This window comes from Kitasatospora sp. NPDC001095, assembly GCF_053598615.1.
This window is the reverse complement of sequence record NZ_JBSFKQ010000036.1, coordinates 1-57,671: the sequence shown is the minus strand read 5'-3', so window position 1 is coordinate 57,671 and position 57,671 is coordinate 1. Positions and strand designations below refer to the sequence as shown.

The window sequence follows — 57,671 nt, the reverse complement described above, 5'->3', positions numbered from 1 at the left end:
TCCTCGACGGCGGGATGACGTACTACATCAACTACACGGCCAGCTACACCGAGGGCAAGGGCAAGCCGCCGTCCAGGGAGGAGCTGCGCGGCGCCCTCCAGTCCGACGGGCAGGACGCCGTGCGGGCCATGAAGAAGTAGGCCCGGGCCTCGCTGTGCCGTCTCGTCGGCCGCTTCCCGGCGTCGGCCGTTCTCCGACGTCGGCCGCTTTCCGACGTCGGCCGTTCTCCGACTCCGGCAGACGGGCAGGCCGGTAGGCGGGCGCCCCCGGCGCCGGCAGGCGGGCCGGTCAGTAGGCGGGACGGGAGCCCGCCCGGGCGGCCCGGGCGACGGCGACCACCGCGCGCTCCAGGGCGAAGGCCGGGTCGTCCGAGCCGCCCTTGACGGCGGCGTCGGCCTGGGCGATAGCGGTCAACGCGGTGGCCACGCCGTCACCCGTCCAGCCGCGCATCTGCTGGCGGACCCGGTCGACCTTCCACGGCGGCATGCCCAGCTCGCGCGCCAGGTCCCCCGGGCGCATGTTCCGCCCGGCGCTCGCCAGCCGGCCGATGCTGCGCACGCCGGAGGCCAGCGCGTAGGTGATGCCGGTCGGCGGCTGGCCGACGGCCAGCGCCCAGCGCAGCCGCTCCAGCGCCTCCGCGGCCCGGCCGGTGACGGCCAGGTCCGCCACCTCGAAGCCGGTCGCCTCGGCGCGGCCGCTGTAGTAGCGGGCCACCACCGTCTCGTCGATCGTGCCCTCGACGTCCGAGGTCAGCTGGTGGCAGGCGGCCGCCAACTCGCGCAGGTCGCTGCCGAGCGCGTCGAGCAGCGCCTGGCAGGCCTCCGGCGTCGCCGAGCGGCCCAGAGTGCGGAACTCGCCCTTGACGAAGGCCAGCCGCTCACTCGCCTTGGTCAGCTTGGCGCAGGCCACCTCGCGCCCGCCGGCCTTGCGTCCCGCGTCCAGCAGGCCCTTGCCCTTGGCGCCGCCGGCGTGCACCAACACCATGATCACTTCTTCGGCCGGGGCCTCGATGTACGCCTTGACCTCCTTCACGGAGTCGGCGGAGAGGTCCTGCGCGGCCCGGACCACGATCACCTTGCGCTCGGCGAACAGCGACGGCGTGGTCAGCTCCGCCAGACTGCCCGGCTGCAGGCCGCCGGGCGGCAGGTCCCGCACGTCGGTGTCCGGGTCCGCCGCCTTCGCCGCCGCCACCACCTGGGCGACCGCGCGGTCCAGCAGCAGCTCCTCCTGGCCGACCGCGAGGGTCAGCGGGGCGAGCAGGTCGTCGGGTGCACTCTTCCTGGCCATCGCGTACCAGCATCCCACGGTCCGCGGACACTCCCGACGGGCCACCGGCGCTCCCGCCCGGCGGAGCGGGCGGCCCGACCTGGACAATGACGGGGTGACCGAGAACCGCACCACCGACCTCCCGGACGTCGACGACCCGTACGCCCGGCAACTGCTCGTCCTGCCCGACCGCGACGCCGCCGAGGAGGCCGCCGAGGAGCTCGGCGCCACCCAGCCCGACCTCGGCGAGCTCGAAGTCGTCCGCGACGCGCTCGCGGGCGAGGACGACGCCGAGGACGCCCAGTGGCTGATCGTGGCCGAAGCCCCGGAGAACGGCTGGACGCCCGCACTGCTCCACGCTCTCGACACCCTCGCGGCCGGCTACGAGGGCTGGCGCGAGGAGGCCTGAGAGCCGCAGGGCCGGTGACCGGCGCCTTCCTGATCAGAAGTGCGGAAAACCGGGGGCACCCAGGCGACCACTCCCCCGCACGGTCTGAACCACGGATCCGGGGCCCCACGCTTGTTGCCATGGAGTGCCGCGGCGCTCTGCCCCCTCGCTCCTCCCGCGCTCCAAGGGACGAGGCTCTTCGCGGCGTGCTCCGGGCCAGGCCCGGAGCACGCCGCAACCGGTTCCCCCATGGCTTCGCGCATGGCTTAGCGCGGTCCCGCGACACCCGGCTGCGGGCTGCACTTTGCCTGGGCGGCTTGCGAGTCTTCTCCGGCGCGCTCCGGGTCCGCCCGGAGCGCGCCGGAACGTTTCTGCTGGCCCCGCTCCCGCTCCTCTCCCCTCCTCCCACAACCCCCTACCCCATCCCTGCCCCACGTGGTTGGTGGGAGGAGGAGAGCGCGGGGGTCACTGGGGCGGGGCTCGGGGGGCGGCAGGGGTCTGCCCAGGGTGGGCGGGGGTGAGGGCTTGGGCTTCGGGGGTGTGGGCTTCACGGGAGTTCCCGCCGTTCCCGCCGGGCCCGCCGTTCCCGCTGTTCCCGCTGTTCCCGCCGTGGCTGCGCGGGTGGCGGGCCGCGTGGGTGGGCTGGGGGTGGACGGCGGCGCCGAGGGTGGCCGGGGAGTCGCCCGTCACCGCGATGTCCCCCTCCCGGTCGGTCCGCAGCACGGTGGCGCCGAGTGCCCGCAGGTGGTCGACCGTCCTCGGGGACGGGTGGCCGTACGGGTTGCCCTCACCGCAGGAGACCAGGGCCAGCCGGGGCCGCAGGGCGCCCGCCAAGTCCCAGTCCTGGTGGGCCGATCCGTGATGCGCCACCTTCATGACGTCGACCCTCCCCACCCGGCCCAACAGCGCCGACTGGGCCTGCGGTTCGAGATCTCCGAGCAGTGCCATCCGTAGTCCTCCTGTCAGTGACACCATCAATGCGACGCTTGCGTTGTTCGGGCCCGGCGCTTCGACGGCCGCGTCGGGGACGGGCCACACCACCTCCCAGGCCAACTCGTGGCCGGCCGAGCGCCGTTCACCCCGACCGGCTCTGAGCAATCGGAGACCGGCGCCTGCGACCCAACCCGCCACCCGGGCGGCCTCGCCCGGTGGGTCGTCCAGCGTGGTGCCCTCGACCGCGCCGACCCTGCGGCCCCGCAACACCCCCGGGACGCCCTCGACGTGGTCGGCGTGGAAGTGCGTCAGCAGCAGTAAGGGCACCGTCGTGATGCCGAGGTCGCGCAGGCACCTGTCCGCGGCGTTCGGATCCGGCCCGGCATCGATCACCACCGCGCTGTCCGGCGCCCCGGTCGACAGGGCCAACATGTCTCCCTGCCCGACGTCGCACACCACCAGTCGCCACCCCGGCGGTGGCCAGCCGGTGGCGATCCGGGTGAGTTGTGGCGGGCGCAGCAGCACAGCCAGCAGGACCGCCGTCAGTGCCCCCGTCACCAGGGTCCGCGCCCAGCGCCGCCGCTTGGGCGCGGGCCTTCCTGGCTCCGACCGCCGGGGCAGCAGGAGCGGCGCCACCCAGCAGGCCGCCAGGACGGCCAGCGCGACCGTCGCCGTTCCGAACCACCCTCCCGGCCAGGCCAGTTGGCCACCCGGCACTTCGGCGCCGCGGCGCGCCACCAGGGCGAGCCAGCCGGCCGGCACCCCGGCCGGTTCCGCGAGCAGACGGGCCAGGGCCGGAAAGAGCGGTTGCAGGGCGAGCACCCCGAAGCCGAGCAGTGTCGCCGGGGCCACCGCCAACTCGGCCAGCAGGTTGCAGGGGATGCCGACCAGGCTGATGTGCCCGGACAGCACCACCGTCACCGGAGCGCACAGCGCCTGAGCGGCCGCCGCTGCCGCGAGCGCGCCCGCCAGGTGAGGCGGCCAGCGCCGGGCCCGCAGGGCCTCGGCCCAGTGCGGTCCGAGGACGAGCAGCCCGGCGGTGGCGAGCACCGAGAGCAGGAAGCCGAACGAGCGCGCCAGGAACGGGTCCAGCAGGACCAGCACCAGGACCGCTCCGGCGAGCGCGGGCACCGCCTTGCGAGGACGGCCGGTGGCCAGGGCCAGCATGCCGATCAGCCCCGTCCCGGCTGCCCGCAGCACGCTGGGCTCAGGACGGCAGACGGTGACGAAGGCCAGCGTCAGCGCGGTGCCCAGCAGCGCGCCGGTGCGCAGCGACAGCCCCAGCACCGCGGCCAGCCCGCGCCGCTCCGGGGTTCCGGCCCGCCCGGGCGCGCCCAGCAGCGCACCCAGGACGATCGCCAGGTTGGCCCCGCTGACCGCGACCAGGTGGACCAGGTCGGTGGCCCGGAAGGCGTCGTCGAGGTCGTCGGGCAGCCGCGAGGTGTCCCCGACGACCAGCCCCGGGAGGAGTCCGCGCGCGTCCGCGGGAAGCCCGTCGGTGGCCGCGCGCAGGCCTTCGCGCAGCCGGCCTGCGATCCGCTGCGGCAGGCTCGGCGGGGCCAGCTGCCGGGGCGGCCCGTGGACGACCAGCAGCGCGGCGGACTCGCTGTCGTGGCCCTCCCCCGCCGGCCGTACCTCGGCCTCCGTGGCCAGCCGCTGGGACGGGAGCAGCCGCTGCCAGGGCCCGCTCTCCGCCCCTCGGGCCATGACGGTCACCGGTGTACGCGTGCGGGTGCTCCGCCCGTCCGGGAGGAGGGTGACGCGGTCGGCCACCGCGTCCACGGTGAGGAGCCGCTGCCCACCGACGGCGCCGCCCCGGGAGGTGTGGATCTTCGGATCCCCGGCGACGGTCAGCTCCACGTCCACCACCGGGGCGGACGCGCCCGGCGCTCGTGGTCCGGCGGCCGTGGACGCGCGGGCGAGCGCCGGTAGTGGCCCGCGGTGAAGGTCGGCGGTGTGCAGCGGGGTGGCGATCGCGGCCGCCGCGCCCGTGAGCAGGACGGCGGCCGACGTCGCCGCGGCCCCGCGCCGGCGCAGGGCCCCCGGCCGGGTGAGCAGCAGGACGGCCGCGAGCGCGGCAGTGCCGGCCGCGGTGAGGACGAGGGGCTCGTACCCCGGTTCCAGCCGTAGGAGCGCCGCCGTGACCGCCCAGGCCGAGACGGCGGGCAGCAGCAGCCGGAAGTCGGCTCCCGGAGAGCGGGGCGCGGCGGCCGGACCGACCGGCATGGTGGCGACGGACACGGCGGTACCTCCCATCGATGGCTGGGGAAGCGGGCAGGGGGCGTGCGGGGGGCGACAGCGGTGGAAGCGTCAGAGGGTCAGCAGCGGGCGGAGTTCCGCGTACGTGCGGGCGCCGATGCCGCTGACCTGCCGGAGTTGGTCGAGGGAGCGGAAGGAGCCGTGCGAGGTGCGGTAGGCGAGGATGCGCTGGGCGAGAGTGGGGCCGACGCCGGGCAGGGAGTCGAGCTGTTCGAGCGTGGCGCGGTTGAGGCTGACGGGTGGTCGGGGCGCGGCGGGTCCAGGGGCTCCGCTTCCGCTCACGGCGGCCGGGGCGGGAGCGGGCTGCTGTTCTCCGACCAGGATCTGCTCGCCGTCCGTCAGGAAACGGGCCAGGTTGAGGCTTCGGGTGTCCGTGTCCGGCAGTGGACCGCCTGCCGCCCGTAGCGCGTCGGCCACCCGGGAGCCGCCGGGCAGGGTGTGGAGGCCGGGGAGGTGGACCCGCCCGCCGACGTCCACGACGACGGCCGCCGCCCCGGCACCGGGGACGGCCGAGGCTCCGGGCGCGGGCCCGGCCCTGGAATCGGCGGCGGAGGCGTCGGCGGGGATTGACGAATCGGACCCTGCCGGTGCCGCGACCGCCGCCAGCGCGGGCACCGCGATCGCCTGCGGGCGGGCCAGCCAGAAGTGCTGCACGGCGTAGCCGACCGCGAACAGCAGCAGGATGGCCAGCCCGGCCACCGCACGCCGGTCGAGCGCCAGCGCCGAGGCGAACGAGGGGAACGACCGGGGCCGCGGATGTGCCCCGGCCTCCGCCGGCTGCACGGCTTCGCCCGGGTCCAGCAGGCCGCCCCCACCCGGCGAAACCGGCATTCCGGCCGGTGCCGCTGACGCCAACGGCACCGCCGACGGTGACATCGACGGAGGCGGCCCGGTGGCAGCCGCAGCCCGCGCCCCCGTCGGCGGCGAGGCCGCCCCGGGCGGACCGCCGGCCGAGCTGCCCTCCGGTTCGTCCCCCACCGGCAGCAGCGCGGCCATCCGCAGCCGCACCGTCTCGTTGATCGCGTGGCGCTTCGCCGCGCCCAGGCTCATGGTCGTCATGCCGAGGACGGTAGGAGTCCTCGGGCGAGCGCGCGGAAATTGGCGAAACCCTGTGGATAACCCGGGGGTTGTGGACAAATAGTGTCACTCACAAGAGTGGACAGGACTCTCCGAAGTTGACCGAGCGGCCAACGGGCCCCACCGACGCCCCCACCGACGGCCCACCCGCCACCAGGCCGACCGACCAAGCCGGCCGACAGGCCCCCACCACCAGCACCGCCCGCCTCAGCGCGGCGCGACCACCACCGCCAGCAGCCCCGGCCCGACGTGCGCGCCGATCACCGCCCCCACCTCGCCCACGTACAGCTCCCGCAGCCCCGGCACCCGGGCCCGCAGCCGCTCCGCGAGCGGTTCGGCCCGGTCCTCCGCCGCCAGGTGGTGCACGGTGATGTCGACCTCCCGCTCCCCCGACCGCTCGACCGCGATCTCCTCCAGCCGCGCGATCGCCCGCGACGCCGTCCGCACCTTCTCCAGCGGTTCGATCCGCCCACCGTCCAGGTGCAGCAGCGGCTTGACCGCCAGGGCCGAGCCGAGCAGCGCCCGCGCCGCTCCGATCCGACCGCCCCGGCGCAGGTGCTCCAGGGTGTCGACGTAGAAGAACCCGCTGGTCCCGGCCGCCCGCCGTACGGCCGCCTCGGCCGCCTCCGCCAGGCCTTGTCCGGCCGCGACGGCCTCGGCCGCCGACAGCACCCCGTACCCGAGCGCCATCCCGACCAGTCGGCTGTCCACCACCCGCACCGGTACGGGCGCCTCGGCGGCGGCCAGCCGGGCGGCCTCGACGGTGCCGGACAGTTCGCCGGAGATGTGCACCGAGACGATCCCCTTCGCCCCGGCCTCGGCGGCGGCCCGGTAGGTGGCGGCGAAGGCCTCCGGGTTCGGCCGGGAGGTGGTCACCCGTTGCTTGCCGCGCAGCGCCTCGGCGACGTCCTTCGGGGAGATCTCGACGCCCTCGCTCAGGACGGAGTCACCGACCGCGACGCTCAGCGGGACCACCGTGATCCCGTGCCGGTCGAGGGCCTCCTGCGGCAGATAGGCCGTGGAATCGGTGACAAGCGCGAGGTCGGAGGGCATGAGCCGGAGGTTACTCCCCGTCGGTCCGGGAGGACAGCGCCTGGTCCGGGACGGCGGTGCCGGGCCCGGGCACCGGTCGAAGGTCGGTCGAACCGTCGGCCGAAGGCCTCGTGACGCGCCGCCGGCTCAGCCCGCCGAGGGCCCCGTCGAAGGCCCGGCCGAGGGCTTGCGCAGCCGCTGCGCCAGCTTGGCCAGCGGATCGGCGAGCCCGAGCAGCTCCTCCGCGCTCGGGCGCCCCTTCCCGTCGGTCAGACCGGCCCGAGCCGCACCCCCCGCGGGCCCTGCCGTACCCGCGGGCCCCGAAGAGCGCGCGGCCCCCGACGTACGCCCGGCACCCGACGTACGCCCGGCACCCGAGCCACCCGAGGCGCCCCCGGAGGAACCGCCCCCCGCGACCCAGTGCCGCAGCGCCCCCGCCTCGCTCTCGCACTCCTGGCTCAGCCGGCTCAGCTCGTCCTCCGCGAACCGGTGCATCCGGTCCTGCGCGGCCCAGCGCATGGTCTCCGCCGAGTGCGTGATCCGCTCGGCCCGCTCGCGCAGCTGGGGCAGCTTGACGGCGATCCGCGCGGTGTCGGGCTCGCGCTCCAGCATCCGCAGCTCGCCGTCGAGCTCGGCGGCGTGCTCGTCGAGCCGCTTCAGCAGGGCCAGCGACTCGCCGAGCTGGCCGTCCTGTGCGAGGCCGCTCTCCAGCACCTGCCGGGTGCCGTCGAGCGAGGTCCGCAGGCCGAGCCGGACGGAGGCGATCTGCGCGGCCGGGCCGACCGTGGTGTACTTCTTCGCCTTGAGGGTGGCGGTCTGCACGGCCCGACGGGCGTTGGCCTCGTGCTTCTCGATCTTCGCGCCGACGGCCTTGGCGGCCTTGACGGTGCCGACCACGGCCAGCGCCATCACCGCGACCCCGATGAGCAGGACCAGGCCGATCATCACGCCGAACACGTCCATCGCGCGCCACCTTCCGCCGTCGTTCCGGCCCTCACCGGGCCCAACGCGGGCCGCATCGCCGAGGGTTCCACGGTAGCCTCCGGAAGCCGCCCGAGGGCAGCCCGAGCGGCCCCCGCGGACGGAGATCAGGGTCAGATCCGGGATCTCCCCGAGGGCCCCGACCACGGCGAACGCCCCCGCGAGCACCCCTCGCGCCCCCCGTGGAACGCCCCCGTGGAACGCCCCCGTGGAACGCCGGACGGGCGGGCGCCCCGAAGGACACCCGCCCGATCAAGCCCGGCGAGAGCTCCACAGAACCCCCGCGAGAGCCCCGAGAGAGCCCGCGGCAACGACCGCACTCAGCCGGTGACGATGTTCACCAGCTTCGGCGCACGCGCGATCACCTTCCGCACCTCGGCCCCGCCGATCGCCGCGACGACCACCGGCTCCGCCAGTGCCAGCGCCTCCAGCTCGGCGTCCGAGATGCCCGGCGAGACCTCCAGCCGCGCCTTGACCTTGCCCTTGATCTGGACCACGCAGGTCACCGTCTCGTCGACCACGTACGCCGGGTCGGCGACCGGGTAGTCGGCGTGCGCCAGCGAGTCGCCGTGGCCCAGGCGGCGCCACAGCTCCTCCGCGATGTGCGGGGCCAGCGGCGCGACCATCAGCACCAGCTGCTCGGCCACCGTCCGCGGCGTGGAACCGCGCTTGACCAGGTAGTTGTTCAGCTCGATGGCCTTGGCGACGGCCGTGTTGAAGCGCAGCCCGGACATGTCGCCGCGGATGCCGTCGATCGCCTTGTGCAGGGCGCGCAGCGTCGCCTCGTCCGCCTCCTCCTCGGTGACGACCAGCTCGCCGGTGGTCTCCGAGACGATGTTGCGCCACAGGCGCTGCAGGAAGCGGTACGAGCCGACGACGGCGCGGGTGTCCCAGGGGCGGGAGACGTCCAGCGGACCCATCGACATCTCGTACAGGCGCAGGGTGTCGGCGCCGTACTCGTCGGCGATGTCGTCCGGTGCGACGGCGTTCTTCAGGGACTTGCCCATCTTCCCGGCCTCGCGCTTGACCGGCTCGCCCTGCCAGAAGTACCGGCCGTCGCGCTCCTCGACCTCGGCGGCGGGCACCGGGAAGCCGCGCTCGTCACGGTAGACGTCGGCGGTGATCATGCCCTGGTTGAACAGCTTGTGGAACGGCTCGACGGACGAGACGTGGCCCAGGTCGTGCAGCACCTTGTGCCAGAAGCGCGCGTACAGCAGGTGCAGCACGGCGTGCTCGGCGCCGCCGACGTACAGGTCGGCGCCACCGGCCGGCTTGGTCTCCGTCGGGCCCAGCCAGTACCGCTCGTTGGCCGGGTCGACGACCGCCGCGGAGTTCGACGGGTCGACGTAGCGCAGCTCGTACCAGCAGGAACCGGCCCAGTTGGGCATGGTGTTGGTCTCGCGGCGGTACTTCCTGACGCCGTCGCCCAGGTCCAGTTCGACGTTGACCCAGGCCTCGTTGCGCGACAGCGGGGTCTCCGGCGAGGAGGAGGCGTCGTACGCGTCGTAGGTGCGCGGCGAGTAGTCGTCGACCTCGGGGACCTCGACCGGCAGCATCGACTCGGGCAGCGCGTGCATGACGCCGTCCTCGTCGTAGACGATCGGGAAGGGCTCGCCCCAGTACCGCTGGCGGCTGAACAGCCAGTCGCGCAGGCGGTAGTTGACGGTGCCCTCACCGATGCCGCGCTCGGCCAGCCAGGCGGTGACGTGGGCCTTGGCCTCGACGACGCTCAGCCCGTCCAGGGACAGCGACAGATCGCCTTCGGAGCGGGCCGAGTTGACGATGACGGAGTCGTAGGTGTCGAACGCGTCGTCCCACTCGGCCGGGTCGGAGCCGCGCCCGTCCGTCGGCTCGACGACGCAGCGCATCGGCAGCGCGAAGGCGCGGGCGAACGCGAAGTCGCGGTGGTCGTGGGCGGGGACGGCCATGATGGCGCCGGTGCCGTAGCCCATCAGCACGTAGTCGGCGATGAAGACCGGCACGGACTCGCCGCTGACCGGGTTGACGGCGTAGGCGCCGGTGAAGACCCCGGTCTTGACCTTGGCCTCGACCTGTCGCTCGACGTCCGACTTGGCGGCGGCCGTGGCGCGGTAGGCGGCGACGGCCTCGGCGGGGGTCGCGGCGCCGCCGGTCCACTCGGTGGGCGCGCCCTCGGGCCAGGCGGCGGGGACGATGGAGTCGACCAGGTCGTGTTCGGGGGCCAGCACCATGTAGGTGGCGCCGAACAGGGTGTCGGGCCGGGTGGTGAAGACGGTGATCTTCCCGCCGTCGACGGAGAAGTCGACCCGGGCGCCCTCGGAGCGTCCGATCCAGTTGCGCTGCTGCAGCTTGATGGCCTCGGGCCAGTCCAGCAGGTCCAGGTCCTCGATCAGCCGGTCCGAGTACGCGGTGATGCGCATCATCCACTGGCGCAGGTTGGACTTGAACACCGGGAAGTTGCCGCGCTCGGAGCGGCCGTCCGCGGTGACCTCCTCGTTGGCCAGCACGGTGCCCAGGCCGGGGCACCAGTTGACCGGCACCTCCTTGGCGTAGGCCAGCCGGTACTCGCCCAGCACCTCGTCGCGCTCGGCGCCGGACAGCTCGGCCCAGGCGCGACCGCCCGGGACCTCACGCGCGCCGGACTCGAAGTCGGCGATCAGCTCGGTGATCGGGCGGGCCTTGCGGGCGTCCTCGTCGTACCAGGAGTTGAAGATCTGCAGGAAGATCCACTGGGTCCAGCGGTAGTACTCCGGGTCGATCGTGGAGATCGAGCGGCGCGGGTCGTGGCCCAGGCCCAGCCGGCGCAGCTGCTGGCGCATGTTGGCGATGTTGGCCTCGGTGGAGACCCGCGGGTGGGTGCCGGTCTGCACCGCGTACTGCTCGGCGGGCAGGCCGAAGGCGTCGTAGCCCAGCGTGTGCAGCACGTTGTGGCCGGTCATCCGCTGGTAGCGGGCGAAGACGTCGGTGGCGATGTAGCCCAGCGGGTGGCCGACGTGCAGGCCCGCGCCCGAGGGGTACGGGAACATGTCCATGATGAAGCTGTGCGGCTTCGCGGCGACGTCGCCGGCCGCCGGGTCGGCCAGCGCACCGGTGGGGTTGGGGGCGTGGAACGTGCCCTCCTTCTCCCAGATGTCCTGCCAGCGGGACTCGATCTCCGCCGCCAGCGCGGCGCTGTACCGGAACGGCTCGGTCGCGGTCTCGGCCGCGCCGGACGCAGGGGTCGTCTCGCTCATGGTCCTTCAAGCTCCATCGATGTCAGTTGGCGAACCGCACAGGCGGCCGGCCCGGAAACCCGGCCCGGGACGGGGTCGGGGGCGGAAAACAAAAAATCCCCTCGCAGGAGGGGACGCCACGCCGACTCCGGCACCGCCCGAGGGCGCAGCCGGTCCTGGTCAGCGCGGCCGGCTAAGGAGCAGGCGCACGGTTCGCATGGGCTCAGGGTACCGCAAGCCGCTCGACGGGCTGCGGGGTACACCGCCGGGGCGGCCGCACGCAGGCCCGCAGGAGCCCGCACGGAGGGCGCGCGGGGCCGTGCGGCCCCGGCGGCACGGCCCCGCCCTACCGCGCCGCCGCCCGCCCCGCCGCGTCGAAGTCCCGCAGCGCCTTCGCCAGCCGCTCGGACTGCATCCCCGCCGCGGCCGAGCGCGCCAGCGAAGCCGTGCGGGCCGCCTCCCGCTGGTCGCCGAGCCTGCGGTGGGCCTCGGCGAGGCTCACCATCAGCAGCGCCTTGGAGCGGGCCCGCCCCGGCCCGAGCCCGGCCACGGCCTCGGCGAGCAGCACCTTGGCCAGCCGGTGCTGGCCGAGCGCCAGCCTCCCCTCCCCCACCATCCCGGCGAGGGCGGCCCGGGCCTCCTCGGCGCCGGGCAGGCCGTCCAGTTCGGCGAAGGCCCGGGCGGCGGCGGCCTCGGCCTGCTCGGCCTCGCCCCGGCGGCCGTACGCGCGGGCGAGCCGGCCGTACTGGCGGGCCCGGGCGGTGGGACCGAGCGCGGCACCGTGGGTGTCCAGGGCGGTCGCGAGCGCGGAGACGGCGTCCAGCCCGCGCCCGCCGGTGCCCTGGGTGGCGAGCACGACCAGCGCGCCGAGCACCGGGACCCCGAGCCGGGGGTCACCGCTGACGTGGGCGGCACGCAGCGCGGCGACGAAGGCGCGCTGGGCGGCCGCGTCGTGGCCGAGGTCGTACGCGGCCCAGCCGGCCAGCCGGGCGAGTCTGCTGGCCGTGCCGTAGAGCTCGCGGCCCAGCCGTTCGTCGTACGCGCCGAGTTCCAACAGCTTGGCCAGCATGGCGAGTTCGGCGCGGACGGGGCCGAGGACGAGGCCGCCGCCGCAGGCCCGTTCGAGCTTCTGCTTGCTGCGGTAGGACAGTCCGAGCTCGCCGGCCAGCCCGGGTTCGACGCGCAGTGCGCCCTCCCCGCCGCCGACGGGTGGTGGCGGGGAGTCGAGGCGGGCGGCGGCCTGGTCGAGGTCGGCGCTGCGGAACAGGTCGGTGAGGCGGACCGGTCCGGCGTCGGTGGCGGCCTCGCGCAGCGCGGTCTGGGCGGTGTCGGCGGTCCACGGGTCGGTGAGCAGCCGGGGCGAGAGGATCTTGGCGCCGCGGTGGCCGCCCATCCGTCCCCAGAGCTGCTCGTAGGTGACGGCGATGCCGAGGGTGCGGCTGAGCACCTCGCAGACCGCCTGGTCGTGCGGGCTGCGCGGCACCATGCCGCGGTCGCGCCACTTGTACGGGGCGGTGGAGCTGATGGCGAGGCCCGGCGGCAGGGCGAGGCTCACCTCACGGGCGAGCCGTTCCGGACTCCAGCCGAGCTGGTGGAGTATCCGGGCCAGTTCCTCGTTGCGCCTTCGCTCCAGATCGGCCATGGCACGACGGTAGCGGGATTCGGGGCTCTGCGACCGGTGGCGGGGGCAGAACGGCGAAGAGCCGCCTCCCGATTCCGGGAGGCGGCTCTCGACTACTGTGGAGCTATGGGGAATTGAACCCCAGACCTCTTGCATGCCATGCAAGCGCTCTACCAACTGAGCTATAGCCCCTTGACCTGCGATGTCACCGTGGTTCCCGGTTGTTTCCGGCCGTTTCCCCCGGCGACATCGACTACTTTACACGGTCCAGGGCGTGCTCCTGAAATCCATTCCCCGAGGCCCGCACCACACGCCCCGGGCGCCCCACTTCCCGCGCCCCGATGCCCTGCCCCACGCCCCGGACACAACCTCCCGCGCCCCGATGCCCTGCCTCCGCGCCCCGGGCGCACGCCTCCCGCCCCGGGCGCGCGGCAACCATCGCACGCCCCGCTTCCGCCCCTCCCAGGAATCGAGGGCCGCCACCGGAAGGCCGGACCGCCGGGCCGAAACACCGAGCGCCCGAAACGCCGGAAGGCCGCCACCCCTTGGGTGACGGCCTTCCGAACTCCTGTGGAGCTATGGGGAATTGAACCCCAGACCTCTTGCATGCCATGCAAGCGCTCTACCAACTGAGCTATAGCCCCGCGACACGGGCGACCCTGGCTGACCACGACCGCCGATGCGGAGTGGAGCTATGGGGAATTGAACCCCAGACCTCTTGCATGCCATGCAAGCGCTCTACCAACTGAGCTATAGCCCCGCACTCACCGGATCTCCCGCTTCCCTTCCGGGCCGCGTTCCTTCCCTGCGAACGAGGAAGACTCTAGCTGGTCAGGGCCGGAACTGCGAAATCCGCCCTTCCGGACCCCCACCGAGCCTCCCTCCGGACCCCTCCGAGCCCCCGCCGCGCCCCGGCCGAGGGCCCCTGAGGGCCCCCGGCACCCGCTGCCGCCCGAGCCGGTGCGGCAACGGTCAGGTGTCGTCGCCGATGACCGGCTGCGGGAGCGTGCCCGCGTTGTGCTCCAGCAGGCGCCAGCCGCGCGCCCCGTGGCCGAGCACCGACCAGCAGCAGTTGGACAGCCCGCCGAACCGCTCCCACTGGGCCGGCTCCAGGTCGAGCAGCCGCCCGAGCATGGTGCGGATCGTCCCGCCGTGGCTGACCACCACCAGCGTGCCGTTCTCCGGGAGCTTGCCGACGGCCTCCAGGACCACCGGCACCGAGCGGTCGGCGACCTCGGTGGCCAGCTCGCCGTCACCGCCGCGCCGCACCGGCTCGCCGGCCGCCCAGGCCTCGTACTCCTCCGGGTAGCGCTCACGGATCTCGGCGTTGGTCAGGCCCTGCCACGAGCCCGCGAACGTCTCCCGCAGGCCCTCGTGGTGCTGCACGTCGAGCCCGGTGACCTCGGCCAGCTCCGCGGCGGTGCGCCGGGCCCGCTGGAGGTCCGAGGAGATCAGCAGGTCGGGACGGAGCCCGGAGAGCAGCCGGGCCGCCCGCTGGGCCTGCAGGACGCCCTGGCCGGTCAGCTCGATGTCCGTGGTGCCCTGGAATCGCGATTCGAGGTTCCAGGAGGTCTGTCCGTGCCGCCAGAAGACGATGCGCGGGCCCCGCGTGCCCCGGCTCAGTGCAGGTCCTCGGGCTTGCCGAAGTCGTCGGCGGGGGCGACGGCGTTGCCGGCCTCGTCGGTGTACGCGTCCGGGCGGTTGCGGGAGGCCAGGGCGTCCTCGGGAAGCGGCAGCTCGGGGCAGTCCTTCCAGAGGCGGTCCAGCGAGTAGAAGGAGCGCTCCTCGGAGTGCTGGACGTGCACGACGATGTCCAGGTAGTCGAGCAGGATCCAGCGGCCCTCGCGCTCGCCCTCGCGGCGCACCGGCTTGATGTCCAGCTGCTCGCGCAGCTGGTCCTCGATCTCCTCGGCGATCGAGCGGACCTGGCGGTCGTTGTTCGCGGAGGCGATCAGGAAGGCGTCGGTGATCGACAGCACCTCGCTGACGTCGAAGGCGATGATGTTGTGCGCAAGCTTGTCGGCAGCCGCCTGCGCGGCGACGGTGATGAGCTGCTGGCTGTGGTCGGTGACGGTCACGGTGTTCTTCCGGCTCGGCGGCTTGGGGCGCCCCGGCGCGCGGCCGGGGTCGCCTTCCAGGATCTCACGCCGCCCGGGCGGGCCCGGAACCGATTTACGCGCCCCCGGGCCCCGACCGTCACCGGGCCGGGGCCGGTGACGGTCGGTGGCGGTCGGGGCCGGTCGGAGCCTGAGCCGGCCCCGGATCGGGGCCGGGCCACCGCCCTACTGGTTCTTCGGCGGCTGGTAGTCCTTGCCGAGCACGACCAGCAGGTCCGCGTTCTGGGTGTCGCCGGTCACCTTCTTCACCGCCGTGTCCGGCAGCCCGAGGCTGGTCGCCAGCGACTTCGCCGCGCCCTGCCGGGTGTCGTCGGTGTAGCGGATCTCACTGGCGGCCTGCGGGGCGGCCTTGGCGCCGCCCGGGATGAAGGTCAGGCCGGAGTTGACGATCTGGACCTGCGCGGCGGCCGCCGCGGCGTCGTTGCCGCTGCCGTCCTGGAGCGCGACCCGGGCCGGGGCGTCGCCGACGGCCGCGGACTTCACGGTGCCGCCCAGCACGTCCTTGACCTGCCTGCCCGCCGTCGCCTCGTCCAGGCTGCCGTCCGGCTTGACGGTCAGCGCGGTGGTCCCGAAGTGGCCGTCCTTCGCCTGCTGGGCGAGCTGGACGAGCACCCCGGCGAGGGCGTCCTCGGGCAGCGAGGGGTCGAGCACCGCGTTCATCCGGTGCACGTCGTCCTTCGCGTCCTTGAACTCGGTCGGCATGGTGCGCACCACGGCGTCCATGACCTGCCCGAACCTGGCCAGCTGGGCGTCCCGGTTCTCGCCGGGGTTCTGCAGGGTGGCGTACGCGACCGCCGCCTTCCCGCTGAGCATGGTGTTCTTCCCGGCCGCGGACAGCAGCTTGCCGTCCGGCTTGCCGCCCTCGTGGGTCTCGGCGTTGGTGTCCACCCGGACGCCGCCGAGTTGGGAGACCAGCAGCTCCAGGTACGGGGTGTCCAGTCGCCAGGTGCCGGCGACCGGGGCGCCGAGCACGGTGGACAGGCCCTCGCGGGTCGCCGAGGCGCCGATGCCGTCCATGGACTGGCCGATCGTGGTGACCGGCGGGTCCCCCGGGCCGGGCAGCCGCAGGTTGTCGGGCAGCAGAAGCACCGTGCCCTTCTTCCCGGAGGCGTCGTTGACCAGCAGCGCGCTGGACACCTTGCCCTGGAGGTCGCGCAGGTGGACGACGTTGACCTGGCGCCCGCCGGCGGCGGTGGCCGCGCTCGGCTTGTCGCCGGCGAGGAAGAGGTAGCCGCCGACGCCGCCGGCCGCGAGCGCCACCACCACACCGAGGCCGATCAGCCGGTTGCGCAGCTTGCGGCGGCGCTCGGCGCGCACCTCGCTGCGGGACTCGGCGAACTTCAGCCAGTCGATGACGTCCTCGGTCTCCTCCGCCTCCTCGTCGACGAAGGTGAACTCGCCCGTCGTGTAACTGTCCCGGGGCGCCTTGCTCCCGGCCTTCCCGGCCCGCGCCCCTGCGACCTGCTCGGACGGCGGCCCGGCCTTGGCCGGCGCCGTCGCCGACTCCGGCTCGGCGGCGGGCCGGGGCACCCGCGGACGCGGCGGGGCGGCGGTGGCCGCCGCGGCAGCGGTGGGGGCGGTGGGCGCGGCAGCGGGAGGCGCGGCGGCCTCGGCCTGCGGCTCGGCGACGGCCGGGGCGGCGGCCTGGTACGGCTGCTGCTGGTACCCCTGGTAGCCCTGCTGCTGGTAGCCGTACGGGTCCTGCCCGTACACCGGCTGCCCGTACTGGTCGTACTGGTCGTACTGCTGCTCGTACTGCTGCCCGTACGACTGCGGCTGCTGCGGCGGGAACTGCCCGGTGTGGCCGCCCTGCTGGTACCCGTCGTACCCCTGGTAGCCCTGCTGCTGGTAGCCGTACGGGTCCTGCCCGTACACCGGCTGCCCGTACTGATCGTACTGCTGCTGCTCGTACGACTGCGACTGCTGCTGGTGCTGTTGCTGTTGCTGTTGCTGTTGCTGTTGCTGCGGAGGCTGCTGCGCCTGCGGCTGCTGGTACCCCTGGTACGGCTGCTGGTACTGCCCGGTGGACCAGTCCTCCGGCCGCCGGCCGTCGTTGCGATCAGTCATGCACCGCTCCTGGATCAGTCCCCGCGCGGCGCGTACAGCGCCCGCTTGTCGATGTAGCGGACCACGCCGTCCGGGACGAGGTACCAGACCGGCTCCCCCTTGGCGACCCGGTTGCGGCAGTCCGTGGAGGAGATGGCCAGCGCCGGGACCTCCACCAGGGAGACCCCGCCCACCGGGAGCCCGGCGTCCGACAGGGTGTGTCCGGGACGGGTGCAGCCGATGAAGTGGGCCAGCGAGAAGAGCTCGTCGGAGTCGCGCCAGGACAGGATCTGGGCGAGCGCGTCGGCGCCGGTGATGAAGAAGAGGTCGGCGTCCGGGTGCAGGGCGTGCAGGTCGCGCAGGGTGTCGACGGTGTACGTCGGGCCGTCCCGGTCGATGTCGATCCGGCTGACCGAGAACTGCGGGTTCTCGGCGGTGGCGATGACCGTCATCAGGTAGCGGTCCTCGGCCGGGGTGACGTGGCGGTCGCTCTTCTGCCACGGCTGTCCGGTCGGTACGAAGACCACTTCGTCCAGGTGGAACGCGCTCGCGACCTCACTGGCGGCGACGAGGTGGCCGTGGTGGATCGGGTCGAAGGTGCCGCCCATCACGCCGAGGCGCTTCTTCGCCGGTTCCGGTCCGCCGGGATTCCCGGCCTGCTCTCCCATGCCGCCACACCTTACGCGACACCCGTTACGGTGCGGGAACGGCCGGGTGGGGGTTCTCCGCAGATGCGTGAGGGAGCGGCCGGCCGGTGGCCGGACGCTCCCCGAGCGGCCCCAGGACCGGGCTCAGCGGTCCCGGTTGAAGCGGGTGGTGATGAAGAGCAGGACCAGCAGGATGACCAGCGCGGCGCCACCGGTCAGTGCCGGGTTCAGACTGTCGTGGTTGCCCCCCTCGCCCTCGGCGAGCAGGTTCAGAACGGGGAGTGCGGCAGCAGTGCTCATGGTCGGCGGGACCTTCTCGGCTCGGTGAACGGACCTGGGGGTTGTTCCGGGCCGGTGAGGGCCCACCCGTCATCGTACGGGGGGTTACACCGCAACCGCTCGGCGGCCCACCGCCGCTGACCGGGCGTGAGCGCGCACCCGCGGAAGGGCCGGGAACGGGCCGGGGAAAGAACCGGGAAGGGGCCGGAGAAGGACCGGGAACCGGCCGGCCTAGTTGTTCTTGAAGGCGCGGGCCATGATCCAGACCAGCAGGCCGATGCCCACGAAGGACGCGATCACGATGATCCGCAGGAACAGGCCCGGACCGGTCTCGTCGGAGATGGGTGCGGCCAGGCTGACAAGCGTCTCGGTGGACATCTGCGGGGGCTCCTCGAACTGCTCGGTACCGCGGCCGGATCCGGTCTCGGTCGTCCAGGCCTCAGGTTAAACCGGCCTCACACCGGCGCCGCCCACCGGCCCCGGTGACGCGCCCGCCGGGCCGGCACCCTCCGCCCCGGCACCCACCCGCCCCGGCACTCAACGCCCAGTGACGCCCCCGCCGCCCGCCGGGCGGACCGCGCGTACGCTGACCCCTCGGGGACGAGTACGCAACCGCACACGTTGCACAGACAGTCGTTGCAGGCGAAGACCAGCGGGGGGCCGGCCAGCGGGCCGCGGCCGCCGTCGACCAGGAGGGTACTCAGACCATGACCGACACGACCGCGAAGACCCCGAGCCGCCGCCGCGAGCGCTTCCCCGGGATCTCCACCCGGGCCTGGGAGCACCCGGCGGACCGCTCGGCCCTGGTCGCGCTGCGCAGGCTGACCGGCTTCGACGACATCCTGAAGAAGTTGGCCGGCCTGGTCTCCGAGCGGGCGATCCGGCTGATGTTCCTGGCCACCGCCGTGAAGACCTCCGAGCGCCAGTTCCCGGAGCTCCACGACATGGTGCGCGACGCCGCCTACGTGCTCGACCTGGACCAGGTCCCCGACCTGTACGTCTCCCAGGACCCGACGGTCAACGCGTACTGCATCGGCATCGACACCCCGATCATCGTGATCACCAGCGGCCTGGTCGAGCTGCTGGACGAGGAGGAGCTGCGCTCGGTCATCGGCCACGAGGTCGGCCACGCGATGTCCGGCCACGCCGTCTACCGGACGATGCTGATGATCCTCACCAACATCGCCACCCGGATCGCCTGGGTGCCGCTGGGCAACCTGGCGATCACCGCGATCATCACCGCGCTCAAGGAGTGGTTCCGCAAGGCGGAGCTGTCCAGCGACCGGGCCGGCCTGCTCGCCGGGCAGGACCTCCAGGCCTCCATGCGGGCCCTGATGAAGCTGGCCGGCGGCCACAACCTGGCCGAGATGAACGTCGACGCCTTCCTGGAGCAGGCCGAGGAGTACGAGAAGGCCGGCGACCTGCGCGACGGCGTGCTCAAGGTGCTCCAGCTGCTGCCGCAGACCCACCCCTTCGCGGTGGTCCGGGTCGCCCAGCTGAAGAAGTGGGCGGAGAGCGACGACTACCGCTCGATCATGGCCGGCGCCTACCCGCGCCGCTCGGACGACCCGGACGCCTCGGTCACCGACCAGTGGAAGGCCGCCGCCGAGCACTACACGACCTCGGTCAAGGAGAGCAAGGACCCTCTGATGGGCCTGCTCCGGGACGTCGCCGGCGGCGCGGCGACCGTCGGCGGCAAGCTCCGCGACACCTTCACCGGCAACGGCGCCCGCAACGGCTCCTCGGGCAGCGGCTCCTCGGGCAACGGCTCGTCCGGCACCGGCGCCTCGGGCAACGGCTCCGCGGACCGCGACGGCAGCTGAGCCCACCGCGAACGCGACGGCGGCCGGTGTCCCGCCCGGGGCCCCGGCCGCCGCGCCGTTCCGGGCCCCCGCCAGGTCCGGCGCGCCTCAGCCGCCCGCCGCCAGCACCCCGCACACCTGCCAGCCCGGCCGGGCGTGATTGCCGGGGTCGACCGGCGTCGGCGGCGCGACCACCGTGCCCTGCGCGGTGGCCAGCACCGGCTGCAGGAAGCCCGCCGCCGAGGTGCCGCAGGGCTCCGGCCCGGCCTGCACCACCGAGTCCACCAGCCGCAGCTGGCCCGCGGCCAGGTCCACCCGGTCGAACTCGAAGGTCAGCTGCCGCCGCACGGTCTCCAGGGTGACCGGCGCTCCGGCCGGGGCCCCGGCCGGCTTCAGCGCGTAGACGAAGGTGTGGTCGGTGGTGATCTGCAGCGTCCCGCTGTCCGCCTCGTCGACCCGCATCGCACCGGCCACCTTCACGGTGTTCGAGGCCAGTGCGACCTGCGCCGGGTCGAAGCGGACCATCCAGCCGGTCACCGCGTGGTGCCGGTCGTCCACCGGCTGCGCCACGCTCGCGTCGAACTCCGCCTGCTCACCGGGCGTGACGAAGTCCCGCACCTCGGCGGTGGAGCCCTGGACCAGCACGGCCGGGGAGAACGAGGAGGCGACCAGGTAGCGCTGGACGGTGTCGAGCGCCTTGGCCACCTCGGCCCGGCTGAAGTGCCCGGTGGCGGCACCGGTCGGAGTGTTCAGCCCGAGCGCGCCGTTCCCGTACCCGGCTGGCAGCGCCGCGAACGGGTCCGCCCCGTCGGCGACCGGCTGGACGGCCGAGGCCGGCGCCAACGCGACCAGGCTGACGGTCAGTTGACTGCCCTCGGGCCGCGCGGCGGTCCCCTTCGGCGAGGTCACCCCGAAGTACACCGCGGCCCCGAAGGCCAGCAGGATGAGCAGCAGCAGCATGAGCGCCTGGCGCGGCACGGTGCCCAGCGGGCCGAGCCGCACCCGCGGCCGGGTGGCCTTGCCGAAGGAGCCCGACAGCCGCTCCCGGGCTGACAGTTCCCGGATCCGGGCAGCCCGGACGAACGATTCGTCGAAGACGACGGACCGGAATTCGTCCTCGTTGCCGGAACCGCCCTCGGGCGCACCCTCAGGAGGCTCTCGCGGGTCACCCACACCACCAGGGTAGGCGGACACCAGCGCCGCCACGAGGGTCCCGGCGTACATTCCCGGGAACGCTCCGTGACCACCGCCCCGGGGCGTGCGCCCGCGCCCGGGCCGACCGCGCCGCGCAGCAGACCGCACCGACCCGCCGACCGCGCTATCCGGTCGGCGCCGTGACCACCAGCGGGGGTTCCGCCGGGGCCTGCCCCGGGCCGACCCCGGCGCTGCTGCTGCCGGACTCGGGGCGTCTGGGTGTGCCCGCGGAGCCGCCCACGCCCTGGTAGACCGCCGCGACCGCGACCGCCACCAGGCCCACGCCCATGATCACGGCGAGTACCCAGGCCACCGGCCGGTGCCAGCGCTGCTGGGCGACGTACCGCCCGCGGGCGCGCACCGGGTCGTAGCCGCGTCGCCACCGTCGCCGGGCCCTGCGGTCGCCCGACCGGTCCGGCCCCGACCACGGGTCGGGGTAGAGGTGGTCCGCGTCGAGCCCGCTCGGGTACGGGCGCAGCTCCAGCGGCAACCCGTCCCCGGCCGGGACGTCACGGCCCCAGCCCGGACCCGCGGCGTCCGGCTCGAACCTGGCCTCGGCGGCGGCGAGTTGCCGCTCCTTGGCGGTCGGCTCGTGCACGGCGGCGGACCGGACGAAGGCCTCATCGAGGACCACGGTGGCGAACTCGTCGTCCGCACCACCGTGGTCGGCGCCGTCGGGGTACGGGAAGCCCCCCACATCCTCAGCCACGGATTCAGCGTATTACCGGCCGGGCGATTTGTCTGTGGCTCCCGGCAGTTGGTCCGTCACATGTGTGACGGACACCCATCACACGCCGTTCAGCGGCCGTCCGCGGCGCCGCCGACGGTCTGCGTGCTCTCACCACGCACGTGCCCGTCACCAGTGACGATGTACTTGGTGCTGGTCAGCTCGGGCAGGCCCATCGGGCCGCGGGCATGCAGCTTCTGGGTGGAGATGCCGATCTCGGCGCCGAAGCCGAATTCGCCGCCGTCGGTGAAGCGGGTGGAGGCGTTGACGGCCACCGTGGTGGAGTCCACCAGCCGGGTGAAGCGGCGGGCGGCGGCCTGCGAGGTGGTGACGATCGCCTCGGTGTGGCCGGAGGACCAGCGGCGGATGTGCGCGACGGCGGCGTCCAGCGAGGGCACCACGGCGGCGGCGAGGTCCAGCGAGAGGTACTCGGCGCCCCAGTCCTCATCGGTGGCCGGCACCACGGTGGCCGGACCGCCCTCGGCGGCCTTCCGCACCGCCTCGTCGCCGTGCACGGTCACCCCGGCCTCGGCGAGCGCCGCCAGCGCGAGCGGCAGGAAGGCCTCCGCGACGTCCTGGTGGACCAGCAGCGTCTCGGCCGCGTTGCAGACGCTGACCCGCTGCGCCTTGGAGTTCAGCAGGATGCCGACGGCCATCGCCAGGTCGGTCTCGGCGTCCACGTAGACGTGGCAGTTGCCGGTGCCGGTCTCGATCACCGGCACGGTCGAGCCCTCGACCACGGTGCGGATCAGCGAGGCGCCGCCGCGCGGGATCAACACGTCCACGTAGCCGCGGGCGCGCATCAGCTCCTGCACCGAGTCCCGGCTCTCCCCCGGCACCAGCTGGACCGCGTCGGCGGGCAGCCCGGCCGCGGCGACGGCGTCGCGCACGACGGCGACCAGCGCGGTGTTGGAGCGGTAGGCGGAGGCGGAGCCGCGCAGCAGCACCGCGTTGCCGGACTTGAGGCAGAGCGCGGCGGCGTCCACGGTGACGTTCGGGCGGGCCTCGTAGATGATGCCGACCACCCCGAGCGGCACCCGGACCTGCCGCACGTCCAGGCCGTTGGGCAGGGTGTAGCCGCGCACCACCTCGCCGACCGGGTCGGGCAGGCCGGCCACGTCGCGCACGTCGGAGGCGATCGCGGCGATCCGCTCCTCGGTCAGGGTCAGCCGGTCGACCACCGACTCGGCCGTGCCGGCCGCCCGGGCCCGCTCCACGTCCTCGGCGTTGGCCGCGACGATCTCGGCGCTGCGGGCCACCAGCGCGTCCGCGATCGCCAGCAGCGCGGTGTCCTTCGCGGCGCGCGGCAGTGGGGCGAGCGCCGCGGCGGCCTCCCTGGCTCGGCGCGCTACGGCGAGGACGGGACTGTCGGCGGTGGCGAGATCGCTGGTCATGCCGCCAAGAGTAGCGACTGCACCGGCCCCGCCCGGGCGGTATTTCGCCCGGTGAGACGCCGCCTCGACGGCCCCGGCCCCGGTGGCCCGCAGCCCGAGGCCCCCGCCCCGACCGGGCGGCGCGGCTCAGTACGGGTGCACCCCGCCCAGGTGCGGCGGCGGATCACCGAAGCCCTCCGCCACCCGTTTGTGGTACGTCGCCCGGTCGACCACCTCCAGCCCGACGATCTCCCAGGGCGGCAGCTTCGCGGTGACCTTGTGTTCGCCCCACAGCCGCAGCGCGATGGCCGCCGCGTCGTGGAGGTCCCGGGCCTGCTCCCAGTAGCGGATCTCGGCGTGGTCGGCCGCGTAACGGGCGGTCAGGAAGAACGAGTGGTCGTGCGCCAGTTGCTCCAGCGAGGCGCGCAGCGAGGGCAGCGGGGTGACCTGCCCGGCCACGCTCAGCACCACGTGCCACAGCCGGGCCTGCTCGGGCACGGTCGGCGGCTGGGCCGCCCGGTCGCGTTCGGGCCGCAGCCGGCGCACCCCGCCGGGCCTCTGCGACGGCGGACCGGCCGGCTCGGCGGGGCCGTCCCCGCGTCCGCCGTCGATGCTGGTCAGCCGCCGGCCCGCCGTCCCTGCGGTCAGCGCTGCCTCGCGCCTGCGTTCCACCGGCGGCCTCCTGTTCGGCGATGTCCTGTCGTCCCCACCGGCCCCGTCGGCCTCGGCCGAGCGGGACGGCTGCGCCCCTCCTCGCCCGTGGCCGGGCCGCTCCCGGTACGGAGCGGCCCGCCGTCCGCGCTGCGCCGATCGGCCGGTGCCGGCCCGCCGGGCCGGTCAGTCGCGCAGAACGACCAGGTCATCGCGGTGGACGACCTCGCGCTCGTACGCGGCACCGAACTCCTGGGCCAGGTCGCGGGTGGACCGGCCGAGCAGGCGGGGCAACTCCCTCGCATCAAAGTTGACCAGTCCGCGAGCCACGATGTGGCCGTTTTCGGCAAGAAGGTCCACCGGATCACCCGCGGCGAACTCCCCGTCGACCCGGGTGACCCCGGCCGGCAGCAGCGAGGCGCCGCCGGAGACGACGGCCCGGACGGCGCCCTCGTCCAGGTGCAGCGACCCGCGCGGGCTGCTCGCGTGGGCCAGCCAGAGCATCCGGTCGGAGGTGCGGCTGCCGGTGCGCAGGAAGAGGGTGCCGGTGGGCCGGCCGGCCAGCGCGTCGGCGGCCTGGCTGGCGGCGGTGAGCACCACCGGGATGCCGGCGCCGGTGGCGATCCGGGCCGCCTCGACCTTGGTGACCATGCCGCCGGTGCCGACCCCGGCCTTGCCGGCGCTGCCGATCTCGATGCCGTCGAGGTCCCGCGGGCCGCGCACCTCGGCGATCCGGCTGGTGCCGGGGCGGGACGGGTCGCCGTCGTACAGGCCGTCCACGTCGGAGAGCAGCACCAGCAGGTCGGCCCGGACCAGGTGGGCGACGAGCGCGGCGAGCCGGTCGTTGTCACCGAACTTGATTTCGGCGGTGGCGACGGTGTCGTTCTCGTTGACGATCGGCATCGCGCCCATCGCCAGCAGCTGGTCCAGGGTGCGGTAGGCGTTGCGGTAGTGGGCGCGCCGGCTGGCGTCCTCGGCGGTGAGCAGCACCTGGCCGACCCGGATGCCGTACCGGGCGAAGGAGGCGGTGTAGCGGGCGACCAGCAGGCCCTGGCCGACGCTGGCGGCGGCCTGCTGGCGGGCCAGGTCCTTGGGCCGCCGGTCCAGGCCGAGCGGGGCGAGCCCGGCGGCGATGGCGCCGGAGGAGACGAGCACGACCTCCGGTGCCTCGGGGCGGCCGCGCAGCTTGGCGAGCGCGTCCACCAGGGCGTCGACGCGGTCGGCGTCCAGGCCGCCGGTCGCCGTGGTCAGGGAGGAGGAGCCGACCTTGACGACGATCCGTCGCGCGGTCAGCACCTCCTCGCGCAGAGAGTCCTCGCTCATCTCGCTGTACGCCCTTCCGGTGTGGTGGTGCGGGTGCGGCTGGGCCCGGGCCCGGCCGTCACCCCCGAAATCTACGCGATCGGCGCAGGTCACCCATGGGGTGTTTCACCGTCCGGACCCGGGCAGGTCACGGGCTCGCCACGGCCCGGCCGCCGATCCGGGGGCCTGGTATGGTCCCTGACCACAAGCCAGATCGGGGGACGGCTTCTTGCCCGCTGGACCCATGTCGTCATCGACCCTTCCTGTTCACGACGGGCGGCGCCGCACTGGGCAAAGGCCGGCAACGGTCGCGGCCGTACGCCCAGGAGAAAAGCGCACCATGCGTTCGTACACCACCAAGCTGACCTTCGCCGCGCTCGCGGCGGTCACCGCCCTGTCACTCGCGGCCTGCGGACCGGACAACGCGGACACTCCGGCCGGCACCGGCGGCGCCACCGGCGCTGCCCCGGCCCAGAGCGGCGCGGCCCCGGGGGCCACCGCCGGAGGCGCGGCCGGCGGTTCGACCGCGGCCCCGTCGGGCGCGGCGACCGGCGGTGCTGCCGCGGGCGGTGCGGCGACGGGCGGTGCGGCGACGGCCGGCGGGGCCGGTACGGCCGGCACCGCGGCCGGCGGGGCCGGTGTCGGTGCGGTCCCGGCGGCCGCGAGCAGCGTGAAGATCGGCCAGCCCGCCACCGTGGACTTCGCCGACAAGACCGCCAAGGTCGCCACCAAGCTGGAGATCACCGTCACCGGCGTCGAGGTCGGTTCGCTGCAGGACTTCGCCGCCGCCAAGATCAACCTCGTCGGCCTGGAAGGCCGCACCCCGATGTACGTCAGCTACACCATCAAGAACCTCGGGGACGCCAGCCTCTCCTTCACCGCCCCGGACTCGAAGTTCGTGCTCTTCGACACCACCGGCAAGAAGGGCCTCAACGCCATGACCGCCGCGACCCCGCTGCCCAAGTGCACCGGCGCGAAGTTCCAGGGCGTCGCCAAGGGCGCCGAGGTCAAGGGCTGCACCATCATCACCACCCCCGGGAACACCCCGGCCGCGGTCGGCTACACCGACCTGGTGGACCCGCTGAAGCTCCAGGCCTCCTGGACCAAGTGACGCTCCGTCGCCGCTGAACACGCGGACGACCCCCGCCACCTGTCGAGGTGGCGGGGGCCGTCCGGCGTGAAGCACTCAGCGCGCTCAGTAGTCCTCGTCGTCGTCGCCCTCGATGGCGGCCTGGCGGCCGCTGGAGAGCGCCTCGAAGGCGAGGAACTCGGCCTCGGCCGCGTCCCGGCCCTTCTGCTTCTCGCGGCGGCGGTCGACCGCCGGGCGCTGGGTCTCGAAGCGGTGGTCCTCACCGCGGCGGCCGAGCATCTCGGCGCCGGCGGCCATGGTCGGCTCCCAGTCGAAGACGACGGCGTTCTCGTCCGGGCCGATGATGACGGTGTCGCCCTCGTGCGCCCCGACCTTCCACAGCTCCTGCTCGACGCCGAGGCGGGCCAGCCGGTCGGCGAGGTAGCCGACGGCCTCGTCGTTGGCGAAGTCGGTCTGGCGGACCCAGCGCTCCGGCTTGACGCCGCGGATGCGGTAGGCGCCGTCCTCCTCGGTGATGGTGAAGCCCGCGTCGTCGACGGCCTTGGGCCGCAGCACGATCCGGGTCGACTCCTCGGCCGGCTTGGCGGCGCGTGCCTCGGCGACGATCCCGGCCACCGCGAAGCTCAGCTCGCGCAGGCCCTTGCGGGAGGCGGCGGAGACCTCGAACACCCGGTAGCCGCGCTCCTCCAGGGAGGCACGGGTCAGGTCGGCGATGTCCTGGCCGTCCGGGACGTCGACCTTGTTGAGCGCGACCAGGCGCGGGCGGTCTTCCAGGCCGCCGTACTCGGCGAGCTCGGCCTCGATGGTCTCCAGGTCGCTCAGCGGGTCACGGCCGGGCTCCAGGGTGGCGCAGTCCAGCACGTGCACCAGCACCGAGCAGCGCTCCACGTGCCGCAGGAACTCCAGGCCCAGGCCGCGGCCCTGGCTGGCGCCCGGGATCAGGCCGGGCACGTCGGCGATGGTGTAGACGGTGTCGCCCGCGGTGACCACGCCGAGGTTGGGGATCAGGGTGGTGAACGGGTAGTCGGCGATCTTCGGCTTGGCGGCGGAGAGCACCGAGATCAGCGAGGACTTGCCGGCGCTCGGGTAGCCCACCAGGGCCACGTCGGCGACGGACTTGAGCTCCATGACGATGTCACGGGCCTCGCCGGGCTCGCCGAGCAGCGCGAAGCCGGGCGCCTTGCGGCGGGCCGAGGCCAGCGCGGCGTTGCCGAGGCCGCCGCGGCCGCCCTGGGCGGCGACGAAGCTGGTGCCGTGTCCGACCAGGTCGGCCAGCACGTTGCCCTTGCGGTCCAGCACCACGGTGCCGTCCGGCACCAGCAGGACGAGGTCCTCGCCGTCCGCACCGGTGCGGTGGCCGCCGGCGCCCGGCTTGCCGTTGGTGGCCTTGCGCTTGGGCGAGTGGTGGTACTCGAGCAGGGTGGTGACCTGCGAGTCCACGGTGAGGATGACGCTGCCGCCCTCACCGCCGTTGCCGCCGTCCGGCCCGCCGAGCGGCTTGAACTTCTCGCGGTGCACGGAGGCGCAGCCGTGGCCCCCGTTACCCGCGGCGACGTGAAGTTCGACGCGGTCCACGAAGGTGGTCATGGGTTTGCCTCCAGTGCGCGAGAGTCTGCTTGCTACCTGCGTAAAGCGCGAAGGGTGGACCGGAGAATTCCGGCCCACCCTTCACTGTGAGTCTTCTCAGACCCGGTGAGTCCACCCGGACCCGGTGGGTCCGCTCAGACTCGGGAGTCCGCGGGGACTCAGGCCTCGACGGCCACGATGTTGACGACCTTGCGGCCGCGACGGTTGCCGAACTGCACCGCACCGGCGGTCAGCGCGAACAGCGTGTCGTCGCCACCGCGACCGACACCGGCACCCGGGTGGAAGTGGGTGCCGCGCTGGCGGACGAGGATCTCGCCGGCCGAGACGACCTGGCCACCGAAGCGCTTGACGCCGAGGCGCTGGGCGTTCGAGTCACGGCCGTTACGAGTAGAGCTTGCGCCCTTCTTGTGTGCCATTTTTCGCTATCCCCTTACTTGCTGACCGAGTCGATGCTGGTGATGCGCACCGCGGTGTGCTGCTGACGGTGACCCTGACGGCGGCGGTAGCCGGTCTTGTTCTTGTAACGCAGGATGACGATCTTGTCACCCTTGGTCTGGTCGACCACCTCGGCGTGAGCCTTCACGCCGGCCAGGACCCACGGGTCGGAGGTGACAGCGTCACCGTCGACGACGAGGATGGTCGAGAGCTCGACCGAGTCACCCGGCTTGGCCTCGATACGGTCGATCTCCAGCACGTCGCCCACGGCGACCTTGTGCTGGCGGCCGCCTGCGCGAACGATCGCGTACATGCGGTACCTGCTTTCCTTGCTCGGTCGGAACCCCCGACGCCAGCCACCTGGGTACGGACACAGGAGCCTCTCCCGCGGCCCTCCGCGCGAACGCGGCGACCTCGGAAGGTGATGTGCTCGGGAGCATGGCGTAGACACGCCGATGGTCAAGAATACGGACCGGCCGCCCGGGGGGCAAACCGGCCCGTACGGCCCGGGGCGGGATCGCTCCCGCCCCGGGCGTGGGCACTACTCGGCCGCCGTATCACCCTCGGCGGCCGCGGCCTTCTTGGCCGCCGCGCTCGTCCGCTTGGTCGCGGTCTTGCGGGCGGTGGTCTTCTTGGCCGCCGCGGTCGTCTTCTTGGCGGCGGTCTTCTTCGCGGCGGTCTTGCGGGCGGCCCGCTTCTTCGGCGCCGGCGCCTCCTCGGCCGGAGCCTCGGCGGCCTCGGCGGCCTCGGTGGCCTCGGTGGCCTCGGTGGCCTCCGGAGCCTCGGCGGCGACCGCGACCTCCGCGACCACGACCGGCTCGCCCGGCGCCTCGACGGCGGCCTCGGCAGCGGCTTCCGCGACCGCCGGGGCGGCGGCCTCCAGGGCCGCCTCCAGCGCCGCTTCGGCCTTGGCCTGGAGCACCACGATCTCGGCGGAGTCCGGGGAACCCGCCGGAGCGGTCGCCTTGCGCACGGCGCGACGACGCGGACGGCCCGCCGGAGCGGCGGCCGGGGCCTCGGCCACCGGAGCCTCGACGACCGGGGCCGGCACGGCCTGCGCGGCCGCCTCGGCCGGGGCCTCGACGCCCGGGACCTCCAGGGCCAGCTGGCCCTCGATCTCCTCGCGCACCGGCTCGGCCGGCTCGACGACGGCCTCCACCACCACCGGCTCGGCCACGACGGCCACCGCGGCCTCGACGGCCTGCGGCTCCTCGTGGCCCGCGCCGCCCTTGCCCCGGCGACGGCGCTTGCCACCACCGGCCTCGCCCGCCGCCGCGGGGGCGTGGACGTGGGCGCTCGGCTGCTCCATGTGCACGATCACGCCGCGGCCGTTGCAGTGCACGCACGGCTCGGAGAAGGACTCCAGCAGGCCCTGACCGACCCGCTTGCGGGTCATCTGGACCAGGCCCAGCGAGGTGACCTCGGCCACCTGGTGCTTGGTCCGGTCCCGGCCCAGGCACTCCAGCAGGCGGCGCAGCACCAGGTCGCGGTTGGACTCCAGCACCATGTCGATGAAGTCGATCACGATGATGCCGCCGAGGTCGCGCAGCCGCAGCTGGCGCACGATCTCCTCGGCCGCCTCGATGTTGTTCCGGGTGACCGTCTCCTCCAGGTTGCCGCCCTGGCCGACGAACTTCCCGGTGTTGACGTCGATGACGACCATCGCCTCGGTGCGGTCGATCACCAGCGAACCGCCGCTGGGCAGCCAGACCTTGCGGTCCAGCGCCTTCATCAGCTGCTCGTCGATCCGGTAGGTGGCGAACACGTCCACCTCGGAGGTCCACCGCTGGAGCCGCTCGGCGAGGTCCGGGGCCACGTGGGAGACGTACTCGTGGATGGTCTTCCACGCCTCGTCGCCGGAGACGATGACCTTGCTGAAGTCCTCGTTGAAGATGTCGCGCACGACCCGGACGGTCATGTCCGGCTCGCCGTACAGCAGCGCCGGGGCGTTGCCGGTCGTGGCCTTCTTCTGGATGTCCTCCCACTGCTGCTGGAGGCGCTGGACGTCGCGGGTCAGCTCCTCCTCGGAGGCGCCCTCGGCCGCCGTGCGCACGATGACGCCCGCGTCGTCCGGGACGATCTTCTTGAGGATCTGCTTCAGGCGGGCGCGCTCGTTCTCGGGGAGCTTGCGCGAGATGCCGGTCATCGAGCCCTCGGGCACGTACACCAGGTAGCGGCCGGGCAGCGAGATCTGGCTGGTCAGGCGGGCGCCCTTGTGACCGATCGGGTCCTTGGAGACCTGCACCAGCACGGACTGGCCGGACTTCAGCACCGACTCGATCCGGCGCGGGCCGCCGTGGCCGCCCAGCGCGCCGAAGTTGACCTCGCCGGCGTACAGCACCGCGTTGCGGCCCTTGCCGATGTCGACGAAGGCGGCCTCCATCGACGGCAGCACGTTCTGGACCTTGCCCAGGTAGACGTTGCCGACGTACGAGGTGGCCTGCTCCTTGTTGACGTAGTGCTCGACCAGCACGCCGTCCTCGAGGACGCCGATCTGGGTCCGCTGGCCGCTCTGGCGCACCACCATGACGCGCTCGACCGACTCGCGGCGGGCCAGGAACTCGGCCTCGGTGATGATCGGCACCCGGCGGCGGCCCAGCTCGCGGCCCTCGCGGCGGCGCTGCTTCTTGGCCTCCAGACGGGTCGAGCCCTTGATGGACTGCACCTCGTCCGGGTCGAAGGACGGCTCGGTGGAGCGGCGGCGCGGCTCGCGCACCTTCACCACCGTGCGGACGCCGTCCTCGGTGGTCTCGGCGGTCTCGACGGCGCCGGCCTCACCGCTGCGGCGGCGACGGCGGCGGCGACGGCGGGACGAGGACAGGCCGCCGGCCAGGTCGTCGTCCTCCTCGCCCTCCTCCTCGGCGACGGCCTCGGCCGGCTCCTCGGCGGCGGGCTGCTCGGTCTCGACGGCCTCGGCGGCCTCGAAGTCCTCGGCCTCGCCACGGCGACGGCGGCGACCGCCCCGGCGGCGACGGCGCGACGGACGGCCGTCCTCCCACTCGTCCTCGGTCTCCGGACCGGCGGCGGGGGCCTCCACGGCGGGCGTCTCGACGGCCGGGGCCTCGACGACGGGCGCCGCGACCGGCGCCTTGGCCTGAGCCTTCGCCGGGGCCTGGGCGGCCGGCTTGCGGCGGGTCGGCTCGACCCGGGTACGGACCCGGCGGCGACGGCCGACGCCGCTGTACTCGAACTCGTCGTCCTCCTCGCGCCCGGCCTCGGCCGGGGCCTCGGCGGGAGCCGGGGCGACGGCGGGAGCCTGGGCGGCGGCGGGCTGCTCCGGCGCGGCCGGCGCGACGAAGGGCGCCGGCTCCTGGAACACCGGGGCCTGGAAGACCGCGGTGGCCGGGCGGACGGCGCGGCGGCGCACCCGGTGGTGCGGCTCGGCCTCGGCGGCCGGGGCGGCGGGGGCGGCAGCGGCGGGCTGGGCGGCGGGGGCCTCGGTGGCAGCCTCGACGGCCTCCTCCTCGGGCTCCTCGGCCTGCGGCTCCTCGGCGGCGGGCTCCTCCACCGGGGCCTCGACGACCGGCGCGGCCTCGACCACGCGACGGCGGCGGGTGCGGCGGGCCGGAGCGGCGGGGGCCTCCTCGGCCGCCGGCTCGGCGGGGGCCTCGACGACCGGCGCCTCCACGGCGGGGGCCTCGGCCTCGGCGGCGGGGGCACCGGCGGGCGCCTCGGCGCGCTTGCGGGTGCGGCGGGCCCGGGCGGGCTTCTCGGCCGTCTCCGCCTTGTCGGCCGTCTCCGCCTTCTCGGCCTTGTCGCTCTTGGCCGCCTTCTCGGTCTTCGTGGCCTTGGCGGCCTTCGGCGCCTTCGCGGTGGCCTCGGCCACCGGGGCCTCGACGGCCTCCGGCGCGGTCACCACGATCGCGGTGGCCTCCGGCGCCCCGGCCGGGGCCTCGGCGCGCTTGCGGGTCCGGCGGGCCCGGACCGGCTTCTCGGCGACCGGCTCGGCGGCCGCCTCAGCGGCCGGAGCCGCAGCGGTGACGGCCGCAGGCGCTTCGGCCGGCAGAACCGTCTCGGCCGCCTCGGTGGCCGCACCCTGCGGGGCGCCCGCCGGGCGGGACACCGCCCGGCGACGACGGCGCGGCGGCGCGGCGGACGCGCCCTCGCCACCGGTCGCGGCGGTTTCGTTCTGTTCCGTGGCCGCATTCTGCTGCGGATCGGTGTTATCGAGCATGCGGGTGGATCTCCCGTCAGGCCCCCGGGCTCCGCATCCGGGCACGGCACGGCACCGCTGGGCGGTCGGCATCGCGACGATGCCGGGACCGGACCCTTTGACGGTGCCGCCGCGCGGACGCGAGGCCGCACAGGGGCTCGTAGTCTCGCTCGGCGCCCCGCGCTCGGCGGGGTGTCGAAAGTCTTCTGGTCTGACCAGTCTTCTGAGGTTTTCCCAAGCTGCACCTTCCCCCAACCCCGGGTGGCTCCCGGACGGGGTCCCGGACCGGCCGACCTTCGCGGTCGGCAGGCCCCGGGGTGGCAGGCCTGTGCTGCGACGACGCTCGCTCCCCTGGGGAGCCGCGGGAACCCTGGAGGACCGTCGGGCCCAGTGAGGCACTGGGCCCGGCCTCCCCCCGCTAGGCGGACGCGGTAGCGTGCGGCCCTGCGGCCGGCTCCGAGCCGACCGGGGCCGCGGCGCGGTCGAGCGCCAGCGGGTCGGTCACCGTGTCGGCCTCCTCGTCGAGCGGCCCCTGCGCCAGCCTGGTCACCTCTGCGGGGACCGGCGGCGCCAGGTCGGCCGTCGCACGGAGACCGGACAATACGTCGTCGGGTCGTACGGCGGGTGTGGCGTGTCGTACTACCAGGCGCAGTATCGCACAGGGACGGCCGGTCCGAACATCGCGGCCGGTTCCGGCCCCGGCATCCGCACCGGTCTCGACCTGCGCCGGGACGGCTTCCAGCGCCGCCACCGCACCCCGCGCGTCGAAGACCCGCAGGCCGTTCTTGGTGCGGCGCTCCACCTCGACCCGCTCGGCGGCGAGGAAACGCGCGACCGCCTCGGCGGCCACGTCGGGCTCGACGCCGTCCAGCCGGACCAGCCACTCGGAGGCCTCCAGGCGCTCCACGAAGTTCGGCGTCCGCACCTCGACCGCGTCGATCACGTCCAGGCCGGTCGGCAGCGACTCGTCCAGCTGCGCCCGCAGCTGCTCGGGGTCGCGGACCGCGGCCAGGCCGATCTCCAGGTACTCCGCCTCGCTCGCCACCCCGGTCGGGGCCGCGTTGGCGTAGGAGACCTTCGGGTGCGGGGTGAAGCCGGCCGAGTAGGCCATCGGAACGGCGGACCGGCGCAGGGCGCGCTCGAAGGCGCGCTGGAAGTCGCGGTGGCTGGTGAAGCGGAGCCGGCCGCGCTTGGTGTAGCGGAGGCGAATCCGCTGCACCGTCGGCGCGGGCGGCGGACCGTCGGGCGTACGGCGTGCCAGGGTTGCTCAGTCCTTCGTCACTATGTCCCGGTCCGGGTCACTGCACCGGACATCTGTCACCAGTAAGGGTACGCGCCCCGCCCGCCCCCTTTCCCCGCCGGTCCTGGCCCCTTCGCCCCACTCGCGCCCGAAAGGCAGCCGGCCGGCGGGCCCGCACGACCGCAGGGCTCGGCAGCATTCATCCAACGACAGCAGTGTTAGCAATATCATCCGTTTATCTATCGGCCATGCATGGCGATCCAGGGAATCACCCCGACATGGAATGCGCAATGCCCACTCTCATTCCTCTTGCGACTGTGCGAACAATGCCGCGACCAAACGTCTCGCGACCCTCCAGAAGAGCACCATCGCGATCACGGTGATCGCGGAAATCCTCAGATCGTGGCGTTTACCGGACCTGCCCGGCGGCCTCAATCAGGATGAGGCCAGACGGAGTGTTCCAGGTGCGCAATTACCGGCACTACCACTTCCCCAACAACGAGGCGTCGCTGGATTCCACTCCCAGCTACATGTTCGCGGCGACGAACAGCGCAGGTGCGCCCGGATCGAGACCCTGACCCGGCATGAACGGCGGACCGTCGCCCGCTGCGTGACCCACTGACCCTTAGGCCGTAGCCCGCGGCCGGCACCACCCCACCCGCAGAACCAGTGGAGCCCTCCCCGAAAACCCGGGGAGGGCTCCACACGTCGCTCCGGGCGACGGGTTACTTCTGCTGGTCGGCGCCGCCGACGACCGTCAACGGCAGCAGCTTCTTGCCCGTCGGGCCGATCTGGATCTGGGTGTCCATCTGCGGGCACACACCGCAGTCGAAGCACGGGGTCCAGCGGCAGTCGTCGACCTCGACCTCCTCCAGGGCGTCCTGCCAGTCCTCCCAGAGCCAGTCCTTGTCGAGGCCGCTGTCCAGGTGGTCCCAGGGCAGCACCTCCTCGTAGCTGCGCTCGCGGGTGGTGTACCAGTCGACGTCGACGCCGGTGCCGGCCAGGCCCTTGTCCGCGCAGGCCATCCAGCGGTCGTACGAGAAGTACTCGCGCCAGCCGTCGAAGCGGCCGCCGTCCTCGTAGACCTCGCGGATGACCGCGCCGACCCGGCGGTCGCCGCGGGAGAGCAGGCCCTCGACGATGCCGGGCTTGCCGTCGTGGTAGCGGTAGCCGATGTTCTTGCCGTACTTGCGGTCGCCGCGGATCGAGTCGCGCAGCTTGGCGAGGCGGGCGTCGGTGTCCTCGGCGGACAGCTGCGGGGCCCACTGGAACGGGGTGTGCGGCTTGGGCACGAACCCGCCGATGGAGACGGTGCAGCGGATGTCGTTCTGGCCGGTGACCTCGCGGCCCTTCTGGATGACGTTCTTCGCCATCTCGCCGATCTGGAGCACGTCCTCGTCGGTCTCGGTGGGCAGGCCGCACATGAAGTACAGCTTCACCTGGCGCCAGCCGTTGCCGTACGCGGTGGCGACGGTGCGGATCAGGTCCTCCTCCGACACCATCTTGTTGATCACCTTGCGCATGCGCTCGCTGCCGCCCTCGGGGGCGAAGGTGAGGCCCGAGCGGCGCCCGTTGCGGGACAGCTCGTTGGCGAGGTCGATGTTGAAGGCGTCGACGCGGGTGGACGGCAGTGACAGGCCGATCTTGTCCTCGGTGTACCGGTCCGCGAGGCCCTTGGCGATGTCGCCGATCTCGGTGTGGTCGGCGCTGGACAGCGACAGCAGGCCGACCTCCTCGAAGCCGGTCGCCTTCAGCCCGCGCTCCACCATCTCGCCGATGCCGGTGATGCTTCGCTCCCGCACGGGGCGCGTGATCATGCCGGCCTGGCAGAAGCGGCAGCCGCGGGTGCAGCCGCGGAAGATCTCCACGGACATCCGCTCGTGCACCGTCTCCGCGAGCGGGACGAGCGGCTGCTTCGGGTACGGCCACTCGTCGAGGTCCATCACGGTGTGCTTGGACACCCGCCACGGCACGCCCGGGGCGTTCGGCACGACGCGGCCGATCCGGCCGTCGGCCAGGTACTCCACGTCGTAGAACTTCGGGACGTACACCCCGCCGGTACGGGCCAGGCGCAGCAGCAGCTCGTCCCGGCCGCCGGGGCGGCCCTCGGTCTTCCAGGCGCGGATGATCTCCGTGATGTCGAGGACGGCCTGCTCGCCGTCGCCGACCACGGCGCAGTCGATGAAGTCCGCGATCGGCTCCGGGTTGAAGGCCGCGTGGCCGCCGGCCAGGACGATCGGGTCCTCGTCGGTGCGGTCCTTGGCCTCCAGCGGGATGCCGGCCAGGTCGAGAGCGGTCAGCATGTTGGTGTAGCCGAGCTCGGTGGAGAACGACAGGCCGAACACGTCGAAGGCCTTCACCGGGCGGTGGGCGTCGACGGTGAACTGCGGGACGCCGTGCTCGCGCATCAGTGCCTCGAGGTCGGGCCAGACGCTGTAGGTGCGCTCGGCGAGCACGCCCTCGCGCTCGTTCAGCACCTCGTAGAGGATCATGACGCCCTGGTTGGGCAGGCCGACCTCGTAGGCGTCGGGGTACATCAGCGCCCAACGGACGTCGCAGGCGTCCCAGTCCTTGACGGTGGAGTTGAGCTCGCCGCCGACGTACTGGATCGGCTTCTGGACGTGCGGGAGGAGGGCCTCCAGGCGTGGGAAGACCGATTCGACAGTCATGTACTAGGAACCCTTACGACGTGATTCGATGCCGAGAGCCGGCACGGGAGGGGTGACCCTCAAGGGTAGCCCAATCCGGGGAACGGGCCGTCTGCCCCGGTTCACGGGCCCTCGGTGCTCCGGCGCGCCCCGGACGGCCGGAGTCCGCCCGCACACGCCCGCACCCGCCGGTACCAGCCGGTGCCCGCCGCCGACCGCCGGTGCCCGCCCCTGCCCGCCCCGGCACGTGCGGTGGTCGCCCGCCGGCCCGTGCCGTCCGCCGTTGACACGCCCGGACGGGCCGTGCGGTACTGACAGGGCTCCGCCAAAGAGATCTGCACCCCTTCCGGACAAGGAAGTTGAGTCGTACGCTCGGCCCTCGTCGGTTTTCCGGCCGGCGCGCCTCTTCCCTCACCACGGGCCGCCGCAGCACCAGCCCTGTCCGCCCTGCCAGGCCCGTCCCGCCCCGCTCGGCCGCCGTTCCCGGCCCCGCGGTGCCGCCCCGTCCGTCCCCGTCCCCCGCCCGCACGCCGTGCCCGGCGGCGCACCCGCACGCCCGCGCCCCGGCGGCCGTACGACCGGCGCTAGGAGAACCATGACCGACACCGGTCGGCGGATCCGCCCGCTCCGGCCCCTCGACACCCGGCCGGCCCGCTACCCCACGCCGGCCCAGGCCGAGTCCGCCGCGCGGCGGCTCGCGCTGCGGCACCCGGACCGCTGCCGGCTCCGCGAGGTGGGCCGTTCCCGGGCCGGGCGCCCGCTGATGCTGCTCTCCGTGGACCGCGGGCCGCGCGCGGTGCTGGTGGTCGGCGGCCCGCACCCCAACGAGCCGATCGGCACCGCCGGAACGGTCCGGCTCGCCGAGGTGCTGCTGGACGCCCCCGCCCGCCCCGGGCTCTCCTGGCACCTGCTGCTCTGCCTCGACCCGGACGGCGCCGCGCTCAACGCCGGCTGGCTGGACGGCCCGCTCACCATGCGGCGCCACTACGAGCACTTCTTCCGCCCCTCCTTCGAGGAGCAGCCCGAACTGCTGCCCGCCCCCGGCTCCGGCCGCCCGCCGATGCCGGAGAGCCTGGCACTGACCGGCCTGATCGACGAGCTGCGCCCCTTCCTCCAGTGCTCGCTGCACGGGGTGGACTTCGGCGGCGCGTTCGTGCAGCTCACCCGCCCGGTCCGGGGCCTGGCCGGGCGCTTCGCCCGCTCCGCGGAGCGGGCCGGCGTCCCGCTCGACGTGGACCCCTACGACGCGATCGGCTGGGCCAGCCCGGACCCCGGCACCTATCTGATGCCGGCCCCGGGCGCCGGGGGCTCCCGGGCCCTGCCGGACGAGCCCGAGCTGTCCACTTGGTCGTACGCGGCGGGGTACGGCGCGGTCAGCGCGGTCCTGGAGGTCCCGATGTGGGCCGTCGACGCGGTCGGCGACGCCCGCCCCCACCCGGCCGGGGCGCAGGCCCTCGCGGCGGCGGCCCGCGACCTCACCGTCCGCGCCGAGCAGCTCACCGCCCTGCTCCCGGCCGTCCCCGCGCACGGCGCGCGCGCGTACGGCGCCGAGGCGTCCGGCGCGCTGCTGCGCACCGTCGAGTCCAGTCTGGCGGTCGCCCCGCGGGTGGCCGGGGAGTGGCTGGAGCGCTGGGGCGCCGAGCCGCTCACCGTCTCCCGGGTGACCACCGCCGGACTGGTCGCGGCCCGGGTGCCGCTGCGGGTCGCGTCGATCCTGCTGCGGCTGCTCGCCGACGCCCGCGGGCCCGCCGCCGAGGCCTCCCGGGACCGCGCCCGCGCCGTCGTCGGCGACGGCCTGGACCGGCTGCGCCATCGTTTCGGCGTCCGCTGGGTCCCCGTCCAGGAGCAACTCGCGCACCAGACCCGCGCCGTCCTCGCCACCGCCGACTGCCTCCGCTAGGGCCGCGTCCACGACCACGTCCATGTCCGCGTCCGACCGGTCACACCGGCCGCGGCGCGACGGGCCGCGGCACGACGGCGGGGCCGGCCCGGGAAGTCCCGGACCGGCCCCGCCGCGGAGCGCGCTCAGGCCGCTATCGGCCGCTGGCTCCGCACCGCCTGGAGCAGCCCGATGGCCAGCCAGTTCGCGAACATCGACGAGCCGCCGTACGAGACGAACGGCAGCGGGATGCCCGCGACCGGCATGATGCCCAGGCACATCCCGATGTTCTCGAAGGCCTGGAAGGACAGCCAGGCGATGATCCCGGCCGCCACGATCGTCCCGTACAGGTCGGTCGCCTGCCGGGCGATCCGGCAGGCCCGCCAGAGGATGACGCCGACCAGCGCGATGATCGCCAGCGCCCCGATGAAGCCCAGCTCCTCGCCGGCCACGGTGAACACGAAGTCGGTCTGCTGCTCCGGCACGAACTGCCCGACGGTCTGGGTGCCGTGGAACAGCCCCTTGCCGGTCAGCCCGCCCGAGCCGATAGCGATCCGGGCCTGGGCGGTGTTGTAGCCGACGCCGTTCGGGTCCAGCTGCGGGTTGGCGAAGGCGGCGAAGCGGTCGATCTGGTACTGGCTCAGCAGCCCGAACTTCCAGATCGCCACGCACCCGGCGGTGCCCGCCATCAGCAGGCCGAGCACCCAGCGGTTCGCGGCGCCCGAGCCGAGCAGGATGCCGAGCACGATCGCGGCCATCACCATCACCGAGCCGGCGTCCGGCATCAGCATCACTATGGCCATCGGCAGGCCTGCCCAGAGCAGGCCCCGGAACACGGCCCGGTGCGAGGGGAACTCCCGCTCCCCCGCGTCCACCTGGTCCGACAGCACGACCGCCATCGCCAGCACGATCGCGAGCTTCGCGAACTCGGCCGGCTGGATCGAGAAGCCGCCGCCGAGCTGGATCCACGAGTGCGCGCCGTTGATGGTCGAGCCGAGCGGGCTGAGCGTCGCCAGCAGCATCACGATCACGCCGACGTACAGGAACGGCACGATCGTGCGGAAGCGCCGGCTCCCTATCGCTATCACGACGGAGCACAGCACCAGCCCGACCACGAAGTTGGTCAGGTGCCGGTACAGGAAGTACTGCGGGTCCCCGTGGGTCAGCGAGTCGCGCCCGCGGGTGGCCGACCAGACCAGCAGCGAGCTGCCGGCCGACAGGGCCAGCGCGGCCACCAGCAGTATCCAGTCCAGCCGCCAGAGCGGGGAGTCCTTGGCCAGGGCCTTGGAGACCCCGCTGCGCTGAGGGGCCAGCCGCAGCTGCCGGTACGAGCCGTAGGAGGTCATGCCCGTCCCCTTCCCGGTCCGCGCGAGGGTTCGAGCGCGGCGTCGGCCGCGGTGTACGACGCCGGACGGTCGGTCGGCGGCGTCCGGTCGAGGAAGGCCGTCGCGGGGACCGGCTGCGCCGCGTCCGCGTCGGGCAGCGCATCGGCCGGCACGACGCTTGCCGCCTGGAGCTGAGCCGGGCCCTGGCCCTGGACGCCCGCCGCCTGGCCGGCGCCGTACGCGACCGGCTTGATGATCGCGGTGCCGTCCGGGTTGAACTTCGGCAGCTCGGACTGCGGCGCGGGCAGCAGCGCCCTGCCGTTGTCGATGGTGCCCTTGTCGTCCACGCCGTACAGCGCCTGGTAGATCCGGCGGATGGCGTCACCGGAACCGCCGGAGCCGGTGCCGCCCTGGCTGATCGTCATGACGACGGCGTAGTCCTTGCTGTACGTGGCCAGCCAGGAGGTGGTCTGCTTGCCCTCGACCTCGGCGGTGCCGGTCTTGGCGTGCAGCGCGATCTTGTCCTGCGGCCAGCCGTTGAACTTCCAGGCGGCGGTACCGGACTTGATGACGCTCTCGGTGGCCTGGTCGATGTAGCTGAGCAGCTTCTGGTCGCCGGGGAACTGGGCGTCCGCCTGCGGGGCGATCTCGCGGACGAGGTCCCCGCCCGGGCTTATCACGGCCTTGGCGATGGTCGGCCGGTAGAAGGTGCCGCCGTTGGCCAGCGCCGAGTAGATCCGGGCCATCTGGACCGGGGTGACGAGGGTGTCGCCCTGGCCGATCGCGAAGTTGACGGCGTCACCGGCGCGCATCTGGTAGCCGTCGACGCAGTTCTCCCGGGCGATCTGGTCGGAGTAGCTGTTGCCGCCCTTCTGCCCCTGGGCGCACCAGGCGTCCTTGTTGTTGTCGTAGAAGGACTGCTTCCACTGCCGGTCCGGCACCCGGCCGGGCACCTCGGCCGGCAGGTCGATGCCGGTCTTGGCGCCGAGGCCGAACTGGTGGGCGGTCTTGAAGAACCAGTCGGCCGGGTCCTTCTTGGGCTTGATGCCGCCGTCCTTCATCCACTGGTCGTACGCCAGGCCGTAGAAGACGGTGTCGCAGGAGACTTCGAGCGCCTTCTCCAGGGAGATCTGGCCGAAGTTCTCGCTCTCGAAGTTCTTGAACTCGCGGCCGCCGATGGTCATGCTCTTCGGGCAGTCGTAGCGGCCGTCCAGCGAGTAGCCGGCCTGCACGGCGGCGGTGGTGGAGATGACCTTGAAGGTCGAACCGGGGGCGGACTGGCCCTGTATGGCCCGGTTCAGCAGCGGGAAGTTGGACTCCTTGCTGGTCAGCGACTGGTAGTCCTTGCCGCTGATGCCGCCCACCCAGAGGTTCGGGTCGTAGGTCGGGGCGCTCGCCATCGCGACGATCCGCCCGGTGTGGACGTCCATCACCACGGCGGCGCCGGAGTCGGCCTCGTAGTTGCGGTTGGTGACCTTGTCGAAGGTGTTCCTGGCGTCGTTCATGGCCTGTGCCAGGTTGTCCTCGACCACCTTCTGCACCCGGGCGTCGATGCTGGTGACCAGGTTGTCGCCGGTCTGCGGGGCGACGGTGCCGGCGTTGCCGATCACCCGGCCGAGGTTGTCCACCTCCAGCTTGGTGATGCCCGCGGTGCCGCGCAGGTCGCGGTCGTACACCGACTCCAGGCCGGCCCGCCCGATCTGGTCGGCCGGCAGGTAGCGGTCCAGGCCGCTCTTGCCGGCGGTCTTGCTGACCTCCTCGTCGGTGACCGGCGAGAGGTAGCCGAGCACCTGGGCCATGTTGGCGCCCTCGGCGCCGGTGTAGTGGCGCACGGCGGTGGGCTGCGCGGTGACCCCGGGGAAGTCCTCGCGGCGCTCCATTATCTGCATCGCCTGCTGGGTGGTCGCCTCCTTGGTGACCGGGATCGGCTGGTACGGCGAACCGTTCCAGCAGGGCTGCGAGGTCTTGGCGTCGCAGAGCCGGACCTTCTCCTGCACGTCCTTGGCGGGCATCCCCAGCACCTCGGCCAGCCGGGACAGCACCGCCTTGCCGCCGTCCTTCTGCTGCAGCAGCGAGGTGCGGCTGACGGAGACCACCAGCCGGGTCTCGTTGCCGGCCAGCACCCGCCCGGACGCGTCCAGGATCTCGCCGCGGACGGCCGGCTCGACCACCTCGCGGATGTGGTTGCCGGTCGCCTTCGCGGTGTACTCCTTGGCGTTGCGGATCTGCAGGTACCACAGCCGCCCGCCGAGGGTGGCGAGCAGCGACAGCACCAGGATCTGCAGCACCACCAGACGGATCGTCACCCGTCGGGTGCGTCCGGTCTCGGGGATGTTGCTCACGTCTCGTGCGCTCCAGGATGCGGGGAGGTCGGGTGGTCGGGGCCGGGCCGGTTACGGGCGGCGGGCGAAGCCGGGCACGCGCCGCTTCTTGTACGACGGGCCGGAGGAGGTCTCGCGGGTGGTCCGGTAGCGGGACAGCGTGCCCAGGCCGGAGCCGCCCTCGTCGTCGTCCGCGGCGGTCACCGGGTCGCGCCCGAAGCGGCGGCCGAGGTACATCACCAGCGGCACCACGAAGGGCGCCAGCAGCAGGTCGTAGAGCAGGGCGCTGATCACCAGTCCGCCGAGGCCGACGTGCCGGGCCGCGGTGTCGCCGACCAGGGCGCCGACCATCGCGTAGAGCAGGGTGGAGGCGACCGCCGCGACGCCGACCACGACCAGCGAGCCGGCCACCGAGCGCTGGCGGCCGTGGTCCGGGCGCAGCAGTCCGGCGGCGTAGCCCATCAGGCAGAGCACCAGCGCGTAGCGGCCGATCGCGTGGTCGGAGGGCGGCGCGAGGTCGGCCAGCAGTCCCCCGAAGAAGCCGACCAGGCAGCCGCCGGTGGGCCCGTAGACCATGGCGAGGCCGACCACGACGAGCAGCAGTATGTCCGGAGTGGCTCCCGGGAGCTGGAGCCGGCCGAAGACGCTGACCTGGAGGATCAGGCCGAACAGGACGAGGCCGGCGGAGACGGGGATGCGGGCGAGGCGCATGGCTCAGTTCCCCCCAGTGGGCTGTGCGGGCGGGGCGGCGGGCACGACGGCCGGGGCCTGGCCGGGGAGCGCGGCCGGGACCTGGCCCGGCGCGGCGGCCGGCTGGCCCGGGGCGGGCGCCGGCGGCAGGACGGCGTCGCGCGGGTCGGTGCGCGGCGGCACGACCACCACGCCGACCAGGTCCAGCCGGGTGAACTGGACGAAGGGCTCGACCAGGACGGTCTTGGTCAGCTGGCCGGCGTTGGCCTGGACCTCGGTGACCTTGCCGACCGGGACGCCGGGCACGAACGGGCGGCCGCTCTGCGAGCCGAAGGTGACCAGTCGGTCGCCGGCCTTGACCTGGGCCTTGCCGTTGAGCAGGGAGACCTTCATCGGGCTGTCGCCGCCGCCGGAGGCGAAGCCGATCTCGCCGGTGCCCTCCAGCCGGGTGCCGGCCGAGAAGCCGGGGTCGGAGGCGAGCAGCACGGTGGCGGTGGTCGGGGCGACGGTGGTGATCCGGCCGACCAGGCCCTGGCCGTTGATCACCGTCATGTCGCGGGTGAGGCCGTCGTCGCTGCCTGCGTCGATGGTGATGGTCCAGGAGAAGCCCTGGGCCGGGCCGATCGCGATGACCTGGGCGGCCTTGACGGTGTAGCCGCCGGAGCCGGCGGTGCGCAGCAGGTCGTCCAGTTGCTTGGTGCGCCCGGCGGCCATGTCGGAGGAGGCGAGCTTCTGCCGCAGTTCGGTGTTCTCGCGGGCGAGCTGGTCGGTGCGGCCGCTGTCGGTGGCCGCGTCCCGGAAGGCGCGGACGGTGTCGGCGACCGGGTCGACGACGGTGGCGGCGCCGCGCTCGACCGGTCCGAGGACGCGGGCGGCGGCGTGCCGGGCCGGGCCGAGCGGGGAGTCCTCACCGCCCTTGATGTCCACGGTGATCAGCGCGAAGGCGACGGCCACCAGCAGGATCAGCAGCAGCCGGCTCTCTCGTGTGTCCCTCACGGTGCTGGTACTGCCCCTTCGTACCCGGCCGCCGCCCGGGGCCGTGGGGCCCGGGCGGCGGCCCGTTCAGTCGAGTGTCGGATGTGACGCGTGGTAGCGGTGGTGCGGCGACCTGTCAACGACGCGGTGAGGCGTCGAGTACCTGCTGGAGCGCCTCGAACTCCTCGACGCACTTGCCGGAGCCGAGCGCGACGGAGTCGAGCGGGTTCTCCGCGATGTGGATCGGCATGCCGGTCTCGCGGCGCAGCCGCTCGTCCAGTCCGCGCAGCAGGGCGCCGCCGCCGGTGAGCACGATGCCGCGGTCCATGACGTCGCCGGCCAGCTCGGGCGGGCACTGGTCGAGGGTGGTCTTGACCGCGTCGATGATCGCGTTGACCGGCTCGTCGATGGCCTCGCGGACCTCGGCGGCGGAGATGACGACGGTCTTGGGCAGGCCGCTGACCAGGTCGCGGCCGCGGATCTCGGCGTGCTCGTCCTTCTCGCCCTCGAGGCCGAAGGCGCTGCCGATGCTCATCTTGATCTGCTCGGCGCTGCGCTCGCCGAGGAGCAGCGAGTACTCCTTCTTGATGTGCTGGACGATCGCGTTGTCCAGTTCGTCGCCGGCCACCCGGATGGACTGGGCGGTGACGATGCCGCCGAGGGAGATCACGGCGACCTCGGTGGTGCCGCCGCCGATGTCGACGACCATGTTGCCGGTGGCCTCGTGGACGGGCAGGCCGGCGCCGATGGCGGCGGCCATCGGCTCCTCGATGATGTGCACCTGGCGGGCGCCGGCCTGGGAGGAGGCCTCGATGACGGCGCGGCGCTCGACGCCGGTGATGCCGGAGGGCACGCAGACCACGACGCGGGGGCGGGCGAGGTAGCGGCGGCGGTGGATCTTGAGGATGAAGTACCGCAGCATCCGCTCGGTGATCTCGAAGTCGGCGATCACGCCGTCCTTGAGCGGGCGGATGGCGACGATGTTGCCCGGGGTCCGGCCGATCATCTTCTTGGCCTCGGCGCCGACGGCGAGGATCCCGCCGGTGTTGGTGTTCACCGCGACGACGGACGGCTCGTTCAGGACGATGCCCTTGCCCCTGACGTACACCAGCGTGTTGGCTGTTCCGAGGTCGATCGCCAAGTCGCGGCCGATGAACGACAGGTTGCTCGCCATGGGGTGTGGGTGCCTTCCCGGGCTCGGAGTTCATGGGGGGTGGACGAATGCGCGCCCACGCTTGGGCGGAGACCAGCTGAGCTGCCTTACCGGGCCCTTGAGTCGCGTCCATCGTAGTCACGCCGCGCGGTACGGACATCGACGTGGGGCATACCGTCCATTGTCCGGGGCGTGATCGCTTCTCCGAGGATTGGGACGCCGTGTCGGCGCCGCCAGTTCCCTATTTCACGATAAGAATGCCCCGGCCGGGCCAATGGTCCCGACCGGGGCGGTACTAACGTCCCCCGGGCGTGTCGCCCGGTTCCGGCTCGCCGGATCAGGCGTGCGCGGGGAAGAAGATCTTGATCTCGCGCTCGGCGGACTCGGGGGAGTCGGAGGCGTGGATCAGGTTCTCGCGGGTGATCGTCGCGTAGTCGCCGCGGATGGTGCCGGCCCCGGCCTCCAGCGGGTTGGTGGCGCCGGCCAGCATGCGGATGCCCCTGACGACCTCCTCGCCCTCGACGATCAGCGCGATCGACGGACCGGAGGTCATGAACTCCAGCAGCGGCTCGTAGAACGGGCGGCCGACGTGCTCCGCGTAGTGCTGCTCCAGCGTCGCCCGGTCGAAGGTGCGCAGCTCGATGGCGGCGAAGCGCCAGCCGGCCTTGCGCTCGATGCGGCTGATGATCTCGCCGGCCAGGCCGCGGCGGACGGCGTCGGGCTTGAGCAGGACGAGAGTGCGCTGGGACACGGTGCGTCTCCTGGGGATTCGGTTCGGCAGACAGTCGGGTCGACAAGCGGTGCCGACAGGGCAGAGGCTACCTTGCGCACACGGCGTGTCGGTCGGCCGGTCCGGGCCTCAGGGGTGTACGGCGGCGGCCCGGGCGGCCTTGAAGTCGTCCACCTTGCGGCCGTAGTGCACCGAGCACCACCACAGGCCGGCGAAGACCACGCCGAGGCCGAACATGGTCGGCAGGATGAAGCCGGCGGCGATCAGTCCGATCTGCAGCGCCCAGCCGATCTGCACCGCGCCGGGGCGGTTGATCATGCCGCAGAGCGCGATGCACAGGGCCATCGCGATGCCGCTGACCGTCCAGATCTCCCCGGTGGAGACGTCGGAGAGCCTCATCGCGACCAGCGCCGCGAACATGATCAGGAGCGCTTCGCCGATCAGCGTCGAGGAGCAGAGCGTCCTCATGTCACTTCCTCCCGAGCAGCAGGCGGGCCTCGCCCACCGTGATGACCGAACCGGTGACCAGCACCCCGGCGCCACCGAGGTCGCCCTCCTCCTCGGCGAGGGTGACGGCGGCGGCGATGGCGTCGTCGAGCCGGGGCTCGACCTGGACGCGGTCCTCGCCGAAGACCTCGACGGCCAGGGCGGCGAGCGCGTCGACGTCCATCGCGCGGTGGGTGGAGTTCTGGGTGATGACGACCTCGGCCAGGATCGGCTCGAAGGCCTCCAGTACGCCGGCCACGTCCTTGTCCCCGGAGGTGCCGATCACGCCGACGAGGCGGGTGAAGCCGAAGGACTCGGTGAGCGCGGCCACGGTGGCGCGGGCTCCGTGCGGGTTGTGGGCGGCGTCCAGGATGATCGTGGGGCTGCGGCGGACGACCTCCAGGCGGCCCGGCGAGGAGACGCCGGAGAAGGCCTGGCGGATCTTCTCCACGTCCAGCTGCCCGCCGCGCGCGCCGCCGACGCCGAAGAAGGCCTCGACCGCGGCGAGGGCGAGGGCCGCGTTGTGCGCCTGGTACTCGCCGTGCAGCGGGATGAAGACGTCCTCGTACTCCTCGCCGCCGAGTCCGCGCAGCGTCACCAGCTGGCCGCCGACGGCGAGTTCGCGGCGGATCACGCCGAACTCCATGCCCTCGCGGGCGACCGTGGCGTCCACCTCGACGGCGCGGCGCAGGATGGTCTGGGCGGCGTCCAGCTGCTGCTGGGCGACGACGGCGACGGAGCCGGACTTGATGATCCCGGACTTCTCGCCCGCGATCTCACCGGTGGTCTCGCCGAGCTTGTCGGTGTGGTCCAGTCCGATCGGGGTGATCACCGCGACGGCGGCGTCGATGACGTTGGTGGCGTCCCAGGAGCCGCCCATGCCGACCTCGACCACGGCGACGTCCACCGGGGCGTCGGCGAAGGCTGCGTAGGCCATGCCGGTCAGCACCTCGAAGAAGGACATCGGCACCGGCTGGGCCGCGTCGACCATCTGCACGTAGGGCTCGATGTCGCGGTAGACCTCGACGAAGCGCTCGGGGGTGATCGGGGCGCCGTCCAGGCTGATCCGCTCGGTGACGGACTCCACGTGGGGGCTGGTGTAGCGGCCGGTGCGCAGCTCGAAGGTGTTGAGCAGCTGCTCGATCATCCGGGCGGTGGAGGTCTTGCCGTTGGTGCCGGTGATGTGGATGGAGGGGAAGGACCGCTGGGGCTGGCCCAGGATGTCCATCAGCGCCTCGATCCGGTCGAGCGAGGGCTCCAGCTTGTTCTCCGGCCAGCGCTCGGAGAGCTCCACCTCGACGTCGCGCAGGGCGTCGCCGGTGCCGCCGTCGACGGGGCGGATGGTGTACGGGTTCGGGTCGGCCTTGTCGCTCACGACCACAGTCTACGGAGCGCCGACGGGTCCTCCTCACGGGGTGAGAACGACCACTTTGCCCGTTCTTTTCCATGATCATCTAGTTTTGTCCCTTTACTATTGATTTGGCGATTTGACCCGCAATGAAGCATCGATTCGCAGCCAATAGGAGCCTTCTACCTTTGATCACGAGGAGCATCGCACCATGCCTGACGCCCTGCACGACTGGATCGTGCTCCGCCAGGACGCCGTCGTCTGGGTCGCGGGACTGATCTCGCTGGCCCTCGTCGGCTACATGGCCCTCGTCTTCGGACGCTTCCTCGTGTACTGGGCGGGCTCCCGGCACGCCTTCCGACACAACCGCCCCGCCGAACCCGGCGACCCCACCGCCTTCCGCTGGCACCTGGTCATCCCCTGCCGCGACGAGGAGGCCGTGGTCACCCAGACCCTGGACGGCCTGCGGGCCGCCGCGCCCGAGGCCCACCTCTGGGTGATCGACGACGACAGCGAGGACGCCACCCGCGAGCTGGTGCTCGCCGCCGCGGCCCGCGACCCGCGGGTGCACCTGGTCCAGCGCCGCCGCCCGCACGCCCGGATCGGCAAGGGCGCCGCCCTCAACGCCGCCTACCGGGAGATCTCCGCCTGGCTGCCCGAGGACGCGGACCGCTCCCGGGTGGTGATCGGCGTGGTCGACGCCGACGGGCAGCTCGACCCGGGCACCCTCGCCCAGGTCTGCAACGCCAGGGCGCTCGGCCGGCCCGACACCGGCGCCGTCCAGATCGGCGTCCGGATGCGCAACGCCGACGACGAGCTCCCGCTGCCCGGCCGCGGCCGGGCGGCCAACGCCCTGGCCCGCGCCCTGGTGCGGATGCAGGACGTCGAGTTCCAGGCCACCAACACCGGCATGCAGCTGCTGCGCCGCCGCACCGGCAGCGTCGGCCTCGGCGGCAACGGCCAGTTCGTCCGCCTCACCGCCCTCGACTCGCTGACCGCCGAGGAGGGCCGGGCCGGCCGCCCCTGGCCGGAGCGCGCCCTGCTGGAGGACTACGAGTCCGGCCTCGACCTGCGGCTGGCCGGCTGGCGGCTCACCCACGTCACCGAGGCCCAGGTCTCCCAGGAGGGCCTGATCTCGGTGCGCCGCTTCCTCACCCAGCGCACCCGCTGGGCCCAGGGCAACATGCAGTGCCTGCGCTACACCGGCCGGGTGCTGCGCTCGCCGCACTACACCCTCTCCGGCAAGGCCGAGGTGCTGTACACCTTCCTCCAGCCGGTGGTCTGCGTGCTGCTGGTGCTGCTCTTCCCGCTCTCGCTCGGGATCACCGGTGCCGGGGCGGTGCTCTTCCCCGAGGAGACCGCCGAGTTCCAGCTCAGGTTCGGCCCGTGGATGCTGCTCGTCTTCGTGCTCGCCACGCTGCCGATGGTGTTCTGGGGCTTCGCCTACCGCAGGACCGCCCACCCCGACCGCGGCCGGCTGACGGCGCTGCTCTGGGGCCTGCTGGTCTGGCTCTACGCCTACCACCTGTTCGTGGTCGCCACCCGGGCCGCGGTCCGGATGCTGCTCGGCCGCAACGGCTGGGCCAAGACCCGCCGCAACGCCGAGAAGGTCGCCCTCGGTGCCCCCACCGCGCTCGAGTCCTGAGCCGCCCCCACGCCTCCCCCACGCACCACGTCCCGACCGGAGTCCCGCATGAGCACGTGCCTGCCCCCGTCCAGCGTCGCCGTCGTCCTCGGCACCCGCCCCGAGCTGGTCAAACTCGCCCCGCTGATCCACGAACTCGGCGACGCCACCCGGCTGGTGCACACCGGCCAGCACTGGGACGAGGCGATGTCCGGCCGCTTCCTGCGCGACCTCGACCTGCCCGAGCCCGAGCTGCTCACCGGCGTCGGCGGCCGCCCCCGGGCCGGCCAGATCGCCCGGTCGCTGGGCCAGCTGGACGCCGCCTTCGCCGAGGACCGCCCCGCCGCCGTGGTCGTCCAGGGCGACACCAACGCCACCCTGGCCGGGGCGCTGGCCGCCAACGCCCGGGAGATCCCGCTGGTCCACGTCGAGGCCGGGCTGCGCAGCTTCGACCGGGCGATGCCCGAGGAGCACAACCGGGTGATGGTCGACCACGTCTCCGACCTGCTCTGCGCCGCCACCGGGGAGAACGTCGCCAACCTGCGCGCCGAGTCGCTGGCCGAGGAGCGGATCGAGCTCACCGGCAACACCGTCGTCGAGGTGGTCCGCCGTCAGCTGCCGGACGAGGCCGCCCGCGCCGCGCTGCTCGCCGCGCACGGGCTACGCCCGGACGCGTACGTGCTGGCCACCGTGCACCGTCCGGAGAACACCGACACCGCCGAGGCGCTCGGCGCGGTGCTCGCCGAGCTGGACCGGATCGCCCGGGCCGGCACCCCGGTGCTGTTCCCGATGCACCCGCGCACCCGGGCCGCCGTCGAGCGCTTCGGCCTGGACGGCCTGCTGGAGCGCCTCGCCGTCACCGGCCCGGTCGGCTACGGCGACTTCCTGGGCCTGGCCGGCCACGCGGCGCTGCTGGTCTCCGACTCCGGCGGCGTGCAGGAGGAGTGCACCGTGCTCGGCCGCCCGCTGCTGGTGGTGCGCCGCTCCACCGAGCGACCGGAGGCGATGGCGGCCGGCTTCGCCGCTCTCGTGCGGCCCGGCGAGGAGCTGGGCTCCCTGGCCCGCGCCTGGCTCTCCGACTCCTCCGAGCGGCTCGCCCGGCTGGCGGCCACCCCGAGCCCGTACGGCGACGGCCTGGCCTCGGCCCGGATCGCCGCGCTGACCGCGGCGATCGCCGCGCCCGCAGAAGCCGAGGCGGTGCCACCGGCCGCCTGACGCCCCCTTGACAGCAGAATTGGTCTACTCCACCTTGTGAGGCAAGTCTCCGTTCCCGACCGGGACTTGAGTTGTCGGTAGCTCCCGCAAGCGCACCATCGACACCCCGGACGGCGTTCCTCCCCCACGAGGCGCCGCCGGGCCCTCCCCCACTGGAGATGGAGTCATGCCACCTGCCCGACACCGGCGCACCCGCGCCGTCCACTCGCTGCTCGCCGGTGCGAGCGCCGTCGCCGTCGGCCTGAGCGGCCTCGTACTCGCCGGCGGCACCGGAGCCCACGCCGCCGACACCGACCTGATCACCAACGGCGGCTTCGAGACCGGGAACCTGTCCGGCTGGACCTGTTCGAGCGGCACGGTCCAGAGCACCACCACCCACTCCGGCACGTACGCCCTGCAGTCCACCCCGGGCGGCGTCGACACCGGCGAGTGCACCCAGACCGTCCTGGTGAAGCCCTCCTCCTCGTACACCCTGAGCTCCTGGGTCCAGGGCTCGTACGTCTACCTGGGCGCCCGCGGCACCGGCGGCACCGACCCGAGCACCTGGACCCCCGGCGGCACCGGCTGGACCCGACTGAGCACGAGCTTCACCACCGGCCCGAACACCACCAGCGTCACCGTCTACCTGCACGGCTGGTACGGGCAGCCGGCCTTCGCCGCCGACGACGTCTCGCTGCTCGGGCCCGGCGGACCGCAGCCGTCACCGAGCCCGACCGCCACGGCCTCGCCCAGCCCGACGCCCACCGCCACGGACACCGGCAGCCCCTCCCCCACCGCCACGTCCACCGGCAGGCCGCCGAACCTGCCCAAGCACATCCTCACCGGCTACTGGCAGAACTTCGACAACGGCGCCACCGTCCAGCGGATCAGCGACGTCCCGGCCGCCTACGACATCATCGCGGTCTCCTTCGCGGACGCCACCGCCACCCGCGGCGGCCTGGGCTTCACCCTCGACCCCACCCTCTCCTCCCGCCTCGGCGGCTACACCGACGCCCAGTTCAAGGCCGACATCGCGGCGAAGCGGGCGGCCGGGAAGCGCGTGGTGCTCTCCGTCGGCGGGCAGAACGGCACGGTCTGGGTGGGCGATTCCGCCTCCGCCGCGAACTTCACCGGCACCGCCTGGGCGCTGATGCAGAGTTACGGCTTCGACGGGATCGACATCGACCTGGAGAACGGCATCAGCTCCACCTACATGGGCCAGGCCCTGCACGCCCTGGCGGCGAAGGCGGGAAGCGGGTTCATCCTCACCATGGCCCCGCAGACGATCGACATGCAGTCGACCGGCATGGAGTACTTCAAGCTGGCGCTGAACGTGAAGGACATCCTCACCATCGTCAACATGCAGTACTACAACTCCGGTGCGATGAACGGCTGCGACGGGAACGTCTACTCGCAGGGCACCGAGAACTTCCTCACCGCGCTGGCCTGCATCCAGCTCAAGGGAGGGCTGCGGCCCGACCAGGTGGGCCTCGGGGTGCCGGCCTCCACCAGCGCCGCGGGCGGCGGGTACCTCGCCGCCGGCACGGTCAACAGCGCGCTGGACTGCCTCGCCTCCGGCACCAATTGCGGCAGCTACAAGCCGGACGCCACCTGGCCGGGCATCGGCGGCGCGATGACCTGGTCGACCAACTGGGACGCCAAGGCGGGCAACCCGGTCGCGAACACCATCGGTTCGCACCTGCACGCCATGCCGTAACCGGCGCGACCGGCCTGCCGGAGGCCCGGGCCGGGGTCAGACCCCGGCCCGGGCCTCCGGCACGTGCGCGGCACCGCCGTGCCGACGACGCAACTCGGCCGTGATCTCGGCCAGTTCACCGTCGGGCAGCAGCGGCAGCATCATCGCGACGCCCTGCAGCAGACCGCCCAGCAGGAAGGTGGTGTCGGGCGTCGCCGCCACCAGGCCGCGGACCTCGGCCACCTCGCCGGCCGCCACCGCCTCGATCAACTGGGCGGCGTTCGCGGTCTCCTCGTCCACCTCGACCGCACCGGTGTCCTCGGGGGCACGCCGGGCCATCGCCCGCAGCACCTTGTCGCCGACCTCGGGGGCGTACGCCTTGCGGACGGCCTCGGCGGCGATCCAGGCGAGCAGGGTGGTCACCTCGCGCTCGGCGTGCTCGGCGAACAGCAGGTCCAGCTCGTGGTCGAACGCGATCTGGTTGCCGTGCCGGAACGCGAGCAGCAGGGTCGCCGCCCTGGCCTTGGCCTCCTCGACCGCCTCGGCAGGCAGTTCGTCGGCCAACTCCTCGGTCACCACCACGCCGTGCCCTCCCGTCCGTCGCTCAGCAAAAACGCCCATTCGGAAACTCCGTGCACACGGTACACAGCTGACCTGCAAACTTCTGCGAACGCGCGCGGGCAAGACCGGAATCAATTCGCTCGGAATAGGACCTCACCCGGTCGCAGGATGATAATTAGCCGGAAGGGAGCAATGTTGCTGGGCTATTAGGCGTAGCGAAAGCGGCCCGGAAGGCAGCCCCGGAAAACGCCGAGGGCCGCACCCCGCGCGTCGCGGAGTACGGCCCCTTCGGCGAAACCGGCGGCTCAGCCCTGCGGCAGCGCCGCGAGCTGGGCGGTGATCCGGGCGATGTCGGCCTCGGCGGCCTCCTGACGGCCCCGGATCTTGGCGACCACCTCGTCCGGCGCCTTGGCGAGGAACGCCTCGTTGCCGAGCTTGGCGGTGGTCTGGGCCTTCTCCTTCTCGGCGGCCGCGAGGTCCTTGGCCAGGCGCTTGCGCTCGGCCGCGACGTCGATCGTGCCGGAGAGGTCCAGCGCGACGGTGGCGCCGGCGACCGGCAGCGAGGCGGTGGCCGCGAAGCCCTCCTCGGGGACGGTCAGCCGCAGCAGCGAGCGGATCGCGTTCTCGTGGACGGCCGGCACGGTGCCGGCCAGCTCCAGCCGGGCCGGGACGCGCTGCGCGGGCTGGAGGCCCTGGTCCGAACGGAACCGGCGGACCTCGGTGACCACCTGCTGGAGCGTGGCGATCTCCGACTCGGCGGCCGCGTCACGGTAGCCGCTGTCCTTCGGCCACTCGGCCACGACCAGTGACTCGGCGCCGGTGAGCGCCGTCCACAGCGCCTCGGTGACGAACGGGACGATCGGGTGCAGCAGCCGCAGCGTGACGTCCAGGACCTCGCCGAGGACCCGGCGCGAGGCGTCCGCCTGCGGGCCGCCCTTGCCCAGGGTGGTCTTGGAGAGCTCGACGTACCAGTCGAAGACCTCGTCCCAGGCGAAGTGGTACAGCGCGTCCGTGGCCTTGGCGAACTGGAAGTCGTCGTACAGCGCGTCCACCTTGGCGACGGTGGCGTTCAGCCGCGACAGGATCCAGCGGTCGACCGCGGTCATCTCCTCCGGCGCGGGCAGCGGGCCCTCGACGGTGGCGCCGTTCATCAGCGCGAAGCGGGTCGCGTTCCAGATCTTGTTGCAGAAGTTGCGCGAGCCCTTGACCCAGTCCTCGCCGATCGGCACGTCGGCGCCCGGGTTGGCACCGCCGGCCAGGGTGAAGCGGACGGCGTCGGCCCCGTAGGCGTCCATCCAGTCCAGCGGGTCGACCGCGGTGCCGGAGGACTTCGACATCTTCTTGCCGAACTCGTCGCGCACCAGACCGGTCAGGGCGACGGTCTTGAACGGCGCCTCGCCGTCCATCGCGTACAGGCCGAACATCATCATCCGGGCGACCCAGAAGAAGATGATGTCGTGGCCCGTCACCAGGACGTCGGTCGGGTAGAACTTCTCCAGGTCGGCGGTCTTCTCCGGCCAGCCGAGCGTGGAGAACGGCCACAGGCCGGAGGAGAACCAGGTGTCCAGGACGTCCGGGTCCTGGACCCAGCCCTCGCCGGTCGGCGGCTGCTCGTCCGGACCGACGCAGACGACCTCGCCCTCGGGGCCGTACCAGACCGGGATCCGGTGGCCCCACCAGAGCTGGCGCGAGATGCACCAGTCGTACATGTTGTCGACCCAGTCGAAGTAGCGGCGCTCCAGCTCCTTCGGGTGGATCTCCACCTTGCCGTCGCGGACGGCGTCGCCGGCGGCCTTGGCCAGCGGCTCGACCTTGACCCACCACTGCAGCGACAGCCGCGGCTCGACCACGGTGTGGCAGCGCGAGCAGTGGCCGACCGCGTGCATGTACGGACGCTTCTCGGCGACGATCCGGCCCTGCTCGCGCAGCGCGCCGACGACGGCCGAACGGGCCTCCAGCCGGTCCATGCCGAGGAAGGGGCCGTGCACGGTGATCGCACCGCGCTCGTCCATGACGGACAGGTTGGGCAGGTCGTGGCGCTGGCCGATGGCGAAGTCGTTCGGGTCGTGGGCCGGCGTCACCTTGACGGCGCCGGTGCCGAACTCCGGGGCGACGTGCTCGTCCGCGACGACCGGGATCTCACGGTCGGTCAGCGGCAGCTTGATGGTGCGGCCGACCAGGTGCTTGTAGCGCTCGTCCTCGGGGTGGACGGCCACCGCGGTGTCGCCCAGCATCGTCTCGGCCCGGGTGGTGGCGACGATGATCGAGTCGTCGCCCTCGCCGTAGCGGATCGAGACCAGCTCGCCCGGCACGTCCTCGTGCTCGACCTCGATGTCGGACAGCGCCGTGAGGCAGCGCGGGCACCAGTTGATGATGCGCTCGGCGCGGTAGATCAGGCCGTCGTCGAAGAGCCGCTTGAAGATGGTCTGGACGGCCTGGGACAGGCCCTCGTCCATGGTGAAGCGCTCACGCGACCAGTCCACGCCGTCGCCGAGGCGGCGCATCTGGCCGAGGATGCGGCCGCCGTAGCTCTTCTTCCACTCCCAGACCTTCTCGACGAAGGCCTCGCGGCCCAGGTCGTGCCGGGACAAGCCGGCCTCGGCGAGCTGCTGCTCGACCTTGTTCTGGGTGGCGATGCCGGCGTGGTCCATGCCGGGCAGCCAGAGCGTCTCGTAGCCCTGCATGCGCTTGCGGCGGGTCAGCGCGTCCATCAGCGTGTGCTGGAAGGCGTGGCCCAGGTGCAGGACGCCGGTGACGTTCGGCGGGGGGATGACGATGGCGTACGCGGGCTTGTCGCTGTTCGCGTCCGCGGCGAAGTACCCACGGTCTACCCAGCGCTCGTACAGCTCGCCCTCTACGTCCGCGGGGGTGTAGGTCGTCGGGAGGGTTGCTGCTTCGTCCCCGGCAGAGGTGCTCACGGGGCGCTGGTTCGTCGTGTCGGTCACGACGCACAGTTTACGTAACAGGGGGGAGGGTCACGAAACCACTTCCGGCGCGCCCGGGCGGGCCGCCGCCGGACGGCCCCCGCCCGGCACCGTGCGGTAGCGTGCCCGAAAACCCGTCCGGCGGACCGGACGGGTCCGGAACGACCGGACACCACGACAGGCCGCGGGTGCGGCGGGGGAGCACGAACGCAGATGTACGGCCAGGGACAGCAGTACCCGCAGGGACAGCCGCAGCCTTACGGCGGCCAGCCGCCGCAGTACGGGGGGCAGCCGCCCCAGTACGGCCAGCCGCCCCAGCAGCCCTACGGCGCACCCCAGCCCCCGTACGGCCAGCCGCAGTACGGCCAGCCGCCGCAGCAGCCCTACGGCGCGCCCCAGCAGCCGTACGGTGTGCCGCCGCAGGCGCCGTACGGGCAGCCGGGCTACCCGCCGCCGCCCCAGCCCAAGGGCAAGGGCGGCCTGGTGATCGCGCTGGTCGTCGGCGCGCTGGTGCTGGGCGGCGGCGGCTTCGCCGCCTGGAAGTTCCTCGGCGCCTCGGGCGGCAGCGACTCCGGCGGCAGCTACAAGATCTCCACCCCGCAGAACCTCCCGGAGGGCTACGTCCAGAAGACCGCCAAGGAGGAGGCCGTCGACCCGTCCAAGCCCGAGGCGAAGGACGCCGACAAGTACGGCAGCAACCTCAACGTCGTGGTCGCCACCTACAACAAGGGCGGCGACCCGACGGACGGCATCTCCGTGGCCGGCCTGTACGGGACGATCAACGACCCCGGCCAGATCATCGAGGACTCCAAGAAGGGCGGGTCGGGCCTCGCCTGGAGCACTCCGCTGGCCGATTTCCCGGCCCAGGACGGCCACGCCTCCAACGGCCGGCTCTCCTGCGGCGTCTACACGCTGCAGGCCCTCAAGACCCAGTCCACGGTCTGCATCTGGGCGGACAAGTCGACCTACGCCCGGGTGACCTTCACCAAGGTCTCCGCCGGCGGGGGCGCCCAGGCCCTCACCGTCACCCAGGCCGCCGAGCGGACCCGGGCGATCCGGGACGCCATGAAGGTCGCCAGGTAACGCCCGCGCGCACGAGGAGGGGCCCCGCACCGGATCCGGATCCGGTGCGGGGCCCCTCTCGCATGCGGGTCTTCGGGTCAGGCGCTCTTCTCCCGGCGCTCGCGCTTGATCATGTCGCGCGGCACCAGGGTGGGGATGGCGTGCTTGGAGACCACGTCACCGGTGACCACCACGCGGGCGACGTCCTGGCGCGAGGGGACCTCGTACATCACGGACATCAGCACCTCCTCCATGATGGCCCGCAGTCCGCGCGCGCCGGTGCCGCGCAGGATCGCCTGGTCGGCGATCGCCTCCAGCGCGTCCCGGGAGAACTCCAGCTCCACGCCGTCCAGTTCGAACAGCTTGCGGTACTGCTTGACCAGCGCGTTGCGCGGCTCGGTGAGGATCTGGAGCAGCGCCTCGCGGTCCAGGTTGTGCACGCTGGTGATCACCGGCAGACGGCCGATGAACTCGGGGATCATGCCGAACTTCACCAGGTCCTCGGGCATCACCTGACGGAAGTGGTCGCTGGCGTCCGACTCCCGCTTGGAGCGGATGTTGGCGCCGAAGCCGATGCCCTTGGCACCCGCGCGGCCCTCGATGATCCGCTCCAGGCCGGCGAACGCGCCGCCGACGATGAACAGCACGTTGGTGGTGTCGATCTGGATGAACTCCTGGTGCGGGTGCTTGCGCCCGCCCTGCGGCGGCACCGAGGCGGTGGTGCCCTCCAGGATCTTCAGCAGGGCCTGCTGCACGCCCTCGCCGGAGACGTCCCGGGTGATCGACGGGTTCTCGCTCTTGCGCGCGACCTTGTCGATCTCGTCGATGTAGATGATCCCGGTCTCGGCCTTCTTGACGTCGTAGTCGGCCGCCTGGATCAGCTTGAGCAGGATGTTCTCGACGTCCTCGCCGACGTAGCCGGCCTCGGTCAGCGCGGTGGCGTCCGCGATCGCGAACGGCACGTTCAGCATCCGGGCCAGGGTCTGCGCCAGCAGCGTCTTGCCGGAGCCGGTGGGGCCCAGCAGCAGGATGTTGGACTTGGCCAGCTCGATGGCGTCCTCGCGGCCGTTGCCACCGCTGCGGCCCGCCTCACCGGCCTGGACGCGCTTGTAGTGGTTGTAGACGGCGACCGACAGCGCCTTCTTGGCGAGGTCCTGGCCGACCACGTACTGGTCCAGGAACTCGTAGATCTCGCGCGGCTTCGGGAGTTCCTCGAAGCGCACCTCGGAGGTCTCGGCGAGTTCCTCCTCGATGATCTCGTTGCACAGGTCGATGCACTCGTCGCAGATGTACACGCCTGGGCCGGCGATCAGCTTCTTCACCTGCTTCTGCGACTTGCCGCAGAACGAGCACTTGAGCAGGTCGCCACCGTCTCCGATGCGTGCCACGAGGTGCTTCCCCTTCGCCAGGGGCCCCGCAGGGTTCCGGGGCCTGGTGCTGTGGACCGTCAACGCCGACGGCGCTCGGTCTCGCTATCCGACGGTACTCTGCCGGGCTCGTGATTCCGTCCTCTTCGCCAGGTCTGCCCTACGCCCTGGGCGAATTGATACCGAACAGATGCCGTCGCGCGGGCCCGCCGATGGGCCGGGGCGGGGTGCGCGACCGGGACCATCGACGCACCCCCCACCTCGACCTCCTCGACCGACACGTCGGGCACATCCTCC

General features: G+C 73.1%; 44 protein-coding genes and 3 tRNA genes (1 of these 47 running past the window's edge). 9 read left to right on the top strand and 38 right to left on the bottom strand.

Annotation, left to right across the window (positions count from 1 at the left end):
• Window positions 1-140: the end of a hypothetical protein gene (locus tag ACWDBB_RS25440; RefSeq protein WP_449791799.1), read on the top strand. The gene continues 538 nt to the left of window position 1, outside the view; the window shows 140 of its 678 coding nt (coding positions 539-678); its start codon lies beyond the left edge, outside the window; the stop codon is at window positions 138-140.
• A gap of 148 nt (window positions 141-288) precedes the next feature.
• Here the strand turns inward: ACWDBB_RS25440 and holA are convergent, their stop codons facing one another.
• Entirely contained in the window at window positions 289-1,287 is a 999-nt protein-coding gene (gene holA, locus ACWDBB_RS25435; protein WP_449791798.1) for a DNA polymerase III subunit delta, read from the bottom strand.
• 94 nt (window positions 1,288-1,381) lie between these two features.
• Between holA and ACWDBB_RS25430 the strand changes: the two genes are divergently transcribed.
• On the top strand, window positions 1,382-1,675 hold the full coding sequence (locus tag ACWDBB_RS25430; protein ID WP_449791797.1) for a hypothetical protein: 294 nt from the start codon (window positions 1,382-1,384) through the stop codon (window positions 1,673-1,675).
• A gap of 444 nt (window positions 1,676-2,119) precedes the next feature.
• Here the strand turns inward: ACWDBB_RS25430 and ACWDBB_RS25425 are convergent, their stop codons facing one another.
• The 15 genes from ACWDBB_RS25425 to ACWDBB_RS25355 all read right to left on the bottom strand — a co-directional run bounded on the left by ACWDBB_RS25425 (window position 2,120) and on the right by ACWDBB_RS25355 (window position 18,215).
• Window positions 2,120-4,828: a ComEC/Rec2 family competence protein gene (locus ACWDBB_RS25425; protein ID WP_449791796.1), complete on the bottom strand. Its 2,709-nt coding sequence runs from the start codon at window positions 4,826-4,828 to the stop codon at window positions 2,120-2,122.
• A gap of 69 nt (window positions 4,829-4,897) precedes the next feature.
• Window positions 4,898-5,905: a helix-hairpin-helix domain-containing protein gene (locus tag ACWDBB_RS25420; protein ID WP_449791795.1), complete on the bottom strand. Its 1,008-nt coding sequence runs from the start codon at window positions 5,903-5,905 to the stop codon at window positions 4,898-4,900.
• 225 nt (window positions 5,906-6,130) lie between these two features.
• The gene (locus ACWDBB_RS25415; RefSeq protein WP_449791794.1) at window positions 6,131-6,976 is read right to left on the bottom strand and encodes a DegV family protein; all 846 of its coding nucleotides are present in this window, start codon (window positions 6,974-6,976) and stop codon (window positions 6,131-6,133) included.
• A 126-nt stretch (window positions 6,977-7,102) separates the two neighbouring features.
• Window positions 7,103-7,918, bottom strand: coding sequence for a hypothetical protein (locus tag ACWDBB_RS25410; RefSeq protein ID WP_449791793.1), 816 nt, complete (start codon window positions 7,916-7,918; stop codon window positions 7,103-7,105).
• Between the two features lie 338 nt (window positions 7,919-8,256).
• Window positions 8,257-11,148, bottom strand: coding sequence for a leucine--tRNA ligase (gene leuS / locus ACWDBB_RS25405; RefSeq protein ID WP_449791792.1), 2,892 nt, complete (start codon window positions 11,146-11,148; stop codon window positions 8,257-8,259).
• 325 nt (window positions 11,149-11,473) lie between these two features.
• Window positions 11,474-12,769, bottom strand: coding sequence for a hypothetical protein (locus tag ACWDBB_RS25400; protein ID WP_449791791.1), 1,296 nt, complete (start codon window positions 12,767-12,769; stop codon window positions 11,474-11,476).
• A gap of 98 nt (window positions 12,770-12,867) precedes the next feature.
• Window positions 12,868-12,940: transfer RNA gene (locus ACWDBB_RS25395), tRNA-Ala, on the bottom strand.
• 379 nt (window positions 12,941-13,319) lie between these two features.
• Window positions 13,320-13,392: transfer RNA gene (locus ACWDBB_RS25390), tRNA-Ala, on the bottom strand.
• A gap of 43 nt (window positions 13,393-13,435) precedes the next feature.
• Window positions 13,436-13,508 (bottom strand) — tRNA-Ala (locus ACWDBB_RS25385).
• Between the two features lie 212 nt (window positions 13,509-13,720).
• The gene (locus ACWDBB_RS25380) at window positions 13,721-14,371 is read right to left on the bottom strand and encodes a histidine phosphatase family protein (protein ID WP_449791809.1); all 651 of its coding nucleotides are present in this window, start codon (window positions 14,369-14,371) and stop codon (window positions 13,721-13,723) included.
• The gene (rsfS, locus tag ACWDBB_RS25375; protein WP_355265854.1) at window positions 14,368-14,826 is read right to left on the bottom strand and encodes a ribosome silencing factor; all 459 of its coding nucleotides are present in this window, start codon (window positions 14,824-14,826) and stop codon (window positions 14,368-14,370) included. Before rsfS ends, ACWDBB_RS25380 begins: the two co-directional genes overlap by 4 nt.
• Window positions 14,827-15,030: 204 nt before the next feature.
• Window positions 15,031-16,932 (bottom strand): LytR C-terminal domain-containing protein, encoded by a 1,902-nt coding sequence (locus ACWDBB_RS25370; protein ID WP_449791790.1) that lies wholly within the window; start codon window positions 16,930-16,932, stop codon window positions 15,031-15,033.
• 14 nt (window positions 16,933-16,946) lie between these two features.
• Complete coding sequence (nadD, locus tag ACWDBB_RS25365; protein ID WP_449791789.1) at window positions 16,947-17,579, bottom strand: nicotinate-nucleotide adenylyltransferase; 633 nt, start codon at window positions 17,577-17,579, stop codon at window positions 16,947-16,949.
• Between the two features lie 123 nt (window positions 17,580-17,702).
• A complete protein-coding gene (locus tag ACWDBB_RS25360; RefSeq protein WP_181970583.1) occupies window positions 17,703-17,858 on the bottom strand; it encodes a hypothetical protein in 156 nt (51 codons plus the stop codon).
• Between the two features lie 210 nt (window positions 17,859-18,068).
• Window positions 18,069-18,215: a hypothetical protein gene (locus ACWDBB_RS25355; RefSeq protein WP_392869904.1), complete on the bottom strand. Its 147-nt coding sequence runs from the start codon at window positions 18,213-18,215 to the stop codon at window positions 18,069-18,071.
• A gap of 329 nt (window positions 18,216-18,544) precedes the next feature.
• On the opposite strand from ACWDBB_RS25355, the gene ACWDBB_RS25350 reads away from it, so the two are divergent.
• Window positions 18,545-19,660: a M48 family metallopeptidase gene (locus ACWDBB_RS25350; RefSeq protein WP_449791788.1), complete on the top strand. Its 1,116-nt coding sequence runs from the start codon at window positions 18,545-18,547 to the stop codon at window positions 19,658-19,660.
• Window positions 19,661-19,747: 87 nt separating this feature from the next.
• Here the strand turns inward: ACWDBB_RS25350 and ACWDBB_RS25345 are convergent, their stop codons facing one another.
• From ACWDBB_RS25345 to proB, 5 genes are all read right to left on the bottom strand, one after another.
• A complete protein-coding gene (locus ACWDBB_RS25345; protein ID WP_449791787.1) occupies window positions 19,748-20,812 on the bottom strand; it encodes an SCO2583 family membrane protein in 1,065 nt (354 codons plus the stop codon).
• Between the two features lie 145 nt (window positions 20,813-20,957).
• Window positions 20,958-21,542, bottom strand: coding sequence for an SCO2584 family spore wall biosynthesis protein (locus tag ACWDBB_RS25340; protein ID WP_449791786.1), 585 nt, complete (start codon window positions 21,540-21,542; stop codon window positions 20,958-20,960).
• An 89-nt stretch (window positions 21,543-21,631) separates the two neighbouring features.
• A complete protein-coding gene (locus tag ACWDBB_RS25335) occupies window positions 21,632-22,954 on the bottom strand; it encodes a glutamate-5-semialdehyde dehydrogenase (RefSeq protein ID WP_449791785.1) in 1,323 nt (440 codons plus the stop codon).
• 126 nt (window positions 22,955-23,080) lie between these two features.
• Window positions 23,081-23,605: a hypothetical protein gene (locus ACWDBB_RS25330; protein ID WP_392869914.1), complete on the bottom strand. Its 525-nt coding sequence runs from the start codon at window positions 23,603-23,605 to the stop codon at window positions 23,081-23,083.
• Window positions 23,606-23,770: 165 nt separating this feature from the next.
• The gene (gene proB / locus ACWDBB_RS25325; RefSeq protein WP_449791784.1) at window positions 23,771-24,907 is read right to left on the bottom strand and encodes a glutamate 5-kinase; all 1,137 of its coding nucleotides are present in this window, start codon (window positions 24,905-24,907) and stop codon (window positions 23,771-23,773) included.
• A 319-nt stretch (window positions 24,908-25,226) separates the two neighbouring features.
• On the opposite strand from proB, the gene ACWDBB_RS25320 reads away from it, so the two are divergent.
• Window positions 25,227-25,997 (top strand): hypothetical protein, encoded by a 771-nt coding sequence (locus ACWDBB_RS25320; protein WP_449791783.1) that lies wholly within the window; start codon window positions 25,227-25,229, stop codon window positions 25,995-25,997.
• Between the two features lie 84 nt (window positions 25,998-26,081).
• Here the strand turns inward: ACWDBB_RS25320 and obgE are convergent, their stop codons facing one another.
• The 6 genes from obgE to ACWDBB_RS25290 form a co-directional block, all read right to left on the bottom strand.
• On the bottom strand, window positions 26,082-27,563 hold the full coding sequence (gene obgE / locus ACWDBB_RS25315; protein ID WP_449791782.1) for a GTPase ObgE: 1,482 nt from the start codon (window positions 27,561-27,563) through the stop codon (window positions 26,082-26,084).
• A gap of 158 nt (window positions 27,564-27,721) precedes the next feature.
• A complete protein-coding gene (gene rpmA, locus ACWDBB_RS25310; RefSeq protein WP_030058248.1) occupies window positions 27,722-27,979 on the bottom strand; it encodes a 50S ribosomal protein L27 in 258 nt (85 codons plus the stop codon).
• Between the two features lie 14 nt (window positions 27,980-27,993).
• A complete protein-coding gene (rplU, locus tag ACWDBB_RS25305) occupies window positions 27,994-28,311 on the bottom strand; it encodes a 50S ribosomal protein L21 (protein WP_045696828.1) in 318 nt (105 codons plus the stop codon).
• 228 nt (window positions 28,312-28,539) lie between these two features.
• Window positions 28,540-32,172 carry an Rne/Rng family ribonuclease gene (locus tag ACWDBB_RS25300; RefSeq protein ID WP_449791781.1) on the bottom strand — a complete coding sequence of 1,211 codons (3,633 nt, stop codon included), beginning with the start codon at window positions 32,170-32,172 and terminating at the stop codon, window positions 28,540-28,542.
• A 397-nt stretch (window positions 32,173-32,569) separates the two neighbouring features.
• The gene (locus ACWDBB_RS25295) at window positions 32,570-33,370 is read right to left on the bottom strand and encodes a TIGR03936 family radical SAM-associated protein (protein ID WP_449791780.1); all 801 of its coding nucleotides are present in this window, start codon (window positions 33,368-33,370) and stop codon (window positions 32,570-32,572) included.
• A 746-nt stretch (window positions 33,371-34,116) separates the two neighbouring features.
• A complete protein-coding gene (locus ACWDBB_RS25290) occupies window positions 34,117-36,060 on the bottom strand; it encodes a TIGR03960 family B12-binding radical SAM protein (RefSeq protein WP_449791779.1) in 1,944 nt (647 codons plus the stop codon).
• Between the two features lie 574 nt (window positions 36,061-36,634).
• Here ACWDBB_RS25290 and ACWDBB_RS25285 point away from each other — a divergent pair.
• Window positions 36,635-37,939 (top strand): M14 family zinc carboxypeptidase, encoded by a 1,305-nt coding sequence (locus ACWDBB_RS25285; protein ID WP_449791778.1) that lies wholly within the window; start codon window positions 36,635-36,637, stop codon window positions 37,937-37,939.
• Between the two features lie 125 nt (window positions 37,940-38,064).
• Here ACWDBB_RS25285 and rodA read toward each other — a convergent pair whose 3' ends face one another.
• From rodA to folC, 8 genes are all read right to left on the bottom strand, one after another.
• Window positions 38,065-39,264 (bottom strand): rod shape-determining protein RodA, encoded by a 1,200-nt coding sequence (rodA, locus tag ACWDBB_RS25280; protein WP_449791777.1) that lies wholly within the window; start codon window positions 39,262-39,264, stop codon window positions 38,065-38,067.
• Window positions 39,261-41,585 carry a penicillin-binding protein 2 gene (gene mrdA, locus ACWDBB_RS25275; protein ID WP_449791776.1) on the bottom strand — a complete coding sequence of 775 codons (2,325 nt, stop codon included), beginning with the start codon at window positions 41,583-41,585 and terminating at the stop codon, window positions 39,261-39,263. Before mrdA ends, rodA begins: the two co-directional genes overlap by 4 nt.
• 51 nt (window positions 41,586-41,636) lie before the next feature.
• Window positions 41,637-42,275 carry a rod shape-determining protein MreD gene (gene mreD, locus ACWDBB_RS25270; RefSeq protein WP_449791775.1) on the bottom strand — a complete coding sequence of 213 codons (639 nt, stop codon included), beginning with the start codon at window positions 42,273-42,275 and terminating at the stop codon, window positions 41,637-41,639.
• A 3-nt stretch (window positions 42,276-42,278) separates the two neighbouring features.
• Window positions 42,279-43,250, bottom strand: coding sequence for a rod shape-determining protein MreC (gene mreC / locus ACWDBB_RS25265; protein ID WP_449791774.1), 972 nt, complete (start codon window positions 43,248-43,250; stop codon window positions 42,279-42,281).
• Between the two features lie 115 nt (window positions 43,251-43,365).
• Window positions 43,366-44,391: a rod shape-determining protein gene (locus ACWDBB_RS25260; protein WP_049648984.1), complete on the bottom strand. Its 1,026-nt coding sequence runs from the start codon at window positions 44,389-44,391 to the stop codon at window positions 43,366-43,368.
• A gap of 328 nt (window positions 44,392-44,719) precedes the next feature.
• Window positions 44,720-45,133, bottom strand: a complete 414-nt coding sequence (ndk, locus tag ACWDBB_RS25255; protein WP_030233800.1) for a nucleoside-diphosphate kinase — start codon at window positions 45,131-45,133, stop codon at window positions 44,720-44,722.
• 108 nt (window positions 45,134-45,241) lie between these two features.
• Window positions 45,242-45,580, bottom strand: a complete 339-nt coding sequence (locus ACWDBB_RS25250; protein WP_449791773.1) for a DUF4233 domain-containing protein — start codon at window positions 45,578-45,580, stop codon at window positions 45,242-45,244.
• A 1-nt stretch (window position 45,581) separates the two neighbouring features.
• Window positions 45,582-46,973: a bifunctional tetrahydrofolate synthase/dihydrofolate synthase gene (gene folC, locus ACWDBB_RS25245; protein ID WP_449791772.1), complete on the bottom strand. Its 1,392-nt coding sequence runs from the start codon at window positions 46,971-46,973 to the stop codon at window positions 45,582-45,584.
• Between the two features lie 184 nt (window positions 46,974-47,157).
• On the opposite strand from folC, the gene ACWDBB_RS25240 reads away from it, so the two are divergent.
• The 3 genes from ACWDBB_RS25240 to ACWDBB_RS25230 all read left to right on the top strand — a co-directional run bounded on the left by ACWDBB_RS25240 (window position 47,158) and on the right by ACWDBB_RS25230 (window position 51,481).
• A complete protein-coding gene (locus ACWDBB_RS25240; RefSeq protein ID WP_449791771.1) occupies window positions 47,158-48,591 on the top strand; it encodes a glycosyltransferase family 2 protein in 1,434 nt (477 codons plus the stop codon).
• Window positions 48,592-48,639: 48 nt separating this feature from the next.
• The gene (wecB, locus tag ACWDBB_RS25235) at window positions 48,640-49,785 is read left to right on the top strand and encodes a non-hydrolyzing UDP-N-acetylglucosamine 2-epimerase (RefSeq protein WP_449791770.1); all 1,146 of its coding nucleotides are present in this window, start codon (window positions 48,640-48,642) and stop codon (window positions 49,783-49,785) included.
• Between the two features lie 166 nt (window positions 49,786-49,951).
• Complete coding sequence (locus ACWDBB_RS25230) at window positions 49,952-51,481, top strand: chitinase (RefSeq protein WP_449791769.1); 1,530 nt, start codon at window positions 49,952-49,954, stop codon at window positions 51,479-51,481.
• Window positions 51,482-51,517: 36 nt separating this feature from the next.
• Here the strand turns inward: ACWDBB_RS25230 and ACWDBB_RS25225 are convergent, their stop codons facing one another.
• On the bottom strand, window positions 51,518-52,042 hold the full coding sequence (locus tag ACWDBB_RS25225) for a hypothetical protein (RefSeq protein WP_449791768.1): 525 nt from the start codon (window positions 52,040-52,042) through the stop codon (window positions 51,518-51,520).
• 284 nt (window positions 52,043-52,326) lie between these two features.
• Complete coding sequence (locus tag ACWDBB_RS25220) at window positions 52,327-54,966, bottom strand: valine--tRNA ligase (RefSeq protein WP_449791767.1); 2,640 nt, start codon at window positions 54,964-54,966, stop codon at window positions 52,327-52,329.
• Window positions 54,967-55,158: 192 nt separating this feature from the next.
• Here ACWDBB_RS25220 and ACWDBB_RS25215 point away from each other — a divergent pair, with 192 nt between their 5' ends.
• Window positions 55,159-56,028, top strand: coding sequence for a hypothetical protein (locus ACWDBB_RS25215; RefSeq protein ID WP_449791766.1), 870 nt, complete (start codon window positions 55,159-55,161; stop codon window positions 56,026-56,028).
• Between the two features lie 77 nt (window positions 56,029-56,105).
• Here ACWDBB_RS25215 and clpX read toward each other — a convergent pair whose 3' ends face one another.
• Window positions 56,106-57,395 (bottom strand): ATP-dependent Clp protease ATP-binding subunit ClpX, encoded by a 1,290-nt coding sequence (clpX, locus tag ACWDBB_RS25210; RefSeq protein ID WP_045696864.1) that lies wholly within the window; start codon window positions 57,393-57,395, stop codon window positions 56,106-56,108.
• Between the last annotated feature and the right edge of the window lie 276 nt (window positions 57,396-57,671).

Bases quoted from the DNA above. Each gene is read 5' to 3' on its own strand.
- holA (WP_449791798.1), bottom strand. From the start codon at position 1,287: ATGGCCAGGAAGAGTGCACCCGACGACCTGCTCGCCCCGCTGACCCTC.
- ACWDBB_RS25420 (WP_449791795.1), bottom strand. From the start codon at position 5,905: ATGACGACCATGAGCCTGGGCGCGGCGAAGCGCCACGCGATCAACGAG.
- ACWDBB_RS25415 (WP_449791794.1), bottom strand. From the start codon at position 6,976: ATGCCCTCCGACCTCGCGCTTGTCACCGATTCCACGGCCTATCTGCCG.
- ACWDBB_RS25410 (WP_449791793.1), bottom strand. From the start codon at position 7,918: ATGGACGTGTTCGGCGTGATGATCGGCCTGGTCCTGCTCATCGGGGTC.
- leuS (WP_449791792.1), bottom strand. From the start codon at position 11,148: ATGAGCGAGACGACCCCTGCGTCCGGCGCGGCCGAGACCGCGACCGAG.
- ACWDBB_RS25400 (WP_449791791.1), bottom strand. From the start codon at position 12,769: ATGGCCGATCTGGAGCGAAGGCGCAACGAGGAACTGGCCCGGATACTC.
- ACWDBB_RS25370 (WP_449791790.1), bottom strand. From the start codon at position 16,932: ATGACTGATCGCAACGACGGCCGGCGGCCGGAGGACTGGTCCACCGGG.
- nadD (WP_449791789.1), bottom strand. From the start codon at position 17,579: ATGGGAGAGCAGGCCGGGAATCCCGGCGGACCGGAACCGGCGAAGAAG.
- ACWDBB_RS25360 (WP_181970583.1), bottom strand. From the start codon at position 17,858: ATGAGCACTGCTGCCGCACTCCCCGTTCTGAACCTGCTCGCCGAGGGC.
- ACWDBB_RS25355 (WP_392869904.1), bottom strand. From the start codon at position 18,215: ATGTCCACCGAGACGCTTGTCAGCCTGGCCGCACCCATCTCCGACGAG.
- ACWDBB_RS25350 (WP_449791788.1), top strand. From the start codon at position 18,545: ATGACCGACACGACCGCGAAGACCCCGAGCCGCCGCCGCGAGCGCTTC.
- ACWDBB_RS25335 (WP_449791785.1), bottom strand. From the start codon at position 22,954: ATGACCAGCGATCTCGCCACCGCCGACAGTCCCGTCCTCGCCGTAGCG.
- proB (WP_449791784.1), bottom strand. From the start codon at position 24,907: ATGAGCGAGGACTCTCTGCGCGAGGAGGTGCTGACCGCGCGACGGATC.
- ACWDBB_RS25320 (WP_449791783.1), top strand. From the start codon at position 25,227: ATGCGTTCGTACACCACCAAGCTGACCTTCGCCGCGCTCGCGGCGGTC.
- obgE (WP_449791782.1), bottom strand. From the start codon at position 27,563: ATGACCACCTTCGTGGACCGCGTCGAACTTCACGTCGCCGCGGGTAAC.
- rpmA (WP_030058248.1), bottom strand. From the start codon at position 27,979: ATGGCACACAAGAAGGGCGCAAGCTCTACTCGTAACGGCCGTGACTCG.
- rplU (WP_045696828.1), bottom strand. From the start codon at position 28,311: ATGTACGCGATCGTTCGCGCAGGCGGCCGCCAGCACAAGGTCGCCGTG.
- ACWDBB_RS25300 (WP_449791781.1), bottom strand. From the start codon at position 32,172: ATGCTCGATAACACCGATCCGCAGCAGAATGCGGCCACGGAACAGAAC.
- ACWDBB_RS25290 (WP_449791779.1), bottom strand. From the start codon at position 36,060: ATGACTGTCGAATCGGTCTTCCCACGCCTGGAGGCCCTCCTCCCGCAC.
- ACWDBB_RS25285 (WP_449791778.1), top strand. From the start codon at position 36,635: ATGACCGACACCGGTCGGCGGATCCGCCCGCTCCGGCCCCTCGACACC.
- rodA (WP_449791777.1), bottom strand. From the start codon at position 39,264: ATGACCTCCTACGGCTCGTACCGGCAGCTGCGGCTGGCCCCTCAGCGC.
- mreD (WP_449791775.1), bottom strand. From the start codon at position 42,275: ATGCGCCTCGCCCGCATCCCCGTCTCCGCCGGCCTCGTCCTGTTCGGC.
- ACWDBB_RS25250 (WP_449791773.1), bottom strand. From the start codon at position 45,580: ATGAGGACGCTCTGCTCCTCGACGCTGATCGGCGAAGCGCTCCTGATC.
- ACWDBB_RS25240 (WP_449791771.1), top strand. From the start codon at position 47,158: ATGCCTGACGCCCTGCACGACTGGATCGTGCTCCGCCAGGACGCCGTC.
- wecB (WP_449791770.1), top strand. From the start codon at position 48,640: ATGAGCACGTGCCTGCCCCCGTCCAGCGTCGCCGTCGTCCTCGGCACC.
- ACWDBB_RS25230 (WP_449791769.1), top strand. From the start codon at position 49,952: ATGCCACCTGCCCGACACCGGCGCACCCGCGCCGTCCACTCGCTGCTC.
- ACWDBB_RS25215 (WP_449791766.1), top strand. From the start codon at position 55,159: ATGTACGGCCAGGGACAGCAGTACCCGCAGGGACAGCCGCAGCCTTAC.